Genomic DNA, 57,671 nt, shown 5'->3' with positions numbered 1-57,671 from the left:
CTGATTAGAGCCTTTCATACTGGCATTTCCGTTTGCTTGTGCCTGTTTTTTGCTGGCAAGCTTTTGTTTAATCGCCTCTTCAAGTGTCATTTTCTTTTCTGACATAGGACAAACCTCCCTTTTAGATTTAGATGTACAGTCATTATACTATCATTCCCAAAATAAAAATAGAACTCTCTCTAAAAGCATTCCCTGAATCTGATTAATTTACAGGGCTGCTGTATACTATTAGTAACGAATCTGTTTAGGAGAATTGATATGATTGTACCTTTAGGCGGAAGCCAGCTGCGGAACTATATAGAATTTCGAAAAGACCCTCTTCTTTTTCTTTTAAAAACCCATACACAAGGGGACATCGTTGCCATAAATCCTCATTCAAAGAATACATCTTACATAATCCATTCCAGAGAAGCTGTTAAGCAGATATTAACTGTAAAAGAAGAGTATTTTGAAAAAGGTTCTTCTGCACGGACACTTGGGAAAACACTTGGAAGCGGTGTTTTAACAAGCGAGGGCGAGGAGCATAGGCAGCAGAGGAAAATGATGCAGCCTGCCTTTCATAAACGAAAAATCGCCGGTTATGCAGAAACTGTAACCTCAATGACTCAGGAAATGATCAGCTCATGGGAATCCGGAGAAACCAGGCCAATTCATGAAGATATGATGAATCTGACGCTTCGGATCATCGTCAAAACAATGTTTGGAGTTGATCTTTCTCCAAATACGACTCATATTACTAAAGCAGTAAGCGAAATCATTGAAAAAACGGCAAAATCCTTGCTGACACCCTTTCCTTTCCCTGATTTTTTGCCTACTGCTCAAAATAGAAACTACAAAAGAGGAGTCAAAACACTGAATGAACTGGCTGATTATCTAATGGAAGAAGGAATGAAGAAGTCTTCAGGAGATCACCTTATGTCTTTGCTGCTTGAAACAAAATATGAGAACGGTCAATCATTATCGAAAAAAGAAATAAGAGATCAAATTGTCACGATATTAATTGCAGGACATGAAACGACTGCAAATTTATTAACGTGGGTCTTTGCCCTTCTTGCCAAACATCCCGCTGCTGAGGAAAGAGTGCTTAGTGAACTGGACTTTTTTGGCAACGGCTTAAAGTTTGAAAATCTAAAAAAATTGCCTTATACCAATCAAGTTATACAGGAAGTACTAAGACTTTATCCTTCTGCGTGGATTATGCTCAGGGAGGCAAAGGCGGATGCTGAAATCTTAAATGAGACATTTAAGAAAGGCTCCATCTTCCTGATCAGCCCTTACGTCCTGCACAGAAATCCAGCTTATTTCACTTCTCCGGAAGAATTTATGCCTGATCGTTTTTCAAAAGAAAAGAAAGATCAGATTCCGATATACGGATATTTTCCGTTTGGAGCAGGGTCAAGGGGATGCATAGGAAGCCAATTTGCCATGATGGAAGCTGTGCTGATCTCTGCAGCAGTCCTAAAGCATTTTCGGTTAGAGTTTGCGGATGAGAAGCGAGCTCTGATGCCAGAACCGCTTGTCTCTCTCCGCATCAAAAACGGGATTCATATGACTGCAGTAAAAAGATAGTGATATTTTCTGGGAAATAGAGGTTCACTTGTCTGAGTTTTTTCATGAAATACAGTGTACAATAAGAATCTAAGCAACGACGGATAATAGAGAGGATATATGAGAAGAATGACGTTTTCAGCATTAGGAATTTCCGATAGATTAAATAAAGCACTAAAGCACCAAGGTATTTCAAGCCCTACTCAAATTCAGGAGAAAGCAATTCCTGCTGTCCTTAAAGGTGAGGATATTATAGCGAAAGCCCAGACAGGAACGGGAAAGACGCTTGCATTTGTTTTGCCGATTCTTGAAAAAATCAACACGGAGGATAAAGAAGTCCAGGCGCTGATTATTACTCCGACCAGAGAGCTTGCCATCCAAATCACGGCAGAAATAAAGAAGATTACAGACAGACTGAATGAGGCAGGAGTTCTTGCCATTTATGGAGGCCAGGATGTGGAGCGTCAGATTAAAAAACTGGGTCGCGGCATTCACATTGCTGTAGGGACACCGGGACGCATCCTGGATCACATAAGGAGGGAGACAATTGATCTTTCAAAAGTATCCACTCTTGTCCTTGATGAAGCTGATCAAATGCTTCAGGCAGGCTTCCAGAAAGATATTGAAGAAATTATAGCCCAAACCTTCGATTCCAGACAGACACTGCTGTTTTCAGCAACAATCACAAATAAAGTCAGAGACTTGTCCAGGCAATATATGACAAATCCCAAAGATATTACAGTTCAGGAAAAGCAGATTACTGTTGAAAAAATTACACAGCTTGTAGTTGAAACGAACGACAGGGCTAAGCAGGCGGCTCTTTTTCGCTTTTTAGACGAGCAGCGTCCCTTCCTTGCGATTATCTTTTGCAGGACAAAAATAAGGGCAGGCAGACTGTTTGATGCAATGAAGGCTCGGAAGTATGCAGCAGAAGAGCTCCACGGCGATTTATCACAGGCAAAAAGAGAAAAGGTAATGAAACTATTTCGCGAAGCCAAAATTCAATATTTGATTGCCACAGACGTAGCAGCACGAGGACTAGATGTAGAAGGGGTGACCCATGTCTATAACTATGATATGCCTCTCGATGCAGAAACATATATTCACCGGATTGGAAGAACGGGAAGAGCCGGTGATGAAGGAGTGGCTGTAACATTTGCCGCGCCAAAAGATATGGACGACCTCCATACCATTGAAAAGGGGATTGCGCTAAAGCTTCCGAGACAAAAGATTGAAATTCCCTCTTCCGAATACACATCTCAGCCCAAAAACAAAGATCAGGTTTACCGTCCTGAAAAAGCAAAAAGAGGATCACAATCCAATCGCGGAAAAGTACCAAGAAGGCCAAGGTAAATGCTGTGGGAAATCCTTGGTCTCCAGAACAAACGGTATCAGAGTCCCTGGCGGAAAAGCTAATCACAAAAGATTTTCCCGAGCTTCACCCTGTTCATGCGAAACTGCTCGGAAAAGGATTTGACAATACGGTATTCCAAGTCAACGGATGTTATGTTTTCAGGTTCCCCCGCAGGCAGATTGCTGTCGATTTACTGCAAACAGAAGAGCGGCTTCTGCCCATGCTGCCTGACATGGGAATAGCGATACCAGTGCCTATTTTCAGCGGTTCCCCTGGATTTGACTATAAATGGCCATATCTTGGCTATTCTTTTCTGCCAGGCCAGCCTCCAGCTGAATTAACGGAAAAGCAGCGCGCCAGCATGGCCATTCCATTGGCAAAGTTTTTAAAAACCCTTCATGCAATTCCTGTGGATAAAGCACTGATGGCGGGAGTTAAGTATGATTGCCTCGGAAGACTTGATATGAACAAACGAATTCCGATGCTAAATAAAACTGCAGAAAAGCTGTACAGTCTTCGTCCGGAAAGTGATACTATCAAACAGCTGCATAAATATGCAGAGATGCTTGTCCCAATTGGTGAAGCATCTGAAAAGTGTCTAGTGCATGGAGACTTGCATCTTAGAAATATCTTAGTGAACGAAAAGGGTTCACTGACTGGCATCATTGACTGGGGAGATACTCATATTGGGGATTCTGCCATTGATTTGTCAGCTGCTTACAGCCTTCTTCCTTTAGAAGCAAGGTCCTCTTTTTTTGAAGAATACGGGCAAATAAGTGAAGAAGCGTCTGAATTAGCACGATTTAAAGCTGTTTATACCCTTGCCGTTCTCCTTATTTATGGCATCGATCTGGAGGACTGGCAGCTGACAAGAATTATTGATAAAGCATTAAAGCATGCGATGAGTTGAAGGCTAAGCCCGTAAAATGGGCTTGGTCTTTTTTTGTGCCGGGTATGTTCATAAGCTAAAAGGTGCAAGTCCGTAAAACAATAGTCTAACTTGTTTATTAAAACCTTTGAATTTTTTGAAAATCCCTCTAGCTTTCTAAAAATGAAAGCGCTATAATTAAATTATGGAACGTTGTACCACGATGTGGAACAGTGTAAATCTAATATAACGTTTGTAATAATTTCCCTCGTAAAAGGGATGACATCATCAAGGACAAGCAGTAAAGATCAGTACATGAATTAGCTGTTATTTGAAAGCGTTTTAAAAATTATTTGCAGCATAAAAGGAGAGAGAAACGGTGGAAATTAGATATTCTACACATCCGGAGCACGCAAAAACTTTCACAACGGAACAGATTCGAGAACATTACCTGATTGAGGCGTTATTTGAAGCAGGAGAAATTAAGCTTGTTTACTCCATGGAGGACCGGGCTATTGTCGGCGGAATATCTCCTTTGGAAGATGTGATTGCTTTAAAGGGCTATGACGAGATTAAGGCAGATTATTTCCTGGAGCGCCGAGAAGTGGGGATATTCAATGTAGGCGGATCTGGAAAAATTAAAGTTGATGGTGATACATATGAAATGAAAACAAAGGATTGTTTGTATGTAGGAATGGGGAAGAAGGAACTGCTATTTGAAAGCGATTCCGCCGCAAATCCAGCGAAGTTTTATTTATTTTCTGCGCCGGCGCATAAAGAGTATCCGACTCAACAGGTCGCTTTTAATGACATTGAAGGAGATCGGATGGGCTCGAATGTGAATGCGAATGACCGGGTGATCAAGCGGATGATTCACGAGGAGGGCATTCAGAGCTGCCAGATTGCGATGGGAATGACGAAGCTTCATGCGGGAAGTGTGTGGAATTCGATGCCGACTCATACGCATAACCGCCGAATGGAAGTATATCTGTATTTTGATTTGGATGAGCAGGACAGAATGTTCCATATGATGGGGGAGCCCGATCAGACTCGTCATATTGTCATGAAGAATGAGGAGGCGGTCATTTCTCCTCCATGGTCCATTCATTGCGGTGTGGCAACGGGCAGCTACACGTTCATCTGGGCGATGGCCGGAGAGAACAAGACGTATCGGGATATGGATGCTGTAAGTATGAATGAACTGCGATAAACAAAAGTTTTCGGGGGAGGTGCAGGCAAGATGAGTATGAAGGATTTTTCATTGGATTATTTTAATCTGACAGGCCAGACAGCGATTGTGACAGGTGGAAATTCAGGACTTGGGCAGGCCTATGCGGTGGCACTTGCTAAAGCGGGGGCAGATTTATTCATTGCTGCCCGAGGTGCGAATTGGGGAGAGACAAGATCATTAATTAAAGAAACAGGCAGGAAGGTTCATTTCTTTCAGGCAGATCTGTCTGAAAGAAAGAGCGTGAAGCAAATAGTGGATGGGTGTATGAAGGTATACGGGAAGATTGATATTCTTGTCAACAATGCCGGAACGATCCGACGAGCTCCGCTGCTTGAATATACGGAAGAGGATTGGAATGCCGTGATGGATGTCAACTTGAACTCGGTGTACTTTTTGAGCCAGGAAGCGGCAAAGGTCATGGCCGGGCAGAAGCGGGGCAAGATCATTAATATCGGCTCAATGCTCTCCTTCCAGGGCGGCAAGTTTATTCCGCCTTACACGGCGAGCAAGCATGGAGTAGCGGGTCTTACGAAAGCGTTTGCGAATGAATTAGGGGCACATAATATCCAAATCAACGCCATTGCTCCTGGGTATGTCGAGACGGCGAATACTGCCCCAATTCGTGCTGATGAGCAGCGGAATGCAGAAATTATTTCTCGTATCCCGGCAGGAAGATGGGCATCAACCTCGGATTTGATGGGGGCTGTCGTCTTTTTAGCAAGCAGGGCTTCTGACTACATGAATGGGCATGTTCTGGCAGTTGATGGCGGCTGGCTCGCACGGTAAGAGGCGAAACGGGCAATAAATGTGTCCAGTTCTCCAGAGAATAGTAAGAATATTAAAACATCATGAATCTACCGAAAAGATTTGCTTAGGACATTAACTTATTGGAAGGGTAGAGAGATATGAAAATTATGAAAACGATTGAACGAATTCCAGGCGGTTTAATGCTTGTCCCGTTATTCCTTGGTGCCATTATCCATACTCTGGCACCTGGATCTGGAGAGTATTTCGGTTCCTTTACCAACGGCCTGATGACAGGAACGGTGCCAATTTTGGCTGTTTGGTTCTTCTGTATGGGTGCGAGCATTAATATTAAAGCGACAGGTGTTGTGCTGCGGAAATCTGGGACGCTTGTAGTAACCAAAATTGCCGTTGCCTGGGTCGTGGCAATTGTGGCATCTGCTTTTATTCCGGATGGAGGCATTCAATCGGGGCTCTTCGCCGGTCTATCCGTTCTGGCACTAGTTGCGATGATGGATATGACGAATGGCGGCTTGTATGCTTCCATCATGCAGCAGTATGGAACGAAGGAAGAAGCGGGAGCATTTGTTTTAATGTCGCTTGAATCCGGACCGCTTGTTACGATGCTGATTCTAGGGACAACGGGCCTCGCTGCTTTTGAACCGCAGGCGTTTGTCGGGGCTGTTCTGCCATTCCTGATTGGGTTCATTCTTGGAAATCTCGATACCGATCTGCGTGAATTCTTCAGCAGAGCGGTGCATGTAATGATTCCGTTCTTTGGCTTTGCGTTAGGGAGTTCGATTGATTTAACGGTTATAGCAAAAACGGGTCTTGCTGGTATCATTCTGGGGATTTTAGTCATTGTGGTAACTGGCATCCCATTAATGCTTGCAGATAAATTCCTTGGCGGCGGAAATGGAACAGCAGGTCTTGCTGCATCAAGTACGGCGGGTGCCGCGGTAGCCAATCCAATGATTATCGCTAATATTAAGCCGGAATTCTTGCCAGTAGCAGAAGCAGCTACGGCGTTGGTAGCAGCCTCTGTAATTGTGACTTCTATATTAGTGCCGATTCTTACGGCCTACTGGGCTCAGTTTATGAATAAGAAAAATAACCGCAATAAAATAATTCTGCAGGGAGATAAGAAAGCTTCCGTGTTATAGACGGAGAAAGGAAGACATATTGGATGTCTTTCTTTCTTTTCATTAATGAGGGAATGGGAAAATGAAGAAAATCTGAACCAAAAGTTATCTGGAATCTCTTCAAACTCATTATCAAAAAAGCCGCAATCCCGACATACGGATTACGACTTACTTTCTAGCCGCTATAGCCAAGGTTCCTTGAAATTTCAATGCTGCACTGCTTCATTTTTCCAATCAGTGTAGTTTCGATGAGTTCAGGGGTTACACGGTTGTTTGGTCCGGAAACACTGAAGCTGGCAATGATTTTGCCATTATGGTCAAAGATTGGGAAGGCGATGCACATGAGCGAAGCTTCATTTTCTGAGTTGTCCAGGGCATAGCCTTGAGAATCTACCTTTTCGATTTCTTCCAGGAATTCTTCCTTAGATGTAATGGTAGTAGGAGTTTTAGGAATAAACTTCATTTTTGAAATTGTTTCATTCTTTTTATCCTTATCCATACCGGATAACAGCACTTTACCTACCGCGGTACAATAGATTGGTGCGCGGCTGCCGATTCGGGAATACATCCGGATGGTCTGATTGCTTTCTATTTTATCAATGTATATCACTTCCCCGCGGTCCTCTATGCACAAATGAATCGTTTCGTTCACTTCCTGGCATAGTTTTTCCAGAAAAGGCTTTGCTATGGTGACAACATTTATGTTGTTGATTAAGTTCCTTGAAAGAAAAAGAACTTGAAGCCCAATTTTGTATTTGTCAGTTTCTTCATCTTTAATCGTATAGTTCATGTTCGTTAAAGTGGCAAGCAATCTATGAACTGTACTTTTAGTTAGCCCAACTTGCTCTGCTAAACGCGAGATTTGGATGCCTTCTGGATATTCGGAGAGCTTGTTTAATAATGTGAGAGCCCGTTCGAGTGATTGAACATTCGCCATTTTTTACGACCTCTTTTGTTTTGTGATTTGGTAGTATGCAGGATGTAAGCGCTGTTGTCCTTTATGATACGGTATAGTAATAACTTTGTAAATTTAAATTAGGAAATCTTATTTGGATGTAACATTGACACCTAATTGGAGGGAAGACCACGGTTATTAACATGATAAATGCATTTAGAAGAGCGGCTGGATGCCTGATGCATTGGTCGCAGGAGCGGATGAAAAGGCAGAGGCAGTTAAAATTCAGAAGCCTAATATGGTGGAGAATGTTCAGTAAGTAAGAGGATTTGAGTTCCACTTAGGGTATATAGTAAGTGATTAAAAAAGGGAGGACGAAGAAATGAAACCAGCTAATTTAAAAGACAGCGTTATACTAAGCAATGGAGTGAAAATGCCATGGATGGGACTGGGTGTTTTTAAAGTAAAAAATGGAGAAGAAGCCGTTCAGTCCGTTAAAGCTGCCATCAAAAACGGATACAGAAGCGTGGATACAGCTGCGATATATCAAAATGAAGAAAGCGTCGGCCAGGCGATCAAGGAGTGCGGAGTTCCAAGGGAAGAATTGTTTATTACAACGAAGCTCTGGAACAGTGAGCAGGGATATGAATCCACATTGAATGCATTTGAGACAAGTATGAACAAACTTGGACTTGATTATCTTGATCTTTATTTAATCCACTGGCCTGGAAAAGACAAATATAAAGAAACATGGAAAGCATTCGAGAAACTTTACAAAGAAAGACGTGTACGTGCAATCGGCGTCAGCAATTTTCAGATTCATCACCTTGAGGATCTCATTGCTGCCGCTGAAATAAAACCGATGGTCAATCAGGTAGAGTTTCACCCTCATCTCACTCAAAAAGACCTTATGGCTTACTGCACAAAAGAAGAAATCAGACTCGAAGCATGGTCCCCCTTAAAGCAGGGCCAGCTGCTAAATGAACCTGTTATTGAAAAAATCGCTAAAAAATATAATAAATCGATTGCTCAAGTGATTTTACGCTGGGATCTCCATCATGAAGTCATCACGATCCCTAAATCCGTTAAAGAACAGCGGATTGTTGAAAATGCTGATATATTTGATTTCGAACTCACCTCAGAAGAAATTGCAGAAATCGATGGTCTAAATCAGGACAGCCGTGCCGGTTCACATCCTGATACGATGAGTGTAGGGTTTGAGTGATAAAGATTGATTCACAAAAATGGACTTCTTTTTAATTGAGAGGTCCGTTTTTATGTTGGCTCTTTTCGTATACTTTGCTGTTTTTTCCACTTTTAAACTATGGAATTGATTGAACTTCAAGATGAGTGAAGGATACGGTGTGGCGAGGAAGACTGAGTTTCTAAGATGAAGGAAATTGGCGGCGAGAAGATTACGGCCAGCAATGACAAGTCATTTAATCTATTTAGGCGGCTGTTTCAATTTTTAAAATCTGACCCTTGTCTTCACTCGGAGGTTATTGAAGGAGACAACATACAGCTTGATTTTACTAAAGCTAAGTTAGTTAGAGGAAATCACATAACGATCGGTGAAAATTGTGAAATAGGAATGATAGAATATACCGGAACGCTTGAAGTGCATCCAAAGGCATCTGTTCAAGAATCTAATAAAATAAACAAAACATCCCCGCAGATTCCTTGCGGGGATGCTTTGTTTATCTATTGTGCTTCATTCTGAAGCCATCCAGTCGGCTCACTTGCCTGCTTCTGCCCATTCTTCCACGTTCCAGACCTTTGTAATCCAGTCTTCGTAGAAGTCAGGCTCATGGCATACGAGAATGACTGTGCCTTTGTATGCTTTTAATGCGCGCTTTAATTCTTCTTTGGCTGTTACATCCAAGTGATTTGTCGGCTCATCGAAAAGGAGCCAGTTGCTTTCATACTGGAGCAATTTGCATAAGCGGACTTTTGCCTGCTCTCCGCCGCTAAGCTGATTTAATGGACGGGATATATGCTCATTCTTCAAGCCAACTCGTGCAAGCATCGCACGAACCTGATGCTGATCAAGGCCGGGGAATGCATTCCAGACGTCATCAATTGGCGTGATATTCTCTGCTTTAACTTCCTGCTCAAAGTATGAAGGGAAAAGGAAATCACCTAGCTGGATCTTACCGCCTAATGGATTTATTTTCCCTAAGATCGTTTTGAGCAGAGTAGATTTACCTACTCCATTGCACCCGACAATCGCAATTTTCTCTCCTCGTTCAATGGTCATAGTGAGCTTTGGAAGAAGCGGGTGTGTATATCCAATTTCAACGTCTTTACCTTCAAACACAAATCGGCTGCTTCCTCGTGACTCTTTAAATTCAAAGGTCGGCTTCATCGCTGTTTCAGGACGGTCAATCCGGTCGATGCGGTCAAGCTGTTTTTGACGGCTTTTTGCACGTCCGGTAGTTGAGTAGCGCGCTTTATTTTTTGCAATGAAATCTTCCTGCTTTTTAATGAATTCCTTCTGCTTTTCATAAGCATGAAGATGCTGGTTTTTATTGATTTCCGCAAGCTCCAGGAATTTTTCATAAGTAGCCGTATAGCGTGTCAGCTTGGAAAATTCTAAGTGGAAAATAACATCAACGACACCATTCATAAATTCAGTATCATGGGAGATCAGCAAAAATGCGTTTGGGTATTCTTTCAGATAATGGCTCAGCCATTGGATATGCTCAACATCTAAATAGTTGGTAGGCTCATCCAGAAGGAGAACCTCAGGCTGTTCAAGCAGAAGCTTTGCCAAAAGCACCTTTGTCCGCTGTCCTCCGCTCAGTGCAGATACGTCACGGTCAAGTCCGATTGCATCAAGGCCAAGACCGCGTGCTGCTTCCTCTACCTTAATATCCAGGGAATAGAATCCGCCGGCATCAAGGTGATCCTGAATTTCCCCCATTTTCTCAAGCAGCTCTTCCAGTTCTTCTGGACTCGCACTGCCCATAAGTCCAATGACTTCGTTCAATTCTTCTTCTTTTTTATATAAAGGCAAGAAAGCGTCTCTTAAAACGTCTCTAATTGTTTTCCCTTTTGATAACACAGTATGCTGGTCAAGGTATCCGTAATGAACGCCGGGTGTCCATTCCACTTTGCCTGAATCATGGATCAGCTCTTTCGTAATAATGTTCATCATGGTCGATTTTCCAACACCATTTGCGCCGACAAGACCAACATGTTCTCCAGGCAAAAGTCTGAAGGAAACGTCTTTAAATAAGATCCGGTCGCCAAAGCTGTGGCTTAACTTCTCAATTGTAAGTAAACTCATATTCTATTTAACCCTCCGCTGCATTCTAAAATATTCATTCTACCATCATACTAAATCCTTATGTTTTAAGCTATACCGGAAAGCCGGAACATTATGGCACTGCCTCTTATTCTGCATAAAGTATATTTACAAAAAAAAGCAGCGATTCCGCTGCTACATGACATGCTTATTCATTAAATCTGTTAGCATATTATCTATGCATCTTAAAATAGTTTGCTTAGAAGTTTGAGAATTTTCTTTTATAATAATACAGGTTTTCCCTGTAATACGGGTTGCAAGGTCTTCATGATAGGCTGCTACGATGTTCGGATTCATTACATAAAACATGAGACCTTCTTGTCTTCCGGCATAGCCGACGAGGGGCTCACCGTTCATGTAATAAACGGGAAATCCGTATTCAAATCCTTCTTTTGCCCCAGGCAGGGCTGAAAGAATCTTAGTCCGGAGCATGTGCATATCCTCCAGATGTTCTTCTTTTGCTTTGCGGAAATAAAGCTGTACTTCGGAGTGCATCAAGGTACCTCACTTTCTGCTTGTCAAAATCACGAATCTCTTCTAATTATGGTAACATAAAAGGGGAAACTTGGTTTAAGCCATAAGGGGAATCCGATGAGAGAAACTAATTTAGCCATGTATTTTGACAGATTTACACATATAGAAAAATTAGATAAAGGTTTTTCAAGCGACTTGAAATTATTAGCTGTTTGCAAAAGCGCTTTCTAACAAAGAAAGCGGTATTCATTTAGAATATGGCGAGAAAACAATAAGGTTCATCGATGAAAACTGAGGCAATCATGAAAGATCGTCCCTTTATTCTATTGCACGATGATTTCCATCCTGCCAATTTTATAGTCAGAAATGGAGAGGTGCAAGCTGCATAGATTTTGATGATCCCTATCATGATTGGTTCAAATATTACGGCTGCATTTTGTGATACCATATAATATCGAATGAAAGTGAGGAATGTGACTATGGGAAAAATCGTCGTACTTGCAGAAAAACCCTCTGTAGGAAGGGATTTGGCAAGAGTTTTACAATGCGGAAAAAAAGGCAACGGATACTTTGAAGGCAGTACGTACATTGTTACCTGGGCGCTTGGGCATCTTGTGACGCATGCAGATCCTGAGGCTTACAGTGATTCTTATAAAACGTGGAAAATGGAAGACCTGCCAATGCTGCCGCAGGAACTGAAGCTTGTCGTTATTAAAAAAACAAGCAAACAATTTCACGCGGTTAAAGCTTTATTAAACCGGAAAGATGTAACGGAAATTGTCATTGCAACAGACGCAGGGCGGGAAGGCGAGCTTGTTGCAAGGTGGATTATTGAAAAGGCTCATATTCATAAACCGATTAAGCGTCTTTGGATTTCATCTGTAACGGATAAAGCCATTAAAGAGGGATTTAAAAAGCTGAAAAACGGCAAAGAATATGAAAATTTATTTCATTCTGCAGTCGCGAGAGCAGAGGCTGACTGGATTGTCGGCATGAATGCTACCCGTGCTTTGACAACAAAACACAATGCCCAGCTTTCATCAGGCAGAGTTCAAACACCTACACTTGCCATTATTGCAGAGCGGGAAATTGAAATTAAGCAATTTAAACCGAAGGCCTATTACGGTTTAAAAGCAAATACAAGCGCAGGCCTGCATCTAGTATGGCAGGATGCAAAAACGAAGGATATTAAGACGTTTGATAAAGAGAAAATCGATTCATTGAATAAACAGCTTGCTGACAAGGACGCAGTGATTATCTCTGCTGACAAAGCTTATAAGAAGACTTTTTCACCGGGCCTTTACGATTTAACAGAGCTGCAGCGTGATGCAAATAAACGGTTTGGCTATTCTGCTAAAGAGACTCTTTCCATTATGCAAAAGCTGTATGAACAGCATAAAGTTCTGACATATCCGAGAACAGACTCCCGATACCTCAGCTCAGATATTGTCGAAACGCTCAGCGAAAGAGTAAAAGCGTGCGGCGTAAAGCCATATGCAAAAGCAGCGATGAAAATTCTTCAAAAACCAATAAAGGGCAATCCTTCATTTGTAGATGACAGCAAGGTATCTGATCACCATGCCATCATTCCGACAGAGGAAACGGTGATTGCGTCTGCCTTCAGTGATAAGGAAAGAAAAATATATGATCTGGTTGTCAAACGGTTCCTTGCTGTTTTATCTCCCCCTTTTGAGTACGAACAAACGACCATTACTTGCAAAATTGGACAGGAAACGTTTCTTGCAAAAGGGAAAGTGGTTCTTTCCCAAGGATGGAAGGAAGTTTATGAGTTTGAAACGGATGAAGAGAAGGAAGGCCTCGCTGAGCAGAAACTTCCTGTACTGAATAAAGGGGACCTTTTAAAAATACAGTCCATTACTCAGACAAAAGGAGAAACAAAACCGCCTGCACGCTTTAACGAGGCAACTCTGTTGTCTGCTATGGAAAATCCGGCGAAGTATATGTCCGGCAATGCTGATTTAAAGAAGGTCATTGGTGAAACTGGGGGCCTTGGAACGGTAGCAACCCGTGCTGATATTATCGAGAAATTATTTAACAGCTTCCTAGTTGAAAAGAAAGGCAAAGAGCTATTCGTCACTTCAAAAGGAAAACAGCTGCTGGACCTTGTGCCGCAGGATTTAAAATCACCTGCGCTTACAGCTGAATGGGAGCAGAAACTGACGCAAATCGCAAAAGGAAAGCTGTCAAAGCAGGCTTTCATCCAGGAGATGAAGGGGTATGCGAAGACTGTCGTACAAGAAGTGAAAAATAGCGATAAGAAATTCAAGCATGATAACATCACAGGACGAAAATGTCCTGAGTGCGGAAAGCTGCTGCTTGAAGTGAACGGTAAAAAAGGCAAGATGTTTGTCTGTCAAGACAGAGAATGCGGGTATCGCAAAGGAGTGTCACGGACAACAAACGCAAGATGTCCTGTCTGCCACAAAAAGCTTGAACTGAGAGGCGAGGGCGAAGGGCAGATCTTTGTCTGCGGATGCGGCCACAGGGAAAAACTTTCTGCGTTTACAGAAAGGAAGAAAAAAACCCAAAACAGCAAAGTATCAAAAAAAGAAGTCGCGAATTACATGAAAAAACAAAATGATGAGCTTTCAAATCCGGCTTTAGCAGACGCTCTGTCAAAATTAAAATTTGATTAATGGAAAGCAGTCTTGGCTTTAAGCTGAGACTGCCTTTTCATGCTTTTACAGAAATTTACAGCAAGTCTTCTAAGCTGAGAGTTTGAAAGACTCTTGTGAGTTTGATCACATATAGAATTGGGTAAAAAAGGTTTGACGAATCTACTGTCTAACTTATCCTTAAAAAGAAAAATTTTCATTAAAGCACTTTCAATTCCAATAAATGAAAGGAATTACATAAATATGACTAAAGTATGATAAAAATGTGACATTTGTTTGAACGACTGATGAAATTCTCGTGACATTTAAGAAATGGCATCACATATGGAAGCTAGCTCTGCTAGCATATAGAGGAAAAAGAAAACGAAATCATCGTTTTTCTGAAATAATTTATAGGCATGCACTTTTAGCATCCAGATTATAGTGAATCAGTTATTAATTAGGAAGGAAGGTGAACCTGGTGTTCAAGCTGTTTAAACCATTTTTAGCGTTAGGTCTATTACTCTCTGTTTTTTTACTCGGCGGATGCAGTGAACTCGTCATCCTAGATCCGAAAGGGCCAGTTGCAGCTGCACAAAGTGACCTTATTCTCTTGTCGATAGGTTTTATGCTATTCATTCTTGCTGTTGTTTTTGTTCTGTTTACTCTCATTGTTGTGAAGTATCGTGAGCGCAAAGACAACATGGAATATGAACCGCCTGAAATGGAAGGAAGCAAATTCCTTGAAATTGTATGGACGGTTATTCCAATCATTATCGTTATTGCACTTTCAATTCCTACAGTGCAAACCATCTATGCACTAGAAGAGGCTCCTGAGTCTTCAAAAGACAAGGCACCTTTAGTCATACATGCTACATCTGTTGACTGGAAATGGATTTTCTCTTATGAAGAAGAGGGAATTGAAACGGTTAACTACTTAAACATTCCTGAAGATCGTGCAGTTGAATTTAAACTATCTTCTGCTGATACGATGACAGCATTCTGGATTCCTCAATTAGGCGGACAGAAATATGCGATGTCAGGAATGCAGACAAAGCTTTTCCTTCAGGCAGATGAGCCTGGAACATATGCAGGACGAAATGCAAACTTTACAGGTAAAGGCTTTGAAAGACATACATTCAATGTAGAAGCTATGCCTGAAGATAAATTTGAAGACTGGGTAGAGAAAACAAAAGACTCTGCTCCTGAATTAACACAGGATCAATATGATCAGCTAATGCTTCCGGGAACAACTGGAAAAATGACATTCTCTAACACGCATCTTGGATGGGTGGATCACTCAAAAGACTCAGAGTATGCAGTAAGAGTCCGCGAGCAATCCGGCTATGAATTGCACAAGCATGATGAAGTGGATCATTTAGAGAAATTAGATCCAAATAAAGAAATGAACATCGATCATTCTATTAAATCAGAAGGTCATTCAGAACATGGAGAAGACCACTCCGAACAGGAAACAGATCATTCAGAACACGAATCAGAAGAACAGACTGAAGATCATTCAGCACACGATTCTCACTGAGAAGGGAGGAAACACCAACTATGAAATGGGATGAATTTATTGTAACCGGCGATCCGTTGATTTTAGGAGCGCAAATCTCAATTTTACTAACTTCGATTGCCGTTGTTTTCGTACTCACTTATTTTAAAAAGTGGAAATGGCTCTGGACAGAATGGATTACAACTGTCGACCATAAGAAGCTTGGAATTATGTACATCATTGCTGCAATTCTGATGCTGTTCCGCGGAGGGGTTGATGCGCTGCTTATGCGTGTTCAGCTTACGCTTCCGGAATCAGAGTTTTTAAATGCACAGCATTATAATGAAATTTTTACAACACACGGAACGATTATGATTATCTTTATGGCGATGCCGTTCCTGATTGGATTAATGAACGTTGTTGTTCCTCTGCAAATTGGAGCTCGCGATGTGGCATACCCATATCTTAACTCATTAAGTTTCTGGACATTCTTTGTTGGTGCCATGCTGTTTAACATCTCATTTGTTATTGGCGGATCACCTGATGCAGGCTGGACGAGCTACACGCCTCTCGCTGGAGCAGAAGCAAGTCCCGGACCTGGACAGAACTATTACCTCCTCGGTCTTCAGATTGCCGGGATCGGTACACTTTTGACAGGTATTAACTTTATGGTCACGATCTTGAAGATGCGTGCACCGGGTATGACGCTTATGCGCATGCCGATGTTTACTTGGACATCTTTAATCACTTGTTTGATTATCGTGTTCGCTTTCCCAGTATTAACGGTTGCACTTGCATTGATGTCGTTTGACCGATTATTCGGAACAGCGTTCTTCACCCTTGAGAATGGCGGTATGCCAATGCTATGGGCAAACTTGTTCTGGATTTGGGGACATCCAGAAGTTTACATTGTTATCTTGCCGGCATTCGGTATTTTCTCAGAAATTATTTCGACGTTTGCAAGAAAAACCTTGTTCGGCTACAAAGCAATGGTTATCTCCATCGTAGCGATCTCTGGGTTGAGCTTTGTCGTTTGGGTCCATCACTTCTTTACAATGGGTTCAGGAGCGCTTGTTAACTCATTCTTCTCGATTACGACAATGGCGATTGCCATACCGACAGGTGTTAAAATCTTTAACTGGCTCTTCACGCTTTATAAAGGAAGAATCAGATTTACTGTACCAATGCTTTGGTCACTTGCGTTTATTCCAAACTTCGTAATCGGCGGGGTAACAGGGGTTATGCTTGCGATGGCTGCAGCAGATTATCAGTATCATAATACGTACTTCCTAATTGCACATTTCCATTACGTATTAATTGCTGGTACTGTATTTGCATGTTTTGCCGGATTAATTTTCTGGTATCCAAAAATGTTTGGTCATAAATTGAACGAAAGAATCGGTAAAGTAAGCTTCTGGCTCTTTACAATCGGTTTTAATATTTGCTTCTTCCCAATGTATTTCCTAGGTTTAGCAGGTATGCCTCGCCGTATCTCAACGTACGGTGCGGCAGACGGCTGGACTGGGCTGAATGTTGTTGCATCTATTGGTGCAGCAGGAATGGCATTAGGATTCGTTGTTCTTGTTTATAACATCTACTACAGCTTCCGTTACTCACCGCGTGAGCAAACAGGAGATGCATGGGATGGACGTACGCTTGAATGGGCTACAACAACAATGATTCCGCCTCACTATAACTTTGCGGTTACACCTGAGGTTAAGGGTCTTGATGCATTCTGGCATATGAAAATGGAAGAAAAAGAAACAGGCAAGAAAAAAGAAGTAGAATACAAACCGATTCACATGCCTAACTACTCGGGCAGACCGTTTATCATGTCTGTGTTCTTCGGCATCAGCGGTTTCGCACTAGTTTTCCACTGGTGGATTCCGGCAATTGCAGGTTTAATTGGAATTTTCGCTTGCATGATTCTTCGCTCGTTTGAACAGGATCATGGTTTCTATGTAAGTGTTGACGAAATAAAAGAAACAGAACAAAAAATATCTGTGTAAAGGAGGCGTGAATTATGGAACATGCACATCATCATGAAGAACATGATCCAAATTTGCCTCTTGAATATCAATCGGAAATTGGCCGATTGAATATTCTGGGCTTCTGGATCTTCTTAGGTGCTGAAATTGCGCTGTTTGCAACGCTCTTTGCCACCTACTTTGTATTAGCACCTATGACAGCAGACGGACCGCTGCCAACTGATCTTTTCAAGATCGAAGGCGTATTGATTATGACGTTCCTGCTGTTAACAAGCAGTTTCACATGTGGTCTTGCTATTCACGAATTGCGTCGTCATAATCAAAAAGGCGTTATTTTGTGGACCATTATCACATTGGCACTAGGTTTAGGATTTGTCGGCTATGAAGTATATGAGTTTGTAGAATATGTTCACCATGGTGCTACATTGCAGGCTAGCGCAATGTGGTCTGGATTCTTTGTTTTGGCAGGAACCCATGGACTTCACGTCACTATCGGGATATTCTGGATTAGCTTTATCTTAATGCAAGTAAAGAAACGCGGGTTAACACCTCAAACATCTGCGAAGCTGTTTATCTCAAGTCTTTACTGGCATTTCCTAGACGTTGTCTGGATTTTCATCTTTACTGGAGTGTACTTGCTCCTTATGATGGGAGGATTAAGTCCACATGGCCACTAATCAGCAAAAAACAGCAGAGGGTCACAACCATTTTCCTTGGAGTCACGTAATTGGTTTTATCTCTTCGATTGTATTGACACTTGTAGCTTTATGGCTTGGATTATATACTGATTTTGCATTATCAGTAAAAATCGCTGTTGTTTTCACACTAGCATTCCTGCAGGCTGGCATCCAGCTATTTATGTTCATGCATATGACGGAATCAGAAAGCGGAAACGTTCAGGTCGTAAATACAGCATTCGCGATATTTGTTGCGGTTGTAACAGTTCTTGGATCTGTTTGGGTTATGAACGATCATTAAAATACAAACAAAAACACCCTGACCTATTATGGTCAGGGTGTTTTTGTTTGTTTATTTAATGAGATCCAGATTGCTTTTAGAATCTGTTTTGCGTTTGATGATTGGTTTTGCATAAATGAGATAGGCTGCAACATGTGCAAAAACTAGATTAATAATGAATAGAGAACCTCCAAATACGTGCATGGCCATATTCAGATCCATTGTTGCATACATGCCGAAGTACACCCAAAGCAATAAAATAAACGGTATGTGAAGGAGTGCCAGATTTTTGCGCTGATCCCACAAGAATAGCGGAGTGGCACTTACAATAAGTAAATATACGAAAAATACATCCATTTAAAACAACTCCCTTTTAAATAGTTCTTGTCAACGCTTACATTATTTTAATTGTGACAAACCGATAAACACTTTGTGAACGTTTTGTTACAATTAGTATATCATACCAGTATTAAAATTCCAGTACTTCTAACTATTTCTTGCAAATAAATTTTGAAAATACTGAAAAATAGGCTTAACTAGTAATTTTTATAAATATTTATAAACATATTACCTACCTATGCTCTAACTGATTATCCACATTTTATGATCACTTTCACTTTGGATACTCTTTTCTACATTACTTGTTCATTGCACCGGGATCAGCCAAATCCATACTTAAGACGTCAGCTAATTGACAGGTAATTGATCGATATAGTAGGATTACACTAATTTATAACGAATAGTGGATGGGGGATATTAAATTGAGTAAAGTTTACATCATTCATGAAAACGAAGAGTGGACGGTTCACCTGACAAAAAGGCTGGACGAGCTTGATGTGCCTTATGAAGAATGGCATTTGGATCAAGGCATGATTAATTTATCTGAAGCGCCTCCAGAAGGGGTTTTTTATAACCGGATGAGTGCATCCTCTCACACTCGGGGTCACCGGTTTGCTCCCGAACTTACGGCATCTGTATTGTCCTGGCTTGAAAGACATAATCGGAAAGTATTAAATGGCAGCCGCGCGATTCAATTAGAAGTAAGCAAGGTTGCTCAATATATGACATTAAATGAACACGGGATCGAAACGCCAAAAACAATTGCTGCTGTTGGTAAAGAAGCAATTTTGAACGCATCAAAAGAATTTGAGGGCCAGCCGTTTATCACAAAGCATAACCGGGCGGGGAAAGGTCTTGGAGTTCAGCTGTTCCATTCAGTTGAGGCGTTGAAGCAATATGTTTCAGGTCCAAATTTTGAAGAGCCTGTGGATGGTATTACGTTAATTCAGCAATACATTCAAGCTCCAGAGCCATATATCACCCGCTGTGAGTTTGTAAACGGCAAGTTCCTTTATGCAGTGCGTGTGGATACTTCAGAAGGCTTTGAACTCTGTCCTGCTGATGCATGCCAAATTGGAGATTTGTTCTGCCCTGTTGGAGAAGAAGTGCCGGAAAAACCGAAGTTTCAAATTGTAGAAGGTTTTGATGATCCGATCATCTCTAAATATGAAAGCATGCTGGAAGCAAACAATATAAAGGTAGCTGGAATCGAATTCATCCGTGATGAAACCGGAACCATTTATACGTACGATATCAATACAAATACTAACTATAATGGTGACGCAGAGGCAGCAGCAGAGAAGTATGGCATGCTTGAGATTGCCAAGCTGCTTAAGACTGAATTGGAAAAGACAGCAGTGACAGCTTAAGTTCTAAGAATGCTGAATCATCCATAAATGATAAAAAACTGCAAAATTCATAGAAAATCAAAACGCATGGACCTTTTTGGTCCATGCGTTTTTTGAAATTTTAAAACAACATATGTGCAATTCCAACAATAACTGGAAGTGTAATGAATGTTCGAAGCAGAAAAATAATCACTAAATCTTTAAATGAAACTGGGATTTTCGAACCCAGAAGCAGCCCGCCGACTTCGGACATATAAATAAGCTGGGTAACAGAGACACAAGCTATAATAAATCTGGTCATTTCACTCGCGATTTCACTCGCTAATACAGTAGGCAGGAACATATCTGCAAATCCGACAGCAAGTGTTTTGGATGCCTCTTTTGCTTCTGGTATTTGCATCAATTCAAGCAGGGGAATGAATGGCATCCCTAGCCAATCAAATACTGGTGTGAACTCCGCTGCTATTAATGCAAGTGTTCCAAGTGACATCACAATCGGGGCAACACCCATCCACATATCAAGGACATTCTTTGTTCCATCTTGAAAGAAAGAAATGACACTCTTATTTTTATCTGCCTGAACAAGTGCCTGTTTATAGCCCCAGCTAAATGGAGTAAATCCTTTTGGCACAGCTTCTGTGATCTTTTCATCCTGACCGTGGTAGTAAGTATCAGGTTTAGTGGACAGTGGAGGAATTCTAGGCAGAACTAAAGCTGCAATAATTCCTGCAAACGTAACAGTTAAATAAAAGGGAACAAACATGTATCCAAGGTTTACTTGAGAGATGACAACTATACTGAAGGTAATCGAAACTACAGAGAAACTTGTGCCAATAATGGCAGCCTCACGTTTTGTATAGAAGCCTTCTTCGTACTGCTTACTTGTCAGCAATACGCCAATTGTTCCATCACCAAGCCAGGATGCGACGCAATCAACAGAGGATCTGCCCGGCAATTTAAATACAGGTCTCATAAACTTGGCAAGCAATGAGCCAAAAAGCTCAAGCAAACCGAAATTCAGCAATAGAGGCAGTAATAATCCTGCAAAAAAGAATACTGAAAATAAAATGGGAAGAAGATCATTTAAGAGAAGTCCGCCGGTATTTTCAGACCAAATCCATTCAGGGCCTATTTTAAATAATGTCAGAACGGCAAAGATAGCTCCCATCAATCGGGCGAAAACCCATATTACAGGAACATCGAACAAAGCTGTAAAGAAAGGGCTTCTTTTAACAAAACCAGGTTTAGCTGCCTTTGCAAAAAGAGTACCAATTAAAGTTAAGATAATGATAACTGTCATAATGGCAGGCAAAAAATCACCAAGTGCCTTCTGGAGAATCCCAGAAAGGATGGCAATTGGAATGGTAACCTCATCATTATATTTAATTGGAACCATAAATAATAAAATTCCAAGCATAGATGGGATGATAAATTTCATTGTGCTATTAGTCTGTGATGTCAATGTGTGTGCTCCTTACTTCTAGTACATATTTATGTAACGTGTGTTATTTTAATACAGCTTGGCGAAAACGCCAATGCTTTTAAGCAAATTTCCTGTATTTTCACAAATACAATACCCGGTACAAAAGTTACTTAATCCTATTAACTGCAAAATGACCGGAACTTAGGTAAGATAGTTAAAACAAATAACAAAGGAGACCTGAATGATGAACCAAATAATTGACACGATTTTATCCCATCGCTCTATTCGAAAATTTGAAGAAAAACCGCTCAGCGATGAACAAATCAAAACAATCATTGAATGCGCCCAGGCGGCTTCGACTTCTAGTTTTATACAAGCGTATTCCATAATTGGCGTGAAGAATCCAGCAGCTAAACAGAGATTGGCAGAGCTTGCAGGCAATCAGTCTTATGTCGCTCGGAACGGACACTTCTTTATTTTTTGCGCAGATTTGCACCGTCACGAAGTATTGGCTGAGATGGAAGGCGTGAACTTAGATGAAACGCTCGAGAGCACAGAGAAATTCATGGTGGCTGCAATAGATGCCTCGCTTGCAGCACAAAATGCAGTCATTGCAGCTGAATCGATGGGACTTGGCGCCGTTTATATCGGAGGATTGCGAAACAGTTTAAACGAGGTCTCAGAGCTCCTTAAAACACCAAACAGAGTCGTGCCTCTTTTTGGACTTGCTGTTGGGTATCCGGCCCAAAATCCGGATAAAAAGCCAAGAATCCAGACGGAACATATATACCACGAAGAAGCTTACGAATCTGACAGCGGAAAATATATCAGGCAATTAGAAGACTATAATCGCGTCATCTCTTCCTATTACCATGAACGGACTGATGGAATGAGAACGGATACTTGGACAAGTCAAATGGCAGCCATGCTTTCTAAGCCGACGAGAATGTATATGAAAGAGTTTGTTGAATCAAAAGGGTTTAATAAAAGATAAGCCGGGAAAACTTACTTCGTATGAATAAATTTGATTTTACTCATGAAGGAGCGGTATGAATGGCAGAAAAAATTTTAGTCGTTGTGACCACTGCAGATAAAATTACAGATGAACATAAAACAGGCCTTTGGCTGTCAGAATTTGCTGAACCGTATGAGGAATTTACCGGGCATGGTTATGAGGTAACTGTAGCAAGTCCTAAAGGAGGAGATGTTCCTCTCGATCCCGGCAGCTTAGAAGGCGTGGAACAAGATAAATGGTCAGAGCCCATCAGCAGGCTGAAAGAAACTCAGATGCTGGATGACATTCAAGCAGATGAGTATGCAGCTATATTCCTTCCTGGCGGTCATGGAACCATGTTTGATTTCCCTTCTAATAAAAAACTGCAGGAGCTGCTCGTGCATTTTGCAGAATCTGATAAAGTCATTGGCGCTGTCTGCCACGGTCCTGCTGGTTTCGTTGGCCCTGTCCTTTCAAATGGAAAACCATTAGTGGAAGGCAAACGATTAACTGGATTTACAAATGAAGAAGAAGCGGACACCAAATTGGATCAATACATGCCTTTTCTTTTAGAAACAAAGCTTACAGAACTTGGTGCAGAATTTGTGACCACTCCAAAATTTACTGAGCATGTAGAAGTAGACGGTAAGCTGGTTACTGGTCAAAATCCGCAATCAAGTATAAATGCGGCAAAAGAATTTGTCAGAGTTTTATCAAAATAAGCTGCTGAAAAAGACCTTAAATGGTCTTTTTTTGTTGGTTTTTGTTTCACGTGGAACGTTTCCCTTGAGAAACATTTAATTGAACACCTTTTCTTAAAAAGTTGCTGTGAGTATAATGAAATTATTATTTGGAGGATTCGATAGGGCTTGTAAAGAAAGTGGTGGGAAGATTGAAAATAGATGAGACTGACCGAAAAATCATAAAATTGCTGACGGATAATGGCCGCATGTCCTATGTGGATATTGGAAAAGAGTTAGAGCTTTCCCGAGTTGCCGTAAGAGAAAGAGTCAATCAATTAATAAATGAGGGTGTAATCGAAAGGTTTACAGTAGTCGTCAATTCAGAGAAGGTTGGCAGGTCTGTATCGGCATTCTTTGAAGTGGATTGTGAGCCAGCCTTTTTAATAGAGGTTGCTGAAACACTTGCAGACAATCCTAAGGTCGCTAGCTGCTATCAAATGACAGGTCCGAGTACCCTTCATATGCACGTGCTTGTTGAGAATTTCACGGCTCTTGAAAAATTCATTAATCATGAGCTTTATGCTTTAGAAGGGATAACGCGAGTTGAGAGTCACATCTTACTCCGCAGATTTAAGAGCAGGAATGGACTGAAATTATAGATCAAGAAGCTTTTTGCACCTAGAATAGATTGAATATTTAACATATTCAGATATAATAAAATGGGAGATGGATATTACAAAAGTTAACAATAAAAAGAAATATGCTTAACAATTGTTTGCTTGCGGATAGGTTTTTAAAACACTATGACTACAAGGGGATCAACAATATGAACTTTGATTATTTATATCACCCATATCCTTCAGAGCGGCAGACTGTTTTTGCGAAAAATGGAATGGTCGCAACATCACAGCCTCTTGCGGCACAGGCTGGTTTGGAAATCCTGAAAAAAGGCGGCAATGCTGTCGATGCGGCGATTGCAGCTGCCGCAGCCTTGACAGTTCTAGAGCCAACTTCTAATGGAATTGGAGGAGACGCATTTGCTCTGGTTTGGACAAATGGGAACCTGTATGGTCTAAATGCAAGCGGACCTGCCCCATCAGCGCTCTCCATTGAGGCTGTAAAGGCTAAGGGATACACAAAAATGCCTGTACATGGAGTAACTCCTATAACAGTTCCAGGTGCTCCTGCTGCTTGGGTACAGCTATCAAAACGGTTTGGACGCCTTCCTCTTCAAGAAGTGCTCTCACCTGCAATTGAATATGCTGAAGAAGGATATCCTTTGACTCCAATTTTGGGGAAATACTGGTCTCTTGCTTATGAAAAATTCAAAACCACTCTAACAGGTTCTGAGTTTGAAGCGTGGTTTACTACATTTGCACCAAATCAGCGATCCCCTAAAATCGGTGAAATCTGGCGTTCTCCGGATCATGCAGCTACATTAAGGGAGATAGCAGAAACGAGCGGGGAAAGCTTCTACCGCGGACGATTAGCAGAGAAAATCAGCTCCTTTGTCGAAAAGCATGGAGGTTTTCTATCAAAAGAAGACCTTGCTTCTTATGAAGCTGAATGGGTTGATCCGATCTCAGTGCATTACAAAGGATATGACGTATGGGAAATCCCGCCTAATGGCCAGGGGATTGTCGCTTTGCTTGGCCTCAATATCTTAAAAGGCTATTTGGTAGCCGAGAAGGACAATGCAGATACATACCATAAACAAATTGAAGCGATGAAGCTCGCTTTTACTGACGGGAAAGCATACGTCACAGATCCAAAAGAGATGAAGATCACAACGGAAGAACTGCTGTCAGAACAATATGGAGAAAAGAGAAGGGCCGAAATAAAAGATGAGGCGATTTTACCTGAAGCTTATGAGCCGGCAAGAGGTGGCACGGTTTATTTGGCGGCAGCGGATGGGGAAGGCAATATGGTTTCTTTCATACAGAGCAACTACATGGGATTTGGTTCGGGCGTTGTGATTCCGGGAACGGGGATCTCGATGCAAAACCGAGGGCATGATTTTTCTCTTGATGAAACACATCCCAATGCCTTAAAGCCAGGGAAGAAAACCTATCACACCATTATTCCGGGTTTTTTGACAAAGGATAATCAAGCTGTCGGTCCTTTTGGAGTAATGGGCGGGTATATGCAGCCGCAGGGACATCTGCAGGTAGTCATGAATACCATTGATTTTCACCTGCATCCGCAGGCAGCTCTTGATGCACCGCGATGGCAGTGGATTGAGGGAAAAAAGGTCCTTGTTGAACCACATTTTCCTTCCCATCTCGCACAGGCTTTAGTCCGGAAAGGGCATCAAATCCAAATGACAGTGGATACAGGCCAATTTGGACGCGGGCAGATTATTTGGAGGGATCCTGATACAGGTGTGCTAACTGGCGGTACAGAGCCAAGAGCAGATGGATCAATTGCGTCTTGGTAAGTGAAGAGAATGAGGTGACCTTTCTGTGAAACAGTGGAATATTTTCATTGCATTTTTCAGGTCAGGCATGCTTGGATTTGGGGGAGGTCCTTCGACCATTCCGCTTGTGCATAAAGAAGTGGTTGAGAGATTTAAATGGATGAATGATGATGAATTTTCAGACGTACTGGCACTAGGGAATACACTTCCGGGTCCAATAGCAACGAAAATGGCCGGTTACATCGGATATCGGATCGGAGGCTATGCAGGCATGCTGAATGCTGTAATCGCAACAGCGCTTCCAACAGTATTCTTGATGATTTTACTGCTGACAACCTTAAATGCTTATAAAGATGAGGCGTGGGTCAAAGGAATGTCTCAAGCCGTTCTGCCGGTCGTTGCAGTTATGCTGCTAACCCTTACATGGGATTTCGCGAAGAAATCGTCGCAGTCCTTTGGATTGGTTAAAACGGTTATCCTTATGGGAGCATCCTTTGTCTTAATGGAAGCTCTGCACGTTCATCCGGGTATTTTAATTGGCATTCTGCTGATGTGGGCTATTTTTTATAGGGAGAAAAGCGGCAGGAAGAAGAAAGAGAAGGGGATGCATTCATGATTTACTGGCACATTTTTTTGGCTTTCTTCCTTCCGGGCATCCTCGGTTATGGTGGAGGTCCAGCTTCCATACCCCTTATTGAAAAAGAAGTCGTTGACCGCTATGAATGGCAGACCGTCAGTGAATTCAGTGAGACACTGGCTCTTGGAAACGCACTCCCTGGCCCGATTGCAACAAAAATGGCCGGATTTATCGGCTATCAGCAGGGAGGCCTGCTTGGGGCAGCAGTTGGGCTGTTTGCAACTATTGCTCCCTCATTGATCTTAATGCTGATTCTTTTAAAGGTTTTAATCAAATATAAGGAATCGCCTCAGGTAAAAAGGCTTTCCATAGTGGTAAGGCCTGTCATCGCGGTTATGCTTGGAGTCATGACCTATCAATTCCTGGATAATGCAGTTCTTGGTTTTGGAATATGGCATACTCTGCTGCTGTTTATCCTTAGTTTCGTCCTGCTTGAAAAAATGAAAGTTCATCCTGCCTATGTCATAGCCGGAGCTCTGCTTTATGGAGGGGTTTTTCTTTCATAGTCTGGTTCTATTCTGTTTGTCCCTCTTCAAAAATGGAAGAGGGTCTTTTTTAGCAAAGAAAAAAATTATGCAGTTCGATGTCTAGCTCCTTCGCCAAGAACAAATCAGGCTAAAAAGTCAAACCCGGACTATCGCCGGTATCTTATCTGCCATCCCTGAACTAAACTGGCGGTCCGCTTTTCTGTGTTAAATTTGAGATAATCACAATAGTTTTAGACTTATCAACAGCCCTGTGAATAAATATATTTCCTCTGCATATATAGTGGCGAACAATTGTACCCACACAAAATGTGGATAGAAATTGTGGATATGTTGATAACTTCTGTTGATAACTGTTGTCGAATTGTGGAATAACGTGTGAATATCTAATAATTTAACAAAAACTTTAAAAACGTTTACATGAATTTACAAAAAAAACATGTATTTGTGCTTTTTCAGCATTTTTGGCATGATGGTGATACAATCACGCTCGGCAGGAAGGAATGGACCTTTGAGAATCTATAAAATCTTAAACAATAATGCTGCAGTCGTTCTTGATGAACAGCAGGAGAAAATTGTAATGGGCCCGGGGATTGCTTTTCAAAAAAGCAAAAATGATATTATACCGGCCAGTAAAATTGAAAAAATATTTGTGATGAGAGAAGAAAGCGAGAAATTTCAGCAGCTGCTGCAAATGGTTCCCGAGAAACACGTTGAGCTTGCCGAAGAAGTCATCAGCTATGCGGAAGGCCAATTGATGTCACCTCTTAGCAATCACATTCACATAGCATTAACAGATCATCTGTCATTTGCAATTGAAAGAATTCAGCAAGGCTATCAAATTCAAAATAAATTGCTGAATGAAATTAAGGTGCTCTACAAAAAGGAGTTTGAGATCGGGATTTGGGCGATCCAAAAAGTACAGGAAAAGCTTGGGGTTTCTCTTCCGGAAGATGAAGCGGGACATATTGCCCTCCACATTCATACGGCGAAATTAGATTCTTCTGATATGACGGTTACATTAAAGCATGCGACCATCATTCAAGAATCAATCAGCATAATAGAACATCACTTCGGTCTAAAGCTGAGTAAAAATTCCATCTCCTATCAGAGGCTGCTGACCCATCTTAGATTCGCTTTAAATCGCCTTGAGCAGGATGAGGAATTTCATGTTATGGATATCGAAATGCTTAGACTCATTCAGGAAAAATACGCATTTGCCTATCAATGTTCAAAGAAGATTGCGGATTATTTAAGTGAGGAATACATCCTGCATTTTCCAGAATCTGAGATTGGATATATTACCCTTCACATCCAGAGATTAAGCGAGTAAAAAAATCTTGACGAACACGCTTTCATCTCATACAATGAAAGCGTATTAAAAGTTCATATCCGGGATTGTGACTGGTTATGCAGGCAAGACCTAAAATTTGTAAAGAGATCATTGGAGAAACTCTGTCTATGATATCTTTATAAGTTTTAGGTCTTTTTCTATTTAAAAAGGAGGATAAACATGAATTATAAAGACATTGCAGAAAAAATTGTACCGCTGCTCGGCGGAAAAGAAAATATCATCAGTGCCACACACTGTGCGACAAGACTCCGTTTAGTTTTGCAGGATGAAAGCAAAGCAGATAAGGCGGAAATAGAAGAAGTTGAAGGGGTTAAAGGCGCATTTGCAAGCTCTGGTCAATTTCAAATTATTTTTGGTACCGGGAATGTGAATAAAGTCTATGAACAGCTGCAGCCAATGATCGGAAAAATGGATGTAGATTCCGTATCGCATGCTGAAGCTGTAAAGCAAAAAATGAATCCTTTTGCCAGATTTGCAAAAACACTGTCGAATATCTTCGTTCCAATCATTCCTGCTATCGTAGCGAGCGGTTTATTAATGGGTCTGCTTGGAATGATGAAAGCATTTGAATGGGTCAGCACGGACAGTCCATTCATTGTTTTGCTGGATATGTTCTCAAGCGCAGCCTTTATTATTCTGCCGATTCTAATTGGTGTCAGCGCATCCCGCGAGTTCGGAGCAAATCCCTATTTAGGAGCCGTCATAGGGGGGATTCTTACTCACCCTGTCCTGCAAAATCCGTGGGGACTGGCTGAGGCGAAGCCTGAGTATTTGAATTTTGCAGGAATGGATATCGCGATGCTTGGCTATCAGGGAACCGTAATTCCAATTCTTCTTGCGGTTTATGTCATGAGCAAAATTGAGAAAGGGCTCCGCAAGATTGTACCTAACTCGATTGATTTGCTTGTCACACCGTTTTTGACCATTATCTCAACAGGCTTTATCGCTTTAATTGCCATTGGCCCTCTTGGCCGCGGGTTAGGTACTTTGATTACAACTACGTTAACTTACGTTTATGATACAGCCGGTTTTATGGCGGGTCTTATCTTTGGCGGAACCTATTCTTTAATCGTACTGACAGGTGTTCATCACAGCTTCCATGCCATTGAAGCAGGTCTTCTTGCCGATCTTGGGAAGAACTATCTCCTTCCAATCTGGTCAATGGCAAACGTTGCTCAGGGCGGAGCGGGTCTTGCCGTTTTCTTTATGACAAAGCGCGCCAAAACAAAAGAAATTGCATTGCCTGGTGCTTTCTCAGCCTTCTTAGGAATTACTGAGCCGGTTATTTTTGGAGTTAACTTGCGCTACCGCAAGCCATTTATTGGAGGAATGATCGGCGGAGCACTTGGGGGTGCATATGTAGTCTTTACGAACGTAACGGCAAATGCTTATGGATTAACGGGTATTCCGATGATTGCGATTGTTGCTCCATTTGGAACATCTGCCATCATGAATTATCTGATCGGATTCGTGATTGCCGTAGCAGGAGCGTTTATTGCGACGCTTCTTCTCGGATTAAAAGAAGACGAGACTAAGTAGGACTTGCTATCTAAAACAAGAATTAAGTATGCTATAACTAAAAATCAGGCAGTCATATGCCTGATTTTCTTTTACTAGAGAGGGGAGCTGCATCCATGAAAAACGGGATTATCAGTTTAGGAGAGGCATTAATTGATTTTATACCAGTTGATTCAGATAATTTGATCTATCAAAAGAGCCCAGGAGGAGCGCCTGCAAACGTTGCAGTTGGCTTAGCAAGACTTGGAGCTGATTCTGCTTTTCTTGGAAAAGTGGGAAATGACGTACTCGGGACTTTTTTAAAAGATACTTTAGCGTCCTACGGAGTTCATACAGATCATATGCTGCTGACAGATGAAGCGAAAACAGGCGCCGTGTTTATTACATTGGTCGAAAATGGAGAGCGTTCTTTTGATTTTTATATCGATCCAAGTGCAGACCGGTTTATAAAAAGTGAAGAATTAAACGAATCGCTATTTGAAAGCAGTAAAATCCTTCATTATGGTTCAATTTCTATGATCAGCGAACCTTCTAGGACCGCAACGATCAAGGCGGTTGAGCTTGCCAGAAAGAACGGAATGATTATTTCGTATGATCCCAATTTAAGATTGAGCTTATGGGAAAACGAGAATACTGCACGTGAAACGATTCTTTCTATGTTTGATTATGCCGATCTGATCAAAATTTCTGAAGAGGAACTTGAATTTTTAACGGGAGAAGCAACGATTGAAAAAGGAGTAAAGAAGCTTTCTGACTATAACATTCCTTTGCTGCTTGTAACACTCGGAAGTGAAGGAAGCTATGCGTTTACACAGAACGTGACTGCAAGAATTCATGCAATGAAAGTAAATGCAGTTGACACAACAGGCGCAGGAGATGCGTTTGTTTCAGGTGTTTTATATAAATTAAATGAGTATGATGGAAATTTAAGCTCGCTTTCGGAAAATGAATTACAGGACATCGGCCGGTTTGCAAGTGTATCAGGCGGACTTGCTGCATCGGTTAAAGGGGCAATGACCGCATTGCCTACACTGGAAGAAGTTCAAGGCATTCTAAAAAACGCGTAAAGGAGCGATGAATGTGATAAACCTCGATTCAGAGCTAAAAGAAGCAGCATATCAAGAGGTTGAAGCCAGCCGGAATACGGTTGAAAAAGATCCATATCGGCTGAAGCACCATATTATGCCTCCAGTCGGACTCCTTAACGATCCGAACGGCTTTATTCAGTGGAAGGGGATTTACCACCTTTTCTATCAGTGGATGCCATTTAAAACAGGACATGGAGCAAAATTCTGGGGCCATTATACCTCAAGGGACCTTGTCAATTGGGAGCATGAACCGATCGCTCTTGCCCCAAGCGAGTGGTATGAAAAGAATGGGTGCTACTCAGGCAGTGCCATTGAAGCTTTTGATAAACTACATCTGTTCTATACTGGAAATGTGAAGGACGAAAATGGAGAAAGGGAGACGTATCAATGCCTTGCCGTTTCAGAGGACGGAATCCATTTTGATAAAAAAGGCGTTGTAGCTGAACTTCCGGACGGCTATACTGCCCATTTTCGGGATCCGAAGGTTTGGGAGCATGAAGGAAAGTGGTACATGGTTGCAGGAGCTCAAACAAAGGAAATGGCCGGACGTGCCGCGCTTCTTGTCTCTGAAAATCTGTATAATTGGGAGCTCCTGGGCGATGCGGCAGGTTCAAATACAGAACAGCTTGATGAGTTTGGCTATATGTGGGAGTGCCCTGATCTGTTCCGCCTGAACGGCAAGGATGTACTGATTGTGTCTCCTCAAGGGTTGGAACCGGAAGGGAATCTTTATCAGAACGTCTATCAATCCGGCTACTTTGTTGGAGAGCTAGATTACAAGACGGCAAAATTAAATCATGGTGAATTTACAGAGCTTGACAGAGGCTTTGATTTTTATGCTCCGCAAACGACAGTTGATGAAAAAGGCAGACGCTTATTAATTGCCTGGATGAGTGTGCCTGATCAGGACGAGGACAAGCATCCGACCATAGCAAACAAGTGGATTCACACAATGACATTTCCGAGGAAATTGTCGATAAAAGGTGAAAACTTGCTGCAGGAGCCTGTCGAGGAGTTAAAAGCTTTAAGAAAAAATGAACAGGTGCTTGAAATGGTGAAGATCACAAATGAGGAAGTTCAGAAGCGGGAAACAGAGGGTGCTGTTTATGAGATGATCCTTGATCAGATAAAAGTAGAAGACTCTTTTAAGCTCTCAATTAAAAAGAATGCCGAGCTACATTACTCTCGCAGGGATCAGCTGTTTACGCTAACTAGAATCAGTTATGCTGACGGCCATCCTGAATCAAGAAAATGTCATTTGGCAGAGCTGACCAAGCTTCAAGTGTTTGTAGATACATCTTCAATTGAAGTATTTATAAATGACGGTGAAGAAGTGTTTACGGCGAGGATGTTCCCGGATGCTGAGGAGAAAAGTTCCGTGTTTTCTTCTGAAGGAGAAACGGTATTTCATTTGAAGAAGTGGGATTTGTAATAGAATGGAGGGCTGCCTATTTAATGGCAGCTTTTTTTGTTGTTTAGGAATCTAAAATATAACCGCTTTGTAGATAATTGTTCGAAAACTAAGCGGTGAATGGATCAGAAAAAGCCCCTCGCTGAAGAAATAAGTGCGTCAAAGCGGACCCGGACTTCTGCCGGATTCTTATCTGCCTGTCGGAGGTGCCTTGGCGCCTGCGCTTATGTTCTGTGCAAAGATTTTGAGTCAGGTCCAACTGGGAGATCCAGAAAAAATCAAAAAACCGGCCAGAGGCCGGTTCCTTTTATTTATTCTCGTATAATCGCAATGCAGCATGGTTCGTTGGTCCAACGTACTCATTAAGAGGGAAGGAATGGCGGATGGCTGCTGTAATAAATTGTTTAGCTGTATAGATGGCTTCTTTAACAGATGCGCCTTTTGCAAGCTCTGCAGTGATGGCAGCTGAATACGTGCAGCCTGCACCATGTGTATAAGAAGTATCGATGCGCTCGCCTTCAAGAATCTGAAATTCAGTTCCATCATAAAGAACATCCACTGCTTTTTCATGCTGAAGCTTGCCGCCGCCTTTGACAAGCACGTATTTAGCACCCAAATCAAAGATTTTCACCGCAGCTTCCTTCATTTGGTCAACCGTTGTAATTGTCCCGATGCCGCTTAACTGGCCAGCTTCAAATAAGTTTGGAGTAACAACTGTTGCAAGCGGTGTAAGGATTTCGCGCAATGCATCCGCAAGGTCAGGGTACAGAACTTCGTCCGCTCCTTTGCACACCATAACAGGGTCAACTACCACATTTTCAAGATTATTCTTTTTTATTGTTTCAGCAGCAAGTTTAATGATATCTACAGTTGGAAGCATGCCTGTTTTCATTGCATCCACGCCGATTCCTTCAACGATGGTTGCTGCCTGTGCTTTAATGGTATCTAATTCCACAGGAAATACTTGATGATGCCACTCATTATTCGGATCCATCGCTACTACGACTGTTAAAGCCGTCATCCCATATACTCCGCGCTCTTGAAATGTTTTTAAATCTGCCTGAATACCAGCACCGCCGCTGCTGTCTGATCCAGCAAATGTTAAGGCTTTTTTCATTGTCATAAGTATGTGTACCTCCATCCAGGTGTTTGAAATCAAATCTTTCATAGCTATTATATCAATTTCGAAAAAGGTTAGCCATTGATGAGAAATAGGTTGCAAATTGGATAAGATACCCATATACTATTATTGAACAGTGGTTAAATAAAGTGAGGTGGTCAATTTGGCAGCAAGAAGAGCAGTCGATCAAGAGCTTACGCGAGAATCCATCATGCAAGCTGCACATCAATTATTTCATGAAAAAGGCTATCAGAACGTTTCAATGAGGCAAATCGCAAAAGAACTGAATTACAGTCACGGAGCCATCTACTATCATTTTAAAAATAAAGCTGAGCTTTTTTACGCGCTTGTTAAAGCAGATTTCAAACTTCTTGATGAAAAACTGAAGGGTGTATTAGACCAAGAAGGACTAGATAACGAAGTGAAAATTAAAAAGATACTCGAGGGATATATTGAATTCGGATTAAAAAACCAAAGTCAATATGAACTTATGTTTTTAACAAAAGATGAAGAGGTTATAAGCTATATGATTCATGAGCCTAACGTGAGCTACGAAAAATTTGCTCAGGCTATTTATGTGTTATCAGAAGAGCAGGTTTCAGCAACTGTAATATGGTCTGTCTTTTTATCTCTTCATGGGTTTGTAACGCATTACTGTAAGACGGGGATGACATTTAATGAGGTGGAGCCCTTGATGAAGTCACATGTTATTTTTCTAATGAAAGGTTTAACCTAATTTTTTTGTCTTTAATTGAACAGTGGTTAATAAAAGGGAGGAGAATGAAAATGAAGCACGCAATTGTTTTTGGAGCATCCGGCGGGATGGGGTATGCGCTTGTCATGGAACTTATAAGCAGAGGGTTTGAGGTTACAGCTTTTGCAAGAAATGAACAAAAGTTAAAAGAACTTTTTGGTCATTTAAAAGAGGTGAATATTCATTCAGGCGATGCAATGAATCAAGAGGAAGTAGCAGAGGCATGCAGGAAGAAAGATTTTATCTTTCACAGTATTAATATTCCTTATCCTGAGTGGACGGATGGACACCCGCTTATTATGCAAAACTTGCTCCAGGCTGTTAAACAGGAAAACTCAAGATTCATACTCGCTGACAATATATACGCCTATGGAAGACAAACAGAGCCGGTCACAGAGGCAGCCTCAAAAAAACCGCATACGAAAAAGGGGAAAATCAGACTTCAGCTTGAACAGATGGTGAAGTCAGCAGAAATTCCTTATCTCATTATTCATTTTCCGGATTATTATGGTCCAAAAGCTGAAAACACCTATATACATTTTACGCTCAACCAAATGCTGCAAAATCGCACTTCCCAATTTGTAGGCTCATTGAATCTTGAAAGAGAGTATATTTATACTCCTGATGGAGCGAAAGCCGCGGTAGAGCTCGCCCTCACTCCTCATGCCTATCAGCAGAATTGGAATATTCCAGGTGCGGGGACACTGACTGGAAAAGAGTTCGTTAAAGTGGTGCGTGATGCAACTGGCTACAGCAAAAAAGTGATTACTGTTAAAAAGGGCATGATTTCCTTCATCGGTCTTTTCGACAAAATGATGAGGGAATCGGTTGAAATGATGTATTTAACTGAAAAACCGGTGCTTTTATCAGGAGCCAAATATGAAAAAGAAATTGGTCCGCTTCCTAGAACTCCATTTGACTTGGGGATAAGAGCAGTCATTTCCTCCATGCAAAAAACCAGCCATTAAGGTCAAAGGGGTTCCGTTTTTGGAGGGAAAACCAAAAATCACACCCTATTTAGGACCGTGAATAGCATTAGGTTTAGTACACTAAATCGCACCGCTTTTAGCGGTGTTTTCTTGCATACAAAAACTCAGTTCATTGTAGAACTGAGTTAATAAGTAATTCAATTATAGCCCCTGATTGTGGAATAAAAAAATCAAATAAACAAGGTTAAAAGATAATTAAAAACTTTCAATTTCCAGAAGTGCTAAGAGATAAATAATCTGTCTGTGAAATAACATCTACTTCTTGTCCATCTTTTTCGTAAACGGTTAAACTACCTTCTTGCTCTATTTTCTCCCAACCCCATTGTTTAATGATTGCTCGGTACCTTAAAGGCAGACCATTTTCTTCTGAAGCTGGGCCCCAATTATAAGCTTCCAGTTTACTTTTATTAGCTGTCATCTCAGCAGTTTTGGGTACTGGAAACCCCTCGAATTTTTCTGATTCCTCATATGAAAAAAGAATTATTAAGGGAATGCCAATTAATAAAGCAGTAAATGCAATTAACCCGCCTACTATTTTTTTATTAATCTTTGATCATCCTTTCACCTTGTTTTTATCGAATTCAAAATTACACCAAAATCTTCTTAATTTCTTCCTTCGTTAAACATCCATTTAATGGAATATCCATTATTTATAATAATATCATATAAATCCCATTTAAATGTGGTCTGTCAGTAGACATCAGGCAATAAAATAATTTGGGAATTCTCAAAGCCAATTAGCACACTAATTTTATGATGGACAATAGTTATTATCCTATTGCTAAATAGGTAACTATTTCTGCTCTTAAACGTTGAAAACCTTGTAATATCAACAAAAATAACAGGTCTAATCCATATGGAATTAGCCTGCTATTTTTAGTGCTACCTCATCAATTCTTTTTCCATCTGAATATAATTCTCTAATCTGTTCGATGACGGTCACACATTCATCATGAAGTTGGTACTTCTTATGAAGTTTTCGGACCTTTAAATGGTGGCTGTGATTCCTTATGTATCTCCTGATAGTTTCGACCGGTATCCCGATTTTCTCAGAGACGTCTGCAACGGTCAGCCAAGGGACACAAAAGGGACATTATAACCTCAAAATAAGGGGACGCGAAGGGGATATATCATCATTCTCATTGATATCATTAAAACACTAGGCTTTGCCTGGTATATCACCCTTGGTGATATCAGTTTTTCCTTATGCTCTTTCTCTTTCTTACTCCATGAGCCTTTTAATCCGTATTCTGTTTTTTGGCCAAAAGGAGAAAGAGTAACAGAATAAAAAGACTACTGTGGCTGTTGAAAAAAGTTTGATCAAAAATCCTGTATTGATATGCAGGATTCCTTTTGTTCCGCAATCGGGCCATTTAATGGAATAAAACATAATAAGAGAATGCTCTGTTAGCGATAAGTGTTGATTTTATCAATTTCAAAAAGACCAGTAAGATATTTCCTAACTGGTCTAGTATTGTAAATGTAGATTTAACGGAATAACACTTCTGTAAATATAATAATCATCCAAGTTTATCGCTAACTTTTTTCTTTACTGGCATCCAAATTTCGCTATATACATTTTCCGATGTACCATTATGGCAACCATTCAGAATAAATTTTTGCGGTAGTTTCTTGAAGCGTAGCAGGAAATGGTCCTTGATTAGGGAAAATTGCCCATAAACTTTCTTCAATAAAAAGTTGTTCTAAATCATCGAATGTATTTTCTTTTGTAGTTGCAAAACCAATCATATGAGTTAAGTAGCCTTTTTCTTCCAAGAAACCATCATCAAAATCATAAGATACATTCAAGACTTGATGAGGATATAAATCAGCTAATTGATGCATTTCATTTCTTTGTTGTTCGGTAATTGACTGGGCTAGTTCTAAGATAGCATGATTTTCACCTTCGAATTGAATTGGCACTCTTTTCGATACACCTACTATATTAAACTTCTCTTTCTTTTCAATAGGCCCCTTAATTAAGGTCAGCTGGTTTTTGCAGGACACGTAACATCCGTTTTTACATGAATATCTGGAAAATAAATTCTGCCTTGAATTTTGCTCTTGATACACGATAAAGGATCTTCTTCTTCGGGGTTCGGTGCCTCAGGTTTTGGCTCTTCCATAGGTGCGGGAGCAGGTTTTTCTTTAGCAGGAGGCTGCGGTTTCTTTTCTTCCTGAACAGGTGCTGAATCTGCGGGTACAGTATTTGGATAGTTGTTTGCGGCAGCTATTGCTTCAAAGGATTGGTTTGAGTGAAGAATGATAACTGAGGTGCCTGTGTGTACCTGGTCGAATAGATAGCGGATTTCTTCATTATGCATACGAATACAGCCTGCGCTGGCATAAGTTCCGATGGAATTAGGATTGTTATTGCCATGGATGGCATAGGTCGTTCCATTGGTGCCAAGAGCATGAAGACCGAGCCATCTGTCTCCGAGCGGATTTCGGCTGTCGCCTCCTGGAATATTGTCTTTGTAATAAGGACGATTTTTGATCTTGTTTACAATTGGAAACGTTCCTTCCGGGGTAAACGAATTATCTCTCCCTGTTGCGACATTAAATACATTAAGAAGCTTGCCGCCGTCAAAAAATGCAAGTTTATTCGTGCTTTTGTTAATGATGATAAGCTGAGGTACAGCGTCTGCTTTAACTGGCACAATAAAAGATGCAAATAAGAAAAGAGCGGCAAACAGCATAAACCATTTTTTCATTTCTCTCTAGTCCCCTTTTAGTTAAAAAAGTACAAGAAAAGATTACCAGACAACGAATGAGGAACATGTAGAATCTTCTTGTCGAAATGCTGATAATTAAAGTCATCTCTCCTTTTACTCTATTCGTAGCATAAGACGGGGGTTTTGGTTAAATTGTTCCAATTAAATATAAAAAAGGCGGGTCTCATGAGATATGAGACCCGCCTATACATCTATATTAGTAGGGGGAAATATAGATTGTATGAATTATTGGTGTGCTACAATTACTACCTTGCCCTTATCAAGCTCTTCTTCCATATGAGCTGCTTCGTTCTCTGTTAATCCCAGAGATACCATTTTCGAGCGAAGCTCATCTCCGCGTGAACGGAAAACGTTTTTCATTGATGAAAAGACGCCTTGCTCGGAAACGCCGACACTTTCAGTATCTGTTCCGGAAGTGAGATGTTTTGAGCGGTTCGGGTCATGTGCGAAAAGATAAATATCGTCTTTTACAAACCCTTCAACTTCAAGGTGATTGATTTTTTCAGTTGCTTGAACACCATTTTCAACTACAAATGTTTTCATTTTAATCTCTCTCCTTTTTCTGCTGATAGTTAATAAATACCCAATGTACAAGTTTTAAAAACAAGCTGGTTAATAAATGAGTCTAAAGTATCAGCCTAGAGCAATCTTTTCCTTTTTATGATTTAATGAGCAGTAGAAATAAATAGGAAAAGAGGAGATCAGGATTGCGTGTTTCAGTCATTATTGTGACATATAACCGTCTTTACACTCTTGCAGAGCTGCTAGAATCTATTGCCCGTCAAACATACCGCCCATATGAAATTATTGTTGTGAATGATGGAGGGGAACCGGTAGACTCTTTAAAAGATGCCTATCATGATCTTCCAATACGCATCATTGATCTAGAAGAAAATGCAGGACATGTTCATGCCCGCAACGCCGGAGCTTTCCAGGCAGAAGGCGATGCTATTATGCTGAGTGATGATGATGACTATTTCACCCCTGAGCATATTGAAAGAATGGTTCATGAACTGACAGATGCGCATCTTGTCTATTCAGATGTTGAGATTGTCGGGTTTGAGGAACAGAACCACGTACGAGTTCCTATCAGCCGCAGATTATTTGCCTATACATATGATTCAAAAGAAATGAGGCGCTTCTCAACGTTTGTGCCGTCAGGAAGCTTATATTTAAAAAATGTCCATCAGTCGATCGGATATTTTGATCCAGAGGTTCACAATTATTGGGACTGGGACTTCTTTTTAAGAGTTTCAGGAAAATTTCAAGTGAAGCGGGTGCCGGTAGCTAGCGTTATTTATGCTTTTTCTGATACAGGCAATCATCAATCTGCAGCTCTTAATGAAAGAAGACAATCTTACCTTGAAAAGCTCAGTGAAAAGCATCAATTGGGAGAGCTTCCTCAAAAAAACTTCTTTGTTCTATTAGAAGAACCCGAATTAAAGGCAAGAGAGGCGCTAAGCCTGCTTGTCTGGGACGGGAAGCCAATGATATCGAGATTAATCTGACTCCTGCTGCGGCAGGAGTTTTTGTTTAATGATTGCAAAGTTATAATCTCGATGGTATTATAAGTTTAAATGTTTAAACAAATAGACTAAAAGGAGTTTATATAGTTGAAAACCGTATTAATTACAGGAGCTTCAGATGGAATCGGAAGAGAGCTTGCTTATAAGTATGCAGAGGATAACTTCCGTCTAATCTTGACAGCAAGAAACGAAATGAAACTAATGAAACTGGCTGACGAACTTAAAAATACGACAGCAATCGTCAAAGCTAAGGACTTAAGTAATATGAATCAAATTCATGAATTGTTTCAGGAATTGCAGCAGGAGAAGATTCATGTGGATGTTTTAGTGAACAATGCCGGTTTTGGTTTATATGGGGATTTTATAAACACGTCTGCGGAAGAGGAACTGAATATGATTGATTTGAATATCAAATCAATCACGCTGTTAACCAAATTATTTTTACCTGATATGATTTCAAAAAAATCAGGCCAGGTTTTAAATGTTGCCTCCACTGCCGCTTTTCAGCCCGGTCCATTGATGGCGGTCTATTACGCGGCAAAAGCTTATGTGTTATCATTTAGTGAAGCAATTGAAAATGAACTGAAAGGCACTGGTGTATCAGTATTTGTTTTATGTCCCGGCCCTACTAAAACAAGCTTCAGTGAACGCGCCAATCTTGGACAATCCAAGCTCTTTAAAAGTGGAGTAATGGAAGTGAAACCCGTTGCTGATGCGGCATATGAAGGGATGAAAAAAGGTAAGACTCTGATTATTCCAGGCTTTAAAAATACAATTCTTGCAGCAGCTGTACGATTCATGCCGCGAAAAACGGTAACAGGCATTGTGCGGAAGACGCAAGAGCGCGCTTAAGAAAGGTGTGAATCAAATGGGAGACCAAGCCATTGATACATTTCGTTCATGCATCCCATTATTCCATGCTCTCGGCGATCCCGCGAGACAGGACATTATTCTTTTATTAGCAGAAACGGAAAGGCTGACTGTGAATGAAATTGCCGATCAATCCCGGCTTTCAAGACCAGCAATTTCCCATCATCTGAAAATATTGAAGGATCAGGGATTGGTGACCATTGAACAGCAGGGTACGAAGAGGTTCTATTCATTAGCACTTGAAGATTCAGTTACCCTTCTGAAAAAATTAATTACCTTGGTAGAAGAAACCTGTATTTAACCTTAAGAAAGGATGAAAACAGATGAAACAGCAGCTTCATGACGGCTGGTGGACGTGGCTAAAACCGGAATTTGAAAAACCATATTATCAGAGGCTGAGAGAATTTCTGAAAACAGAATATGAGACAGAGACCATCTATCCAGACATGGACGATTTGTTTAACGCTCTGCAATTCACTTCTTATGAAGAGGTAAAAGTAGTGATCCTTGGCCAGGATCCTTATCATGGGCCAAATCAGGCTCACGGCCTTAGCTTCTCTGTTCAGGAAGGTGTCAAGCAGCCGCCTTCGCTCCGTAATATTTTTCTGGAATTGAAGGATGATCTTGGATATGATCCTCCAAATCATGGTTCCCTTGAAAAATGGGCTAAGCAAGGTGTGCTGTTATTGAATACTGTTTTGACAGTAAGAAAAGGTCAGGCAGCCTCACACAAAGGGCAAGGCTGGGAAACGTTCACAAATCGCATCATTGAGCTTTTGAATGAGCGCGAACAGCCAGTCGTGTTTATTTTATGGGGAAAGCATGCAGCAGAAAAGAAAGCGCTGATTGATACAGTTAAACATATAGTGATTGAATCGCCGCACCCCAGTCCTTTTTCCGCCAGAAAAGGATTCTTCGGAAGCAAGCCGTTTTCAAGAGCGAATGAGGCACTGAAGAAAATGGGACGGAATGAAATTGACTGGGAAATAAGAAACAGATAAAAAAGAGGAGGTGCTGTCCGCACCTCCTCTTAACTGATTATACCCAGCCTGTTACACGCTCATGATCTGTAACAAGCAATAAGATTTTACCTTCATCAAGCTTTTCTTCATAGCGTTCTGCTTCTGCAGAGCTGAATCCGACTTCTTCTAATTTTGTGCGAAGCTCATCGCCTTTTTTGCTGAAAATGTTGCCCACCGCACTTCCAAGACCTAATTCAGAGATGCCGATGGTATTCGCTTCTGCATTGTTTGCTATACGGTTTGTGCGTTCATCATCATGTGAGAGAATATAAATGTCGTGCTTGTCGACACCTTTACTTTTCAGTTCCATTACGTCATTTTTTAATAGTTCGTCATTTGTGTATTCTTTTACAGCTGGTTTCATTTTCATTCACTCTCCTTTTAGGTTACTTAGTGTTTAAATAGCACTAACCGGTAAAAGTTAAACCCCTTTTTTTCAGGCGATGTAGAGCGTCTATTGGTATAATAGGTTACAAGGATAAGAATAAAGGCAGGATATAGGATATGAAGAATCAACCGATCAACTGCTTAAAATGCACGTATTACTATGTCACTTGGGACAGGGATTTTCCAAACGGCTGCAGGGCTTACGGTTTTAAATCTGCTGTAAGACCTTCTGTAACCGTGATGAAATCATCAGGTGAAGCCTGTATGAAATACACTTCAAAAAGATAATGTTTCATGCGATATAGAAATACCAAAGAAATGGAGGAACGGCAGGATGGATATACATATTTCAAAGCTGCTTGCAAAAATGGAAAAAGAAATTCACGGTGCCATGCACGGATCAAGTGATTCAGAAGTAAGAGAAAGACTGCTTGCAGTGAAAACACTATGTGATCTGGTGCTTGAAGAGCAGGCGGAAGAGCGCTATGAAACGAAGCAGCCTTCTCCGAATCAAGTGGATTCCCTTCAGCTTCAAAAAATGATGGGAGCATCTAATTTTAACAACAAGAAAAAAGAAGAGGGCGTCGTGAACGGGGATTCTATATTTGATTTTTAAACAGGAGGCGGTTTTATGAGTCCGAGTGATTTTGTAAATCTAGCCGTCATTTCATTTCCAATCATCATCCTGGTTTTCATAGGATTATATAAAATTATTGTCAAAAAGCAGACTGTAACAACGTATTATACTCCTTTTGATGAAATAACCGGCCAGGCACCCGTCGCCTTTCACGAGGAAAAATATATGCAGGAGGATGAGGATGGACAAGGTGATGATAAAAATAAAAACAAGAATCCAAAGATTTGAACATCTGTTGACGAATCGGCTGTCTGTCTTGATTTAAAGAAATGATAGGGTAAGATGAAAACTAGAGGCTGATTTCAAAATCGAGGAGAAGATAATCTTGAAACTATTTTTAATACTTGCTGCAGCAAACGCTTTTCTGGCCGTCGCATTAGGCGCATTCGGAGCTCATGGGCTTGAAGGAAAGGTACCTGAGAAATACTTGAAAATCTGGCAGACAGGCGTCACTTATCAAATGTTTCATGCCGGCGGTTTATTCGTTATCGCTTTTTTAATCGACAAACTTCCGCAGGCAGGCATGCTGACATGGGCGGGCTGGCTCATGTTTATCGGAATTCTCTTATTTTCCGGAAGCCTGTACGTCTTAACCGTTACTCAAATTAGTGTTCTTGGTGCCATCACACCGCTCGGAGGCCTTTCATTTTTAATTGCCTGGGTAATGATGATCATTGCAGTTGTGAAGTTTTTATAGAATTGGAGGAGTCCTTTGCGGGACTCTTTTTTTTTTGAAAAAGGGAAGGGGTATCAATTTGATCATAAACCTCAGGAATCGATAATTAACCTGCAAATCTATTATCCCTATCACACAATACATGGTAAAATAAGAAAAAAAAGGGTGGTTTAAAACGTGAAGAAGGTGCTTTTGATTATAGGCAGTTTGATGATTTTATCAGGTGTATCAGGTGCATTAAATCATATATCACTCATTTTTAAGTCGCTGGAAGAAGAACTTGGTGAATATGGAAGCCCCGCGTCTTTAATGATATGGCAGTACATTCCGTCCTTCTCCGTCTATGTTACATTACTTGCAGCCGGGAGCCTCTTGCTCGGTCTGGCAGCTCTTTTAAAACAGCAAGAAAAGCGCAACGTTCTGATGGAACAATTAATAGATGCAGTTAAAGGAAAAGATGGAGAGGCAGAACATGCAGCCGCTGTAAATCCATCTGACATCGAAAAACAGACGCTTACCCTGTTTCAAAGCAGAAATGAGCGTGACCTTGAAGAAACCAGCGAAGATCAGGAGAAAGATGAGCGCTATTATTGGAAGGGTTAATGCGGACCATTTTTTGCACAAAAAGAGCATACATCTTTCATGTATGCCCTGTACGATTATCTTGGAGGATATGAAGTCATATCATACGGATAATAATAAGCAATTTCCTCATCAAACGTAATATAGTCTAAGTAAACCATTAACAGCAGGTATCTTTTTGCTGTTTTTTGATCGCTTAAAATAATATGATCTCGTCCTGCGGCTTCGATGACACCTTTAAAAATTTTAGAGTTCCACTCTTTGCTGGCTTCAAACGTCATATAGACTGTAGCTACTTTCCCGCGATTTAAACGAAGTATATTCTCAATGTACGATTCCTCTAGCGGCAGCATTCCGCCTTGAGCCTGAGTGGGTGTTTGCTGCTGGCCGCCCTGCTGTTGCTGCTGTTGGGGATAGCCATACTGCGGCTGCTGCTGACGGTAATCATACCCGGCTCCATATGGATTGAAGCCTGCTCCAAACTGATTGTACGCTGAATTCATGTTGTACCTCCTTAGATAGAAAAAATTAAAAAACGTCAGGACAATTTGCTCGAGTAGGCGAAAAGAAAAAGGGCGATTTGAACCTTCCTGTATTCGGCTGGTTATACCAGGTTCCCGGACATTTTCCGAAAGATCCGAAAACCAAAGGGAATTGGCTGCCGGATGAAATCTTTGACCGCTGGTGCCTTTTTTGGCCAAATCAATCCTGCTTTGCCTTGCATCCTGATAATAATAACCCTTTTCTGCAGCCTCAAATCCGCCCGGCTTTTGGAAGATCATCTGGTAAGCGATGTTAGATCCCTAAAATCGAGACATTCAGCACGAACCAGACTTACTCCAACATTTCCAGCCATGAACATGCCGAGCTTGCCATCTCCTTCGCTCTCTGCACGGATCAATCATGCAGGCAGCATAACTTCCTTGATGTATAGGAAATCACTCCCATGTCATCACCTGCCTTATGAAAAAACATCTGGTTGTATAAGGTGATTAGATGAAAAAAATTAGGTCTTACTCATTAATAGGTATGATGGGAAAGGCAGTGTTATGACACTAAGAAAAGCGGAAATGCCTTGGTCAGCTCCGACAGGCAGAGAAGGATCTTCTGAAAAAGGCCCTAGTTTGCTTTTTTTGGCGGAGCCGTCCTGACTGGGGAGTTAGGCGCTGAGGATTGCCGACGGTGCTGTTTTTATTATATATAAAAAGCCCTTGCCGGCTTAGGCAAGGGCTTATACTATCGTTCCTTAGATATGAAAATATCCGTACAATTTATCGGCAGGAAGAATGTTTCCTACAAAGAATGTGCCAAATTCGCCGTAACGTGCGCTGACCTCGTCAAAACGCATTTCGTAAATAAGTTTTTTGAACTGAAGAACATCATCTGAGAATAACGTGACACCCCATTCAAAATCATCAAAACCGACAGAGCCTGTAATAATCTGCTTTACTTTTCCAGCGTATTGGCGGCCGATCATGCCATGGCTGCGCATCAGGCTTTTGCGCTCATCCATCGGAAGCATGTACCAGTTATCCTGGCCATTGCGGCGTTTATCCATCGGATAGAAGCAGACATGCTTTGCTTCAGGAAGAGATGGATAAAGACGGGCAAGCACTTGAGGATTTTGGTATGGATCTTCACCAGCAGGCAAATAGTTGCTGAGCTCTACAACAGATACATATGAATATGCAGGCAGAGTATAATCAGCAAGCTTCGATTTATTAAACTCTGTTTCAATAACATTTAACTCTTCCATAGTAGGGCGCAAAATCATCAGCATAAAGTCAGCTTTTTGTCCGACAATCGAATATAATGCCTGACTGCCTTGCTTTTGATCATCAGCAATTCCCCATTTTTCAAGCAAACCCTGAAACTCATAAATTGCTGCTTGACGCTCGTCACTGCTTACTGTTTTCCAAAGCGCCCAGTTCATTGCGCGGAAATCATGTAAACAATACCAGCCATCTAACGTTTGTGCAGCTTCACTCATATAAGTTCACTCCGTTTCATCATTCTTAATTACCTATTAACTATACCATAGTTTGTCCATTCCATAATGGAAACAGCCTTCATTGTCCATATTATAAAGGAAGTACATAAGTTTAAATGTTAGTTAATTGTGAAAATAAAGAATTTAAGGTGTAAGCGCTCTATTTGCCCGCGGCTGTTTGAATTTGTCTGTAAGTGGAGTATCCTTAATCTTGGATCAATGGATTTATACTAATTAGGAGGTTTTGTAATGTCTGATTTATTTACTCTTTTAAAAGAAAAAGTAACTGGAAAAGAGCTTAAAATCGTTTTTCCTGAAGGAATGGATGAGCGTATTCTTACTGCTGCAAACCGTTTGGCTGGAGAAGGAATTCTAAAACCGATTCTTGTCGGCAGCAATGAGGAGATTACGAAAAAAGCAGATGAACTGAATCTTACGTTAGATGGTGTCGAAATTTATGACCCTAATACATTTGAAGGCATGAACGAGCTTGTTCAATCTTTCGTAGAACGCCGAAAAGGCAAAGCTACAGAAGAGCAGGCGCAAAAAATCCTGCTTGATGAAAACTACTTTGGAACAATGCTTGTGTACACTGGACAAGCTCACGGCTTAGTAAGCGGTGCTGCTCATTCAACGGCAGACACAGTTCGCCCGGCGCTTCAAATCATTAAAACAAAAGAGGGAGTCAAGAAAACATCAGGTGTCTTCATCATGGTTCGCGGCGACGAGAAATATGTATTTGCTGACTGTGCAATCAACATTTCGCCTAATAGCCAAGATCTTGCTGAGATTGCAATCGAAAGTGCAAAAACAGCCGATATGTTTGATATCGAACCTAGAGTTGCTATGCTCAGCTTCTCAACAAAAGGATCTGCAAAATCACCTGAAACAGAGCGCGTTGCTGAAGCGGTAAAAATAGCAAAAGAAATGGAGCCTAACCTTGTGTTAGACGGTGAGTTCCAATTTGACGCTGCATTTGTACCTTCTGTAGCAAAATCAAAGGCACCGGACTCTGTCATCAAAGGCGATGCAAACGTATTTGTTTTCCCAAGCCTAGAAGCAGGGAACATCGGATACAAAATTGCACAGCGCTTAGGAAACTTTGAAGCAGTCGGACCGATTCTGCAAGGCTTGAATGCACCTGTGAACGATCTTTCACGCGGATGTAATGCAGAAGATGTTTATAAGCTTGCACTGATTACTGCTGGACAAGCGGTTTAATAGTGAGAAATGAGAGACAGCCTGAGAGCAGGCTGTCTCTTTTTATGCATCAATATTTCCGATTGTTCATGCTATAATATACATGCTTATAAACTCGGGAGGATTTCATCAACATGTCATTTGAAACCTTATTAAAACAAAATGAATGGAAGATTGTCGATCAGTCCAGTCTCGGACCTCATTTTGATGCGAGACAGTCCTTTGCGATGGATGATACGTTATGTGCAGCGGTCGGGAACGGCACTTCACCTGCAACGGCCCGGACATGGGTTCACCACAAAACGATTGTGCTTGGCATTCAAGATACAAAGCTTCCTTATTTACAGGATGGAATCTCTTATTTAAAAGAACAGGGGTATCGCGTGATCGTACGAAATTCAGGCGGCCTTGCTGTTGTTTTAGATGAAGGGGTTCTTAATATATCACTGATTTTCCCTGAAACTGAAAAGGGGATCGATATCAATCGCGGCTATGACACGATGTGGGACCTGATTAAGCGGATGCTTGCGGACTATGGTACTGAGATAGAAGCAAGAGAAATAACGGGATCTTATTGCCCAGGCAGCTATGACTTAAGCATAGGCGGGAAAAAATTCGCCGGAATTTCACAGCGAAGACTGCGCGGGGGCATCGCTGTTCAAATTTATCTTTGTGCCAACGGCAGCGGAGCTTGGAGGGCGGAATTGATACGCAGATTTTATGAGCTTGCGAAAAAAGGTGAACCGACGAAATTTGTATATCCTCAAATTGTTCCTGAAACAATGGCATCCTTAAGCGAACTGCTTCATGATGAAATTACTGTTCAAACTCTTATGCTGTCGTTTCTGAAAACCTTAAAGGACCTGAGCGGCAGAATTTACGCTGCTGCACTGTCTGTCGATGAACAGGTGCTGTTTGAAAAAAATCTGCTTCGCATGTATGACCGGAATGAAAAAGTGTTTGGAACTGTGCAATAGAAAAACGAACGCATCAGGTTTGTTTCTGATGTGTTTTCTTATGAGCTTAGCAGTATAAAGTTTTGCGCTTCTATGTCTAGCTCCATCACCTAACTCCTAGGCCAGAACAAAATCCCCCAAAAAGTCGAATCGGACTTTTTCGGGGGATTTTGTTCTGTCTGTCGAAGCTGACTTGCTGCTTCCATTTTTCGCACTATTCGGCAAGCTTTTCAAGATTGCCGTTGCGGTCCATTTTAAACTTCGTAGCCGGACGCTCTTCTTCCTCAAATAAAACTAGTTTTCTTGCACGATTCATAATCTTCATTAATGTTTCATAATCTTCTTGAACCATAACAGTATCCTGTTCAAGCTGAGAAACCTTTACAGCCAGATCCTGATTGCGTCTGGATAGCTCATAGTTTTCACGTTTCAATCTCTCATTCTCAAGTTTTAAGGCATTTACATGTTCATTGTTTGAAGAATAAGATTCTAAAAATGCGACAACCTGGTTCATTGTAAGATCTGCAGATGCGGCAGGTGTTCTCCGAGCTGTATATGGAATTTCATAAGATTCTTCTTTATAAACCTCTTCTTTGTAGACAGGATGAGTCACTGCAGGCAGTTCCTCATTATCAATCTCAAAAGATTCAGCTTCTGTCATTTCCGGTGCTGCTTCTGATTCCTGCGGAGAATAAAGCAATTGTTTTTTGGCAGGCTGACCCTTGCCGGTTGCTCTCATCTTTTGTTTGCGCTGTTTTTTTGCAAGCTGAAGCGCTTTTTCATAGTTATGTCTGACTACTGCATTCCAGCGGAAACCGCAGGCAGCTGATGTGCGATTGAGTTTGTCTCCAACTTCTTCAAATGCGTTTAGCTGTGTGCTTCCTTCGCGAACGTGGCGGAGCACGGTTTCAGCCAATAATAAATCATCTTCTTCTGACCAGGCATCTTGTCTTTGCTTCATGGTCTCAACTCCCTTTTTTAAGTTTTAGAAACTATAAAATATTGCGTTTTGATGTCTAGCTTCAGCGCCTTCAAGTCCTTGGCCGGAACGGCTCTGCCAAAAAAGTCAAACCCGGACTTTTCTGCCGGACCTTTATCTGCCTGCCGGAGCGGGGCTTTGCGCTTGCGCTTTTCTTAGATAGATAGTTGTGTATTTTCTTGTTATCATTTTGACCAGAAACTCTGGGCTTTATACAAAAACTTTACAAGGATACTAGATTTTCTTTATTTTTACATTTGTCTATAATGAGAAGTTATTTCCCCCGGCTTGCAATGAGGGTCGATTAACGGTAAAATACCAAATAGTGTTTGAACGTGATTCAATAGAAGGAAAGGGTTGTAAATAAGGTGGCAAATGAATTCAGAATATGCGACGATTGCCAGGCAACCAATATTAAGACGTTGCTCCCCCGCCTGAAAAAGGTTGATCCCGAAGCGAAAATTGATATCGGGTGCCAATCTTACTGCGGTCCGGGAAGAAAAAAATCGTTTGCATTTGTAAATAATCGTCCGCTCTCAGCACCAAACGAGGACGAATTAATGGTTAAGATCGAAACAAAAATCAGTAAATAATATCACCATTGGCTTATCATGCAGTGGTGATTTTTTTATCCGGCTGATTCCTTTAAAAAATGGTTGTTTGCATCAAAAAAGAATCGATATAATGGAAACAAGTCAAGATGGAAGAGGGAAAGCGATGGCCTATCGGAGCGGGAAGTTATCTGAGGAAAAAGTATTTAAAGATCCTGTTCACAGATACATTCATGTACGGGACAAGCTGATCTGGGATTTAATCGGAACGAAAGAATTTCAAAGACTCCGCAGGATCCGTCAATTAGGGACGACCTATTTAGTCTTTCACGGAGCAGAGCACAGCCGCTTTAATCATTCTTTAGGAGTCTATGAAATTGTACGGAGAATTGTAGACGATGTGTTTAAAGGGCGTCCTGAATGGAATGAGGATGACCGTCTGCTTTCGCTTTGTGCAGCACTGCTGCATGATCTCGGACATGGTCCGTTCTCGCATTCTTTTGAAAAAGTGTTTCATTTGGATCATGAAAAGTTCACGCGTGACATTCTTGTTGGAGAGACAGAAGTGAATGAGGTGCTAAGCCGCATGGGAGATGATTTTCCGAAGAAGGTATCGGAAGTCATTGCCAAAACGTATGAAAATAAACAGGTTGTAAGCCTTATTTCAAGCCAGATTGATGCTGACCGCATGGATTACCTGCAGCGGGATGCCTATTTTACAGGCGTCAGCTATGGTCATTTTGATATGGAGAGGATTCTCAGGGTCATGAGGCCCCGCGAGGATCAGGTCGTGATTAAGCAAAGCGGCATGCATGCAGTCGAGGATTACATTATGAGCCGTTACCAGATGTATTGGCAGGTGTACTTCCACCCGGTAACCCGCAGTGCAGAAGTAATTTTGACGAAAATCCTTCATCGTGCAAAACAGCTGCACAAAGACTATTACTCATTTAAGCAGGATCCCATTCACTTTTACTCCATTTTTGAAGATGAAGTGACAACTCAGGATTATCTGAAATTGGATGAATCAGTTGTTCTGTACTATTTTCAGCAGTGGCAGGAAGAGACAGATCCTATATTGAGAGATCTTTGCACAAGATTTATGAACCGGAATTTGTTTCAATATGCCGAGTTTAATCCGGCAGCCACAATGGAAATGAAAAAGCTGATGGAGCTTACGGCTCTCTTTAAAAAGGCAGGCATTGATCCTGACTATTATTTAGTTGTTGATTCATCTTCAGATCTTCCGTATGACTTCTATCGCCCGGGAGAGGAAGAGGAGAGGCTGCCGATTCATTTGCAGCTGCCGAATGGGGACCTGCGTGAGCTTTCCCGTCAGTCTGAAATAGTAGACGCGATATCCGGAAAACGCAGAACAGACCATAAGCTGTATTTTCCATTAGATCTCATTCAAGATATGTCAGCAAAACGAACGGCCAAGAAACGGATTTTGGAATTGTTAAACTTATAAAAAAAGAGAGATAGTGTGAAAATACAAGGTTAGGAGTGTTGGGGTTTGCTTAACGAACACGCAAAACTGATGAAGGTGTTCTCTTCATCAGGAGAAATCACCGGACGGAAAAAGCTTCAGAAAATGATCTATATCGCAAAAAAAATCAATCTTCCTTTTTATGAAAAGTATGACTTTCATTTTTACGGACCTTATTCGGAGGAGCTTACTCTCAGAATTGAAGAGCTGTGCAATTTGGGCTTTCTGAACGAAATGCATGAGAAAAAAGGCGGCTATTTTCAATACCGCTACTCCCTGACAGAAGCAGGCGAGGAATTTTTAACTCATTATGAGCTCGAGATGCCTCCTCTTAAAGAATGTATGGAGGACTTAAACAGCCAGTCAGCAAGATTCCTGGAGCTCGTATCTACGGTCCTTTTCTTTGACACTCTTGAAAAAGAAGAAGTGAAAGAGAAGGTATTTACCCTGAAGAGCAAGCAAAAATACACAGAAGAAGAAATTGAACAGGCGTATGCGTACATAGAGTCCATTCGCACGAAGGTTGTTCAATAAAAGAGTTCCCGCGGTCATATTTGGCTCCGGGATTTTTATTATGCCCAGGGAGGGTTAGCGGCTGGAAGAAGATGCTGCAGTTGAGATAACGAATTGGAACCTGAGCAGATTTGAATAGTCCTGTTCCTTATTTATAGCCTAAAATGACATTTTATTAGCTGATTTCCCAAGATTAATAGCGTAAATCTTATATTATTTAGCTAAAATCCGGAATCAATTAGCCAAGCAGATGAATTCATATTTGTGAATGTCGCTAATACTGAAGTTTTGTATCTATATTTGCCCCTTTCTGGCTGAAAACAAAGTTTAATTGCTGAAGCAAATCAAAAATTTTTAATATGGAATTTCTCTGCTCTTTAGAAATAAAAAACCGGCCCTCTCCAAAGAGGCCGGTCTTCCTTATATGTACTTAATCCTCGTCACTCAAACGCTTACCGTTCACAGCATAATGATTTTTGCTCATTTCCTCAATGAAAATCGCAATCTTTTCTGCAGGAGCACCTGTTGTTTCAGATACAGCAGCGGTTACTTTTTCGACTAGAGCTTTTTTTTGTTCCTCTGTACGGCCTTCAAGCATTTTTACCGTTACGTATGGCATGTTGATCTCTCCTTTTTCTATCGTAGTTGGATTCTTCTATAGTATACTTGATGGAGGATAGAATGTTTAGCGAAGCCGCTTGCAAAGGAGAATGATTGGTGGAGTTTTTGGCGTTTGATTTAGAGCTTATTCCGTATGTGGTGATTGTTTTGGCGCTTGCGTTTACGGTTCATGAATTTGCACATGCATATGTAGCATATAAATTTGGAGATCCGACTGCGAAGAATCAGGGGAGACTGACCCTGTCACCGTTTGCCCATCTTGATCCGATCGGTACACTGCTGATCTTCATTGCCGGTTTTGGCTGGGCGAAGCCAGTGCCTGTGAACCGGTTTTATTTCAAGAATCCGCGCCTTGCGGGTGTTCTCGTCTCTGTAGCAGGACCATTAAGCAATTTGGTCATCGCTTTTATTGGGCTTGCTGTTTGGTATATACTTTTAAGTACAGGTGCTTTATCTTCCTTGTCTTCAGGAATGGCGGAAGGCCTGCATCAGTTTTTCAACATTTTAATTTTCCTGAATATCACGCTGTTCATTTTTAATCTTTTTCCGTTTCCGCCGCTTGATGGATACCGGATTATTGAAGATTTGGCCCCGTCAGGAATCCGGGCAAAAATGACGCAGTTTGAAAGCTACGGCATGGTTGTCTTTTTAATTTTAGTGTTAACACCTTTGGATAAATACACAATACAGCCAGCTTTCTCTTATGGGACTGATATTGTTATGACTGTTTTTGAATCAATACTTAACCCGTTTTTCTAGGAGGTCATTTCTTTGGAACAAGATAAAAAGAAAAAAAAGATTGGTTTTAATATCATTAAAAGCGATCCGACGGACGGTCACGGCGGATACGGAGTCGGCGCACTCAGCCTCGATAACATTTCACCGGTTTTCGTTGATGTAACCGAAGGGGAAGCGTTTGTGGACATCGGTGCGATGCATGCCAGAAGTGTTGTTGAAAAAGGAATCAAGTTTCTTCCGAACAAAGAAGAGGTACCAAACGGAAAGCCGTTCTGGCTCGTATGGGTGACCATCGACCGCAAGCCTGAGGGACCTTATTATGCAGGTGTTACTGCATGTGAAATGACAGTAGACCGTGAAATCAGAAGAGGGTATAAATCACTTCCTGAGCATGTAAATAAAATGGATAAATCCTTAAAGCGCCACATTATGGTTGAGCATATGGATGATGCGTCAAAAGGTATATTAGTGAACTTCCTGAAAAACCATAATGCAGATATGTGGAAAAATTCCAGTCAGGAGCTAAAAGCAGGGCTCGGAGAAGCGTGACAATTCTGTGACGTTTATGTGAACAAATTGTCAAATTCTTGAGCTTTAAATCGCTTATTAGTAAACTGAACATAGCTTATAAAGCTAGGACACGAAAAACCCCGGACCGTATGAGGTCCGGGGTTTTTCATGTGGCTGACGAGAAATTGACAGAATGTCGAAAATAAATCACTTATATTCGCAAATAAATGTTAATCCCACCATCTCAAGACTTTCTTATACCATGTTTCATCCTGATTTTTAGGAGCTTTTGCAGGAGGCTCGCTCTGTTTTCCATGCTCCAGATGCTCAGTGCAGTACTCTGTCGGCTCAGTACCCCTTACAAAATAAGCAAATCGCTTAACCGGACAATCGTCTGATGCAAGCTTGCCTGTTTTAGGATTGATATAAACGCCAATCACGCCTTTAGGGGGATTAAATGCTTTAACTGATTGATCTTCCAGTGCTTCTTCCATAAAATCGGCCCATATTTGTTTGGCGTACCCTCTTTCAGCAACAAGATCAATCGTTTTGTCTTTATCATAGCCCGTCCAGATGCCCGCCACCAGCTGCGGAGCAAAGCCGATCATCCAGCTGTCAGCTTTTGTCGTTCCGGATTTCCCTGCATACTCGCGGGAGAGCTTCGGAATAATGGTGTGGCCTGTTACGGACGTATAATCATTCAATTGTTCATCAAACATGCCTGTCATCAAATGCGAGGTAACGAACGCCGCCTCTTTATTTAAGATTTGTTCTTGCTCTTTTTCATTCTGATAAATCACGTTTCCTTCTGCATCCTCAACCTTTTTAATAAAAGAAGGTTCAATCCTCTTGCCGCCATTTGCGAGCATTCCATAACCGTTCACCATTTCAGACAATCGCACTGGCGAGGTTCCAAGAGCAAGGGATGGCACATGTGATAATTTGCTTGTCACTCCGAAGCTTTTAGAGGTCTGAATCAGCTCATCCATTCCAAGATAAAGGTGAGTCTTAACGGCGAATATATTATCCGAAAGTGCTATTGCCTGAGCCAATGTAATGTCCCCGTTTGCATAATACCCGTTGTAATTGCCAGGTTTATAGCTTGATTTGCCGTCTTCAAACTTAAATGTGTAAGGTTCGCTCCTTAAAAGGGTAGAAGGGGTGAATCCTTTATTTACGGCAGCATAATACAGAAACGGTTTCATCGTTGAACCAGGCTGTCTTTTTGCCTGTGTTGCGCGATTAAACGTACTTTCTGCATAATCACGGCCGCCAACAAGAGCCTTCACGCTGCCGGTTTTTGGATCCATTGCCATGAACCCGACCTGGATGTCAGATGCATCATCAATGACATCTGCAATCTTTTCTTCAGCTATTTTCTGCATATCTGGATCTAAGGTAGTGAAAATTCTTAAACCCCGCGTTTCAATCGTTGTCTGATCTAGATTCAGCTTTTTTGACAGCTCATTCATAACCGCATCCTGAAAATAAGGAGCAATGTCTGCTGTTTTCACATCTTTCACAGAACGGTAGCTGAGCGCTTCATTATACGTCTGATCAGCTTCTTTTTGGCTGATTATTTTTTGATTCACCATCGTTTTCAAAATAAGACCCTGCCTGCTTTTTGCCCGCTCTTCATTTTCAAAGGGCGAATAAAGGCTTGGCGCTTTTGGAATACCTGCAAGCATGGTTGCTTCACTGATGGATAATTCACTTGCGGATTTGTCAAAATAATAATTGGCTGCAGCTTCTGCGCCGTAAGCGCCATGACCGTAATAAATCGTATTTAAATAGCCTTCTAGAATCTCCTCTTTGCTGTAATTCAGTTCAAGTCTGACAGTGTAGAACGCTTCTGTCAGCTTGCGTTTCCATGTTTTATCGTGAACCAAAAACAGGTTTCTCGCATATTGCTGGCTGATTGTGCTCGCTCCCTGAACCTTGGCCATTGCTTTTAAATCAGCAAGAGCAGCTCCTGCTATCCGTTTGTAGTCAAAGCCGTTGTGATCATAAAAATGACGGTCTTCTATCGCAACAGTAGCTTCAATTAAGGAAGGAGAAATCTCATCTAGATCAACCCAGTACCTTTTACCGCCGTGATGGGTCTTTCCCATCTCAGATCCATCATTTGCATACATAATAGAAGATTGCTGAACAGACAGGGAAGGAGCTCCCTGCCATTTCGCCGCAAGCAGAATCGCCGCAAGGACAATTGATGCTATGAAAAATAATATAAGGCCAATAAATATTGCCGCACGCACAGCTTTTATCGTGATTTTCAATCGTCTGGGTGTGATGATTTCCAATTTCTCCACCTCGTTTCCTCATCTGTTCTGTTTCTTTAAAAATTTAAGTGCAGTAGATCATGTCCTGCATTCTTGTTCAGCTCGAGCGCCTAACCAGCTGCGAAAAAGACAATTTTCCTCACGAGCTGGCCAAGGAGCTTTCGCTTTTCTTACCAGTATGAGAATTTCCAAGGTTTTTTAAACCTTCTCTATTAAAATTCTTCTTGCAATTTTGCTAGATTCATCTATACTTTTTCCTGAGGTTTTGAACTCGAATTTTGGCGAATTGTATTTGTTGATTAGGGTATAATCGTAATTAGGGCTTTAAGAAAATTGATATAGAAAGGAAGTTTTAAAATGGGAGGACATTGGTTTACAGAAAAGCAAACCGAGAATTTCGGCATCACGATCAAAATTAACCGCACTTTACATACAGAGCAAACTGAATTTCAAAAATTAGATATGGTAGAAACAGAGGAGTTCGGCAACATGCTGCTTTTAGACGGCATGGTTATGACTTCACAAAGAGACGAATTTGTTTATCATGAAATGGTAGCGCACGTTCCTTTATTTACACATCCAAATCCTGAAAACGTACTTGTAGTCGGAGGCGGAGACGGCGGAGTAATCCGTGAAATTATGAAGCACCCAAGCGTTAAGAAAGCAACACTTGTTGATATTGACGGCAAAGTAATCGAGTACTCTAAAAAGTACTTGCCTGAAATTGCAGGAGAGCTTGAAAACGAGCGCGTTGAAGTGAAGGTAGGCGACGGGTTCATGCATATTGCAAAGAGCGATAATGAGTATGATGTCATTATGGTTGACTCAACAGAGCCAGTTGGACCTGCTGTTAACCTATTCTCAAAAGGCTTCTATGCAGGCATTTCAAAAGCGTTAAAAGAAGATGGCATCTTTGTTGCCCAATCGGATAACCCTTGGTTTACGCCTGAGCTTATTCAAAACGTACAGCGTGATGTAAGAGAAATTTTCCCGATTACACGTTTATATACAGCAAACATCCCAACATATCCAAGCGGTCTTTGGACATTTACAATCGGTTCAAAAAAATATGATCCATTAGAAGTAAGCGAAGAGCGTTTCCATGAAATTGAAACAAAATATTATACAAAAGAGCTTCATAAAGCAGCGTTTGTCCTGCCTAAATTTGTAGCAGACTTAATCAAATAATTGGGAGGAAATACGATGCGTTTTGATGAAGCCTATTCAGGCAATGTTTTTATTAAAAGTCATCCAACATTTGAAGACAGTGAAGCTGTCCTTTATGGAATGCCGATGGACTGGACAGTCAGCTATCGCCCGGGTTCAAGATTCGGTCCAACCCGCATCCGCGAGGTTTCAATCGGTCTTGAGGAATACAGCGCGTATTTAGACCGCGAGCTTGAAGAAGTGAAGTATTTTGATGCAGGGGATATTCCGCTTCCATTCGGAAATCCGCAGCGAAGCCTTGATATGATCGAAGATTTCATTGATAAAGTTTTGGCAGAGGACAAGTTCCCGCTCGGTATGGGCGGGGAGCATCTTGTATCATGGCCTGTTATCAAAGCGATGTACAAGAAATACCCAGATCTTGCGATTATCCATATGGATGCACATACGGATTTGCGCGAAGAGTATGAAGGAGAGCCTCTTTCTCACTCAACGCCAATCCGCAAAGCCGCAAATCTGATTGGACCACCAAACGTTTACTCATTTGGTATTCGTTCCGGCATGAGGGAAGAATTCCAATGGGCAAAGGAAGCCGGCATGCACATCTCTAAGTTTGAAGTACTTGAGCCTTTAAAAGAAGTGCTGCCAAAGCTTGCAGGACGCCCTGTCTATGTAACAATTGATATTGATGTACTAGATCCGGCTCACGCACCCGGTACAGGTACGGTAGACGCTGGCGGTATTACATCAAGAGAATTGCTGGCATCCATCCATGCCATTGCAAACTCGGATATTCACGTAGTGGGCGCTGATCTTGTAGAGGTAGCTCCAATCTATGATAACTCTGAGCAGACGGCTAATACGGCAAGCAAATTGATTCGTGAAATGATTTTAGGTTGGGTGCAAAAGCGTCCTTAAATTTGAGGAGAAGCTCCAGGTTTGACTGGGGCTTTTTTCTTATATGGGAATATTTTCTTAAAAACGTATAAATAATATCAGAACGTCAACCATGAATACGACCTGCCATCCTATTGAACTTTTTCCATGAAATCTTTATAC

Annotated in this window: 62 protein-coding genes and 1 pseudogene (1 of these 63 running past the window's edge); 44 read left to right on the top strand and 19 right to left on the bottom strand. The window is 41.3% G+C overall.

All coding sequences use genetic code 11. The features are described 5' to 3' along the window. Positions 1-105 carry the 5' portion of a hypothetical protein gene (locus K8L98_RS24335; protein WP_223438739.1) on the bottom strand. The gene continues 66 nt to the left of window position 1, outside the view, so 105 of the gene's 171 nt are visible here — the first part of the coding sequence; it begins with the start codon at positions 103-105; its stop codon lies off the left edge, out of view. A gap of 153 nt (positions 106-258) precedes the next feature. Between K8L98_RS24335 and K8L98_RS24330 the strand changes: the two genes are divergently transcribed. The 6 genes from K8L98_RS24330 to kdgT all read left to right on the top strand — a co-directional run bounded on the left by K8L98_RS24330 (position 259) and on the right by kdgT (position 6,908). After that, the gene (locus tag K8L98_RS24330; protein WP_223438738.1) at positions 259-1,569 is read left to right on the top strand and encodes a cytochrome P450; all 1,311 of its coding nucleotides are present in this window, start codon (positions 259-261) and stop codon (positions 1,567-1,569) included. Between the two features lie 99 nt (positions 1,570-1,668). Next, positions 1,669-2,901 (top strand): DEAD/DEAH box helicase, encoded by a 1,233-nt coding sequence (locus K8L98_RS24325; protein ID WP_223438737.1) that lies wholly within the window; start codon positions 1,669-1,671, stop codon positions 2,899-2,901. 5 nt (positions 2,902-2,906) lie between these two features. After that, positions 2,907-3,812 carry a phosphotransferase gene (locus K8L98_RS24320; protein WP_223438736.1) on the top strand — a complete coding sequence of 302 codons (906 nt, stop codon included), beginning with the start codon at positions 2,907-2,909 and terminating at the stop codon, positions 3,810-3,812. A 337-nt stretch (positions 3,813-4,149) separates the two neighbouring features. Continuing rightward, entirely contained in the window at positions 4,150-4,980 is an 831-nt protein-coding gene (gene kduI, locus K8L98_RS24315; RefSeq protein ID WP_223438735.1) for a 5-dehydro-4-deoxy-D-glucuronate isomerase, read from the top strand. Between the two features lie 30 nt (positions 4,981-5,010). Further along, a complete protein-coding gene (gene kduD / locus K8L98_RS24310) occupies positions 5,011-5,787 on the top strand; it encodes a 2-dehydro-3-deoxy-D-gluconate 5-dehydrogenase KduD (RefSeq protein ID WP_223438734.1) in 777 nt (258 codons plus the stop codon). A 119-nt stretch (positions 5,788-5,906) separates the two neighbouring features. Next, on the top strand, positions 5,907-6,908 hold the full coding sequence (gene kdgT / locus K8L98_RS24305) for a 2-keto-3-deoxygluconate transporter (RefSeq protein WP_223438733.1): 1,002 nt from the start codon (positions 5,907-5,909) through the stop codon (positions 6,906-6,908). A gap of 154 nt (positions 6,909-7,062) precedes the next feature. Here kdgT and K8L98_RS24300 read toward each other — a convergent pair whose 3' ends face one another. Beyond that, positions 7,063-7,824, bottom strand: a complete 762-nt coding sequence (locus K8L98_RS24300; RefSeq protein ID WP_223438732.1) for an IclR family transcriptional regulator — start codon at positions 7,822-7,824, stop codon at positions 7,063-7,065. Positions 7,825-8,164: 340 nt separating this feature from the next. Here K8L98_RS24300 and K8L98_RS24295 point away from each other — a divergent pair, with 340 nt between their 5' ends. Both K8L98_RS24295 and K8L98_RS24290 read left to right on the top strand, forming a co-directional pair. Further along, positions 8,165-9,007: an aldo/keto reductase gene (locus K8L98_RS24295; RefSeq protein ID WP_223438731.1), complete on the top strand. Its 843-nt coding sequence runs from the start codon at positions 8,165-8,167 to the stop codon at positions 9,005-9,007. 165 nt (positions 9,008-9,172) lie between these two features. After that, a complete protein-coding gene (locus K8L98_RS24290; RefSeq protein WP_223438730.1) occupies positions 9,173-9,502 on the top strand; it encodes a hypothetical protein in 330 nt (109 codons plus the stop codon). 15 nt (positions 9,503-9,517) lie between these two features. On the opposite strand, the gene K8L98_RS24285 is transcribed toward K8L98_RS24290, so the two are convergent. Further along, a complete protein-coding gene (locus K8L98_RS24285; RefSeq protein ID WP_223438729.1) occupies positions 9,518-11,071 on the bottom strand; it encodes an ABC-F family ATP-binding cassette domain-containing protein in 1,554 nt (517 codons plus the stop codon). A gap of 153 nt (positions 11,072-11,224) precedes the next feature. Beyond that, a complete protein-coding gene (locus tag K8L98_RS24280; RefSeq protein ID WP_223438728.1) occupies positions 11,225-11,584 on the bottom strand; it encodes a DUF1801 domain-containing protein in 360 nt (119 codons plus the stop codon). A gap of 458 nt (positions 11,585-12,042) precedes the next feature. On the opposite strand from K8L98_RS24280, the gene K8L98_RS24275 reads away from it, so the two are divergent. From K8L98_RS24275 to qoxD, 5 genes are all read left to right on the top strand, one after another. Then, positions 12,043-14,220 carry a DNA topoisomerase III gene (locus tag K8L98_RS24275; protein ID WP_223438727.1) on the top strand — a complete coding sequence of 726 codons (2,178 nt, stop codon included), beginning with the start codon at positions 12,043-12,045 and terminating at the stop codon, positions 14,218-14,220. Positions 14,221-14,659: 439 nt separating this feature from the next. Next, positions 14,660-15,718, top strand: a complete 1,059-nt coding sequence (qoxA, locus tag K8L98_RS24270) for a cytochrome aa3 quinol oxidase subunit II (RefSeq protein ID WP_223438726.1) — start codon at positions 14,660-14,662, stop codon at positions 15,716-15,718. Between the two features lie 20 nt (positions 15,719-15,738). Next, a complete protein-coding gene (qoxB, locus tag K8L98_RS24265; RefSeq protein ID WP_223438725.1) occupies positions 15,739-17,685 on the top strand; it encodes a cytochrome aa3 quinol oxidase subunit I in 1,947 nt (648 codons plus the stop codon). Positions 17,686-17,699: 14 nt separating this feature from the next. Continuing rightward, on the top strand, positions 17,700-18,341 hold the full coding sequence (gene qoxC / locus K8L98_RS24260) for a cytochrome aa3 quinol oxidase subunit III (protein WP_223438724.1): 642 nt from the start codon (positions 17,700-17,702) through the stop codon (positions 18,339-18,341). Beyond that, a complete protein-coding gene (gene qoxD / locus K8L98_RS24255) occupies positions 18,331-18,642 on the top strand; it encodes a cytochrome aa3 quinol oxidase subunit IV (RefSeq protein ID WP_223438723.1) in 312 nt (103 codons plus the stop codon). Before qoxC ends, qoxD begins: the two co-directional genes overlap by 11 nt. 51 nt (positions 18,643-18,693) lie before the next feature. Here qoxD and K8L98_RS24250 read toward each other — a convergent pair whose 3' ends face one another. Continuing rightward, on the bottom strand, positions 18,694-18,978 hold the full coding sequence (locus K8L98_RS24250) for a spore morphogenesis/germination protein YwcE (protein ID WP_223438722.1): 285 nt from the start codon (positions 18,976-18,978) through the stop codon (positions 18,694-18,696). A 404-nt stretch (positions 18,979-19,382) separates the two neighbouring features. Between K8L98_RS24250 and K8L98_RS24245 the strand changes: the two genes are divergently transcribed. Next, entirely contained in the window at positions 19,383-20,330 is a 948-nt protein-coding gene (locus K8L98_RS24245; RefSeq protein ID WP_223438721.1) for an ATP-grasp domain-containing protein, read from the top strand. Between the two features lie 100 nt (positions 20,331-20,430). Here the strand turns inward: K8L98_RS24245 and K8L98_RS24240 are convergent, their stop codons facing one another. Beyond that, entirely contained in the window at positions 20,431-21,747 is a 1,317-nt protein-coding gene (locus tag K8L98_RS24240; RefSeq protein ID WP_223443754.1) for a YjiH family protein, read from the bottom strand. 229 nt (positions 21,748-21,976) lie between these two features. On the opposite strand from K8L98_RS24240, the gene nfsA reads away from it, so the two are divergent. The 10 genes from nfsA (at position 21,977) to K8L98_RS24190 (ending at position 32,339) form a co-directional block, all read left to right on the top strand. Beyond that, entirely contained in the window at positions 21,977-22,726 is a 750-nt protein-coding gene (gene nfsA, locus K8L98_RS24235; protein ID WP_223438720.1) for an oxygen-insensitive NADPH nitroreductase, read from the top strand. A gap of 59 nt (positions 22,727-22,785) precedes the next feature. Next, entirely contained in the window at positions 22,786-23,448 is a 663-nt protein-coding gene (locus tag K8L98_RS24230) for a type 1 glutamine amidotransferase domain-containing protein (protein ID WP_223438719.1), read from the top strand. A 170-nt stretch (positions 23,449-23,618) separates the two neighbouring features. Next, positions 23,619-24,068 carry an Lrp/AsnC family transcriptional regulator gene (locus tag K8L98_RS24225; protein WP_223438718.1) on the top strand — a complete coding sequence of 150 codons (450 nt, stop codon included), beginning with the start codon at positions 23,619-23,621 and terminating at the stop codon, positions 24,066-24,068. A gap of 167 nt (positions 24,069-24,235) precedes the next feature. Beyond that, positions 24,236-25,846 (top strand): gamma-glutamyltransferase family protein, encoded by a 1,611-nt coding sequence (locus K8L98_RS24220; RefSeq protein ID WP_223438717.1) that lies wholly within the window; start codon positions 24,236-24,238, stop codon positions 25,844-25,846. Positions 25,847-25,871: 25 nt separating this feature from the next. Beyond that, the gene (locus K8L98_RS24215; protein WP_223438716.1) at positions 25,872-26,441 is read left to right on the top strand and encodes a chromate transporter; all 570 of its coding nucleotides are present in this window, start codon (positions 25,872-25,874) and stop codon (positions 26,439-26,441) included. Further along, positions 26,438-26,968 (top strand): chromate transporter, encoded by a 531-nt coding sequence (locus tag K8L98_RS24210; RefSeq protein ID WP_223438715.1) that lies wholly within the window; start codon positions 26,438-26,440, stop codon positions 26,966-26,968. The genes K8L98_RS24215 and K8L98_RS24210 overlap by 4 nt, the downstream gene beginning before the upstream one ends. A 490-nt stretch (positions 26,969-27,458) precedes the next feature. Then, positions 27,459-28,280, top strand: coding sequence for a PRD domain-containing protein (locus K8L98_RS24205; protein WP_223438714.1), 822 nt, complete (start codon positions 27,459-27,461; stop codon positions 28,278-28,280). 180 nt (positions 28,281-28,460) lie between these two features. Continuing rightward, complete coding sequence (locus K8L98_RS24200) at positions 28,461-29,840, top strand: sucrose-specific PTS transporter subunit IIBC (protein ID WP_223438713.1); 1,380 nt, start codon at positions 28,461-28,463, stop codon at positions 29,838-29,840. A gap of 95 nt (positions 29,841-29,935) precedes the next feature. Beyond that, positions 29,936-30,886 (top strand): aminoimidazole riboside kinase, encoded by a 951-nt coding sequence (locus tag K8L98_RS24195; RefSeq protein ID WP_223438712.1) that lies wholly within the window; start codon positions 29,936-29,938, stop codon positions 30,884-30,886. A 7-nt stretch (positions 30,887-30,893) separates the two neighbouring features. Then, complete coding sequence (locus K8L98_RS24190; RefSeq protein WP_223438711.1) at positions 30,894-32,339, top strand: glycoside hydrolase family 32 protein; 1,446 nt, start codon at positions 30,894-30,896, stop codon at positions 32,337-32,339. A 286-nt stretch (positions 32,340-32,625) separates the two neighbouring features. On the opposite strand, the gene K8L98_RS24185 is transcribed toward K8L98_RS24190, so the two are convergent. Beyond that, on the bottom strand, positions 32,626-33,441 hold the full coding sequence (locus K8L98_RS24185; RefSeq protein ID WP_223438710.1) for a bifunctional hydroxymethylpyrimidine kinase/phosphomethylpyrimidine kinase: 816 nt from the start codon (positions 33,439-33,441) through the stop codon (positions 32,626-32,628). 160 nt (positions 33,442-33,601) lie between these two features. Between K8L98_RS24185 and K8L98_RS24180 the strand changes: the two genes are divergently transcribed. After that, positions 33,602-34,174: a TetR/AcrR family transcriptional regulator gene (locus K8L98_RS24180; protein ID WP_223438709.1), complete on the top strand. Its 573-nt coding sequence runs from the start codon at positions 33,602-33,604 to the stop codon at positions 34,172-34,174. 50 nt (positions 34,175-34,224) lie between these two features. After that, entirely contained in the window at positions 34,225-35,160 is a 936-nt protein-coding gene (locus K8L98_RS24175; protein WP_223438708.1) for an SDR family NAD(P)-dependent oxidoreductase, read from the top strand. A 226-nt stretch (positions 35,161-35,386) separates the two neighbouring features. On the opposite strand, the gene K8L98_RS24170 is transcribed toward K8L98_RS24175, so the two are convergent. From K8L98_RS24170 to K8L98_RS24155, 5 genes are all read right to left on the bottom strand, one after another. Then, positions 35,387-35,599: a hypothetical protein gene (locus K8L98_RS24170; protein WP_223438707.1), complete on the bottom strand. Its 213-nt coding sequence runs from the start codon at positions 35,597-35,599 to the stop codon at positions 35,387-35,389. A gap of 444 nt (positions 35,600-36,043) precedes the next feature. Next, complete coding sequence (locus K8L98_RS26935; protein WP_223443753.1) at positions 36,044-36,253, bottom strand: MerR family transcriptional regulator; 210 nt, start codon at positions 36,251-36,253, stop codon at positions 36,044-36,046. 521 nt (positions 36,254-36,774) lie between these two features. Then, positions 36,775-37,104, bottom strand: a complete 330-nt coding sequence (locus tag K8L98_RS24165; RefSeq protein ID WP_240549805.1) for a GyrI-like domain-containing protein — start codon at positions 37,102-37,104, stop codon at positions 36,775-36,777. A gap of 62 nt (positions 37,105-37,166) precedes the next feature. After that, positions 37,167-37,895, bottom strand: a complete 729-nt coding sequence (locus K8L98_RS26750) for a L,D-transpeptidase (RefSeq protein ID WP_338036999.1) — start codon at positions 37,893-37,895, stop codon at positions 37,167-37,169. 246 nt (positions 37,896-38,141) lie between these two features. Further along, positions 38,142-38,459, bottom strand: coding sequence for a YflT domain-containing protein (locus tag K8L98_RS24155; protein ID WP_070878811.1), 318 nt, complete (start codon positions 38,457-38,459; stop codon positions 38,142-38,144). Positions 38,460-38,623: 164 nt separating this feature from the next. Between K8L98_RS24155 and K8L98_RS24150 the strand changes: the two genes are divergently transcribed. The 4 genes from K8L98_RS24150 (at position 38,624) to K8L98_RS24135 (ending at position 41,313) form a co-directional block, all read left to right on the top strand. Beyond that, positions 38,624-39,424, top strand: a complete 801-nt coding sequence (locus tag K8L98_RS24150) for a glycosyltransferase family 2 protein (RefSeq protein ID WP_223438705.1) — start codon at positions 38,624-38,626, stop codon at positions 39,422-39,424. A gap of 105 nt (positions 39,425-39,529) precedes the next feature. After that, positions 39,530-40,294, top strand: a complete 765-nt coding sequence (locus K8L98_RS24145) for an SDR family NAD(P)-dependent oxidoreductase (RefSeq protein WP_223438704.1) — start codon at positions 39,530-39,532, stop codon at positions 40,292-40,294. 16 nt (positions 40,295-40,310) lie between these two features. Beyond that, positions 40,311-40,613 carry an ArsR/SmtB family transcription factor gene (locus K8L98_RS24140; protein WP_223438703.1) on the top strand — a complete coding sequence of 101 codons (303 nt, stop codon included), beginning with the start codon at positions 40,311-40,313 and terminating at the stop codon, positions 40,611-40,613. A 22-nt stretch (positions 40,614-40,635) separates the two neighbouring features. Continuing rightward, positions 40,636-41,313 carry a uracil-DNA glycosylase gene (locus K8L98_RS24135; RefSeq protein WP_223438702.1) on the top strand — a complete coding sequence of 226 codons (678 nt, stop codon included), beginning with the start codon at positions 40,636-40,638 and terminating at the stop codon, positions 41,311-41,313. Positions 41,314-41,350: 37 nt separating this feature from the next. Here K8L98_RS24135 and K8L98_RS24130 read toward each other — a convergent pair whose 3' ends face one another. After that, positions 41,351-41,698 (bottom strand): YflT domain-containing protein, encoded by a 348-nt coding sequence (locus K8L98_RS24130; RefSeq protein WP_223443752.1) that lies wholly within the window; start codon positions 41,696-41,698, stop codon positions 41,351-41,353. A 140-nt stretch (positions 41,699-41,838) separates the two neighbouring features. Between K8L98_RS24130 and K8L98_RS24125 the strand changes: the two genes are divergently transcribed. From K8L98_RS24125 to K8L98_RS24105, 5 genes are all read left to right on the top strand, one after another. Further along, complete coding sequence (locus K8L98_RS24125) at positions 41,839-42,009, top strand: uracil-DNA glycosylase (RefSeq protein ID WP_223438701.1); 171 nt, start codon at positions 41,839-41,841, stop codon at positions 42,007-42,009. Between the two features lie 46 nt (positions 42,010-42,055). Then, entirely contained in the window at positions 42,056-42,337 is a 282-nt protein-coding gene (locus K8L98_RS24120; protein ID WP_223438700.1) for a YwdI family protein, read from the top strand. A gap of 15 nt (positions 42,338-42,352) precedes the next feature. Beyond that, entirely contained in the window at positions 42,353-42,586 is a 234-nt protein-coding gene (locus K8L98_RS24115; protein ID WP_223438699.1) for a DUF3951 domain-containing protein, read from the top strand. A gap of 97 nt (positions 42,587-42,683) precedes the next feature. Beyond that, the gene (locus K8L98_RS24110; protein ID WP_070878805.1) at positions 42,684-43,055 is read left to right on the top strand and encodes a DUF423 domain-containing protein; all 372 of its coding nucleotides are present in this window, start codon (positions 42,684-42,686) and stop codon (positions 43,053-43,055) included. 156 nt (positions 43,056-43,211) lie between these two features. Beyond that, complete coding sequence (locus K8L98_RS24105; protein ID WP_223438698.1) at positions 43,212-43,637, top strand: hypothetical protein; 426 nt, start codon at positions 43,212-43,214, stop codon at positions 43,635-43,637. 56 nt (positions 43,638-43,693) lie between these two features. Here K8L98_RS24105 and gerQ read toward each other — a convergent pair whose 3' ends face one another. The 3 genes and pseudogenes from gerQ to hemQ form a co-directional block, all read right to left on the bottom strand. Continuing rightward, positions 43,694-44,119: a spore coat protein GerQ gene (gene gerQ, locus K8L98_RS24100; protein ID WP_223438697.1), complete on the bottom strand. Its 426-nt coding sequence runs from the start codon at positions 44,117-44,119 to the stop codon at positions 43,694-43,696. A gap of 25 nt (positions 44,120-44,144) precedes the next feature. Then, positions 44,145-44,517 (bottom strand): annotated as a pseudogene (locus K8L98_RS24095) (cell wall hydrolase). A gap of 345 nt (positions 44,518-44,862) precedes the next feature. Then, complete coding sequence (hemQ, locus tag K8L98_RS24090) at positions 44,863-45,606, bottom strand: hydrogen peroxide-dependent heme synthase (protein ID WP_223438696.1); 744 nt, start codon at positions 45,604-45,606, stop codon at positions 44,863-44,865. A 249-nt stretch (positions 45,607-45,855) separates the two neighbouring features. Here hemQ and pta point away from each other — a divergent pair, with 249 nt between their 5' ends. Together pta and lipL are read left to right on the top strand one after the other, a co-directional pair. After that, positions 45,856-46,827: a phosphate acetyltransferase gene (gene pta, locus K8L98_RS24085; protein ID WP_223438695.1), complete on the top strand. Its 972-nt coding sequence runs from the start codon at positions 45,856-45,858 to the stop codon at positions 46,825-46,827. A gap of 113 nt (positions 46,828-46,940) precedes the next feature. Continuing rightward, positions 46,941-47,783: an octanoyl-[GcvH]:protein N-octanoyltransferase gene (lipL, locus tag K8L98_RS24080; RefSeq protein ID WP_223438694.1), complete on the top strand. Its 843-nt coding sequence runs from the start codon at positions 46,941-46,943 to the stop codon at positions 47,781-47,783. Positions 47,784-47,976: 193 nt separating this feature from the next. On the opposite strand, the gene K8L98_RS24075 is transcribed toward lipL, so the two are convergent. Beyond that, positions 47,977-48,723 (bottom strand): RsfA family transcriptional regulator, encoded by a 747-nt coding sequence (locus K8L98_RS24075; RefSeq protein WP_223438693.1) that lies wholly within the window; start codon positions 48,721-48,723, stop codon positions 47,977-47,979. A 386-nt stretch (positions 48,724-49,109) separates the two neighbouring features. Here K8L98_RS24075 and K8L98_RS24070 point away from each other — a divergent pair, with 386 nt between their 5' ends. From K8L98_RS24070 to K8L98_RS24060, 3 genes are all read left to right on the top strand, one after another. Beyond that, on the top strand, positions 49,110-49,334 hold the full coding sequence (locus K8L98_RS24070) for a YuzB family protein (protein ID WP_223438692.1): 225 nt from the start codon (positions 49,110-49,112) through the stop codon (positions 49,332-49,334). Between the two features lie 124 nt (positions 49,335-49,458). Continuing rightward, positions 49,459-50,763 (top strand): HD domain-containing protein, encoded by a 1,305-nt coding sequence (locus K8L98_RS24065; RefSeq protein ID WP_223443751.1) that lies wholly within the window; start codon positions 49,459-49,461, stop codon positions 50,761-50,763. A gap of 45 nt (positions 50,764-50,808) precedes the next feature. After that, on the top strand, positions 50,809-51,315 hold the full coding sequence (locus tag K8L98_RS24060; RefSeq protein WP_223438691.1) for a YwgA family protein: 507 nt from the start codon (positions 50,809-50,811) through the stop codon (positions 51,313-51,315). A gap of 409 nt (positions 51,316-51,724) precedes the next feature. Here the strand turns inward: K8L98_RS24060 and K8L98_RS24055 are convergent, their stop codons facing one another. Continuing rightward, on the bottom strand, positions 51,725-51,913 hold the full coding sequence (locus K8L98_RS24055) for a 2-hydroxymuconate tautomerase (protein WP_101567289.1): 189 nt from the start codon (positions 51,911-51,913) through the stop codon (positions 51,725-51,727). Between the two features lie 95 nt (positions 51,914-52,008). Here K8L98_RS24055 and K8L98_RS24050 point away from each other — a divergent pair, with 95 nt between their 5' ends. Further along, entirely contained in the window at positions 52,009-52,674 is a 666-nt protein-coding gene (locus K8L98_RS24050; RefSeq protein ID WP_223438690.1) for a site-2 protease family protein, read from the top strand. Between the two features lie 12 nt (positions 52,675-52,686). Further along, the gene (locus K8L98_RS24045; protein WP_223438689.1) at positions 52,687-53,202 is read left to right on the top strand and encodes a YwhD family protein; all 516 of its coding nucleotides are present in this window, start codon (positions 52,687-52,689) and stop codon (positions 53,200-53,202) included. A gap of 191 nt (positions 53,203-53,393) precedes the next feature. On the opposite strand, the gene K8L98_RS24040 is transcribed toward K8L98_RS24045, so the two are convergent. Further along, on the bottom strand, positions 53,394-55,466 hold the full coding sequence (locus K8L98_RS24040) for a transglycosylase domain-containing protein (protein WP_223443750.1): 2,073 nt from the start codon (positions 55,464-55,466) through the stop codon (positions 53,394-53,396). A gap of 336 nt (positions 55,467-55,802) precedes the next feature. On the opposite strand from K8L98_RS24040, the gene speE reads away from it, so the two are divergent. Then, positions 55,803-56,633, top strand: coding sequence for a spermidine synthase (speE, locus tag K8L98_RS24035; RefSeq protein ID WP_223438688.1), 831 nt, complete (start codon positions 55,803-55,805; stop codon positions 56,631-56,633). Positions 56,634-56,648: 15 nt separating this feature from the next. Then, positions 56,649-57,530: an agmatinase gene (gene speB / locus K8L98_RS24030; protein ID WP_223438687.1), complete on the top strand. Its 882-nt coding sequence runs from the start codon at positions 56,649-56,651 to the stop codon at positions 57,528-57,530. The last annotated feature ends 141 nt before the right edge of the window (positions 57,531-57,671 follow it).

The sequence above is a fragment of the Metabacillus dongyingensis genome (genome assembly GCF_019933155.2).
Taxonomy (GTDB): domain Bacteria; phylum Bacillota; class Bacilli; order Bacillales; family Bacillaceae; genus Bacillus_P; species Bacillus_P dongyingensis.
This window is presented reverse-complemented; position numbering and strand designations above follow the sequence as displayed.

Coding starts and splice junctions, on each gene's coding strand:
- qoxD (WP_223438723.1), top strand. CDS start 18,331: ATGGCCACTAATCAGCAAAAAACAGCAGAGGGTCACAACCATTTTCCT.
- K8L98_RS24290 (WP_223438730.1), top strand. CDS start 9,173: ATGAAGGAAATTGGCGGCGAGAAGATTACGGCCAGCAATGACAAGTCA.
- K8L98_RS24210 (WP_223438715.1), top strand. CDS start 26,438: ATGATTTACTGGCACATTTTTTTGGCTTTCTTCCTTCCGGGCATCCTC.
- kdgT (WP_223438733.1), top strand. CDS start 5,907: ATGAAAATTATGAAAACGATTGAACGAATTCCAGGCGGTTTAATGCTT.
- K8L98_RS24300 (WP_223438732.1), bottom strand. CDS start 7,824: ATGGCGAATGTTCAATCACTCGAACGGGCTCTCACATTATTAAACAAG.
- K8L98_RS24325 (WP_223438737.1), top strand. CDS start 1,669: ATGAGAAGAATGACGTTTTCAGCATTAGGAATTTCCGATAGATTAAAT.
- K8L98_RS24200 (WP_223438713.1), top strand. CDS start 28,461: ATGAATTATAAAGACATTGCAGAAAAAATTGTACCGCTGCTCGGCGGA.
- K8L98_RS24230 (WP_223438719.1), top strand. CDS start 22,786: ATGGCAGAAAAAATTTTAGTCGTTGTGACCACTGCAGATAAAATTACA.
- speE (WP_223438688.1), top strand. CDS start 55,803: ATGGGAGGACATTGGTTTACAGAAAAGCAAACCGAGAATTTCGGCATC.
- K8L98_RS24065 (WP_223443751.1), top strand. CDS start 49,459: ATGGCCTATCGGAGCGGGAAGTTATCTGAGGAAAAAGTATTTAAAGAT.
- K8L98_RS24140 (WP_223438703.1), top strand. CDS start 40,311: ATGGGAGACCAAGCCATTGATACATTTCGTTCATGCATCCCATTATTC.
- K8L98_RS24330 (WP_223438738.1), top strand. CDS start 259: ATGATTGTACCTTTAGGCGGAAGCCAGCTGCGGAACTATATAGAATTT.
- speB (WP_223438687.1), top strand. CDS start 56,649: ATGCGTTTTGATGAAGCCTATTCAGGCAATGTTTTTATTAAAAGTCAT.
- K8L98_RS24175 (WP_223438708.1), top strand. CDS start 34,225: ATGAAGCACGCAATTGTTTTTGGAGCATCCGGCGGGATGGGGTATGCG.
- kduD (WP_223438734.1), top strand. CDS start 5,011: ATGAGTATGAAGGATTTTTCATTGGATTATTTTAATCTGACAGGCCAG.
- gerQ (WP_223438697.1), bottom strand. CDS start 44,119: ATGAATTCAGCGTACAATCAGTTTGGAGCAGGCTTCAATCCATATGGA.
- K8L98_RS24125 (WP_223438701.1), top strand. CDS start 41,839: ATGAAGAATCAACCGATCAACTGCTTAAAATGCACGTATTACTATGTC.
- K8L98_RS24075 (WP_223438693.1), bottom strand. CDS start 48,723: ATGAAGCAAAGACAAGATGCCTGGTCAGAAGAAGATGATTTATTATTG.
- qoxC (WP_223438724.1), top strand. CDS start 17,700: ATGGAACATGCACATCATCATGAAGAACATGATCCAAATTTGCCTCTT.
- lipL (WP_223438694.1), top strand. CDS start 46,941: ATGTCATTTGAAACCTTATTAAAACAAAATGAATGGAAGATTGTCGAT.
- K8L98_RS24275 (WP_223438727.1), top strand. CDS start 12,043: ATGGGAAAAATCGTCGTACTTGCAGAAAAACCCTCTGTAGGAAGGGAT.
- K8L98_RS24130 (WP_223443752.1), bottom strand. CDS start 41,698: ATGAAACCAGCTGTAAAAGAATACACAAATGACGAACTATTAAAAAAT.
- K8L98_RS24220 (WP_223438717.1), top strand. CDS start 24,236: ATGAACTTTGATTATTTATATCACCCATATCCTTCAGAGCGGCAGACT.
- K8L98_RS24285 (WP_223438729.1), bottom strand. CDS start 11,071: ATGAGTTTACTTACAATTGAGAAGTTAAGCCACAGCTTTGGCGACCGG.
- K8L98_RS24280 (WP_223438728.1), bottom strand. CDS start 11,584: ATGCACTCCGAAGTACAGCTTTATTTCCGCAAAGCAAAAGAAGAACAT.
- K8L98_RS24115 (WP_223438699.1), top strand. CDS start 42,353: ATGAGTCCGAGTGATTTTGTAAATCTAGCCGTCATTTCATTTCCAATC.
- K8L98_RS24185 (WP_223438710.1), bottom strand. CDS start 33,441: ATGACAATGAAAAAAGCCTTAACATTTGCTGGATCAGACAGCAGCGGC.
- nfsA (WP_223438720.1), top strand. CDS start 21,977: ATGAACCAAATAATTGACACGATTTTATCCCATCGCTCTATTCGAAAA.
- K8L98_RS24240 (WP_223443754.1), bottom strand. CDS start 21,747: ATGAAATTTATCATCCCATCTATGCTTGGAATTTTATTATTTATGGTT.
- K8L98_RS24250 (WP_223438722.1), bottom strand. CDS start 18,978: ATGGATGTATTTTTCGTATATTTACTTATTGTAAGTGCCACTCCGCTA.
- hemQ (WP_223438696.1), bottom strand. CDS start 45,606: ATGAGTGAAGCTGCACAAACGTTAGATGGCTGGTATTGTTTACATGAT.
- K8L98_RS24190 (WP_223438711.1), top strand. CDS start 30,894: ATGAATGTGATAAACCTCGATTCAGAGCTAAAAGAAGCAGCATATCAA.
- qoxB (WP_223438725.1), top strand. CDS start 15,739: ATGAAATGGGATGAATTTATTGTAACCGGCGATCCGTTGATTTTAGGA.
- K8L98_RS24195 (WP_223438712.1), top strand. CDS start 29,936: ATGAAAAACGGGATTATCAGTTTAGGAGAGGCATTAATTGATTTTATA.
- K8L98_RS24155 (WP_070878811.1), bottom strand. CDS start 38,459: ATGAAAACATTTGTAGTTGAAAATGGTGTTCAAGCAACTGAAAAAATC.
- K8L98_RS24135 (WP_223438702.1), top strand. CDS start 40,636: ATGAAACAGCAGCTTCATGACGGCTGGTGGACGTGGCTAAAACCGGAA.
- K8L98_RS24120 (WP_223438700.1), top strand. CDS start 42,056: ATGGATATACATATTTCAAAGCTGCTTGCAAAAATGGAAAAAGAAATT.
- K8L98_RS24295 (WP_223438731.1), top strand. CDS start 8,165: ATGAAACCAGCTAATTTAAAAGACAGCGTTATACTAAGCAATGGAGTG.
- pta (WP_223438695.1), top strand. CDS start 45,856: ATGTCTGATTTATTTACTCTTTTAAAAGAAAAAGTAACTGGAAAAGAG.
- K8L98_RS26750 (WP_338036999.1), bottom strand. CDS start 37,895: ATGAAAAAATGGTTTATGCTGTTTGCCGCTCTTTTCTTATTTGCATCT.
- K8L98_RS24170 (WP_223438707.1), bottom strand. CDS start 35,599: ATGACAGCTAATAAAAGTAAACTGGAAGCTTATAATTGGGGCCCAGCT.
- K8L98_RS24055 (WP_101567289.1), bottom strand. CDS start 51,913: ATGCCATACGTAACGGTAAAAATGCTTGAAGGCCGTACAGAGGAACAA.